At 65.4% G+C, this 57,671-nt stretch carries 40 protein-coding genes, 6 tRNA genes and 1 pseudogene (1 of these 47 running past the window's edge); 34 read left to right on the top strand and 13 right to left on the bottom strand.

The genetic code is table 11. The features are described from left to right. The 3 genes in view from FPH17_RS08720 to FPH17_RS08710 are tightly spaced (at most 25 nt apart) and all read left to right on the top strand, a layout consistent with a single transcriptional unit that may run on beyond the window. Window positions 1-791, top strand: partial view of a phosphoribosylaminoimidazolesuccinocarboxamide synthase gene (locus FPH17_RS08720; protein ID WP_154879891.1) — the 3' portion only. The gene continues 106 nt to the left of window position 1, outside the view; 791 of the gene's 897 nt are visible here — the last part of the coding sequence; its start codon lies off the left edge, out of view; the stop codon is at window positions 789-791. Between the two features lie 25 nt (window positions 792-816). Continuing rightward, window positions 817-2,922: a S9 family peptidase gene (locus FPH17_RS08715; RefSeq protein WP_154879889.1), complete on the top strand. Its 2,106-nt coding sequence runs from the start codon at window positions 817-819 to the stop codon at window positions 2,920-2,922. Window positions 2,923-2,927: 5 nt separating this feature from the next. After that, window positions 2,928-3,611 (top strand): DUF2334 domain-containing protein, encoded by a 684-nt coding sequence (locus FPH17_RS08710; protein ID WP_095278705.1) that lies wholly within the window; start codon window positions 2,928-2,930, stop codon window positions 3,609-3,611. 20 nt (window positions 3,612-3,631) lie between these two features. Here FPH17_RS08710 and FPH17_RS08705 read toward each other — a convergent pair whose 3' ends face one another. After that, window positions 3,632-7,291, bottom strand: coding sequence for an ExeM/NucH family extracellular endonuclease (locus tag FPH17_RS08705; protein WP_154879886.1), 3,660 nt, complete (start codon window positions 7,289-7,291; stop codon window positions 3,632-3,634). A gap of 192 nt (window positions 7,292-7,483) precedes the next feature. Between FPH17_RS08705 and purS the strand changes: the two genes are divergently transcribed. From purS to purL, 3 genes are read left to right on the top strand one after another with little or no spacing between them, the layout of a single operon-like run. Further along, a complete protein-coding gene (purS, locus tag FPH17_RS08700) occupies window positions 7,484-7,714 on the top strand; it encodes a phosphoribosylformylglycinamidine synthase subunit PurS (RefSeq protein ID WP_095278703.1) in 231 nt (76 codons plus the stop codon). After that, window positions 7,711-8,391: a phosphoribosylformylglycinamidine synthase subunit PurQ gene (gene purQ, locus FPH17_RS08695; RefSeq protein WP_154879884.1), complete on the top strand. Its 681-nt coding sequence runs from the start codon at window positions 7,711-7,713 to the stop codon at window positions 8,389-8,391. The genes purS and purQ overlap by 4 nt, the downstream gene beginning before the upstream one ends. A 3-nt stretch (window positions 8,392-8,394) precedes the next feature. Beyond that, entirely contained in the window at window positions 8,395-10,680 is a 2,286-nt protein-coding gene (purL, locus tag FPH17_RS08690) for a phosphoribosylformylglycinamidine synthase subunit PurL (protein ID WP_203085531.1), read from the top strand. Window positions 10,681-11,181: 501 nt separating this feature from the next. Here purL and FPH17_RS08685 read toward each other — a convergent pair. After that, the gene (locus FPH17_RS08685) at window positions 11,182-12,189 is read right to left on the bottom strand and encodes an acyl-CoA thioesterase (RefSeq protein ID WP_154879881.1); all 1,008 of its coding nucleotides are present in this window, start codon (window positions 12,187-12,189) and stop codon (window positions 11,182-11,184) included. Window positions 12,190-12,214: 25 nt separating this feature from the next. Between FPH17_RS08685 and FPH17_RS08680 the strand changes: the two genes are divergently transcribed. From FPH17_RS08680 to purM, 3 genes are read left to right on the top strand one after another with little or no spacing between them, the layout of a single operon-like run. Further along, window positions 12,215-12,607: a sterol carrier family protein gene (locus tag FPH17_RS08680; RefSeq protein WP_238397111.1), complete on the top strand. Its 393-nt coding sequence runs from the start codon at window positions 12,215-12,217 to the stop codon at window positions 12,605-12,607. A 39-nt stretch (window positions 12,608-12,646) separates the two neighbouring features. Then, the gene (purF, locus tag FPH17_RS08675) at window positions 12,647-14,152 is read left to right on the top strand and encodes an amidophosphoribosyltransferase (protein ID WP_154880020.1); all 1,506 of its coding nucleotides are present in this window, start codon (window positions 12,647-12,649) and stop codon (window positions 14,150-14,152) included. Then, entirely contained in the window at window positions 14,145-15,218 is a 1,074-nt protein-coding gene (gene purM, locus FPH17_RS08670) for a phosphoribosylformylglycinamidine cyclo-ligase (protein ID WP_154879877.1), read from the top strand. Before purF ends, purM begins: the two co-directional genes overlap by 8 nt. A gap of 94 nt (window positions 15,219-15,312) precedes the next feature. Here purM and FPH17_RS08665 read toward each other — a convergent pair whose 3' ends face one another. Next, on the bottom strand, window positions 15,313-15,516 hold the full coding sequence (locus FPH17_RS08665; protein WP_095546739.1) for a DUF3073 domain-containing protein: 204 nt from the start codon (window positions 15,514-15,516) through the stop codon (window positions 15,313-15,315). Between the two features lie 128 nt (window positions 15,517-15,644). Further along, the gene (gene ygfZ, locus FPH17_RS08660; protein ID WP_154879875.1) at window positions 15,645-16,691 is read right to left on the bottom strand and encodes a CAF17-like 4Fe-4S cluster assembly/insertion protein YgfZ; all 1,047 of its coding nucleotides are present in this window, start codon (window positions 16,689-16,691) and stop codon (window positions 15,645-15,647) included. Window positions 16,692-16,732: 41 nt separating this feature from the next. On the opposite strand from ygfZ, the gene FPH17_RS08655 reads away from it, so the two are divergent. Beyond that, entirely contained in the window at window positions 16,733-17,644 is a 912-nt protein-coding gene (locus FPH17_RS08655; protein ID WP_414437257.1) for an aminodeoxychorismate lyase, read from the top strand. On the opposite strand, the gene FPH17_RS08650 is transcribed toward FPH17_RS08655, so the two are convergent. Beyond that, complete coding sequence (locus FPH17_RS08650; protein ID WP_154879872.1) at window positions 17,641-18,294, bottom strand: heme-binding beta-barrel domain-containing protein; 654 nt, start codon at window positions 18,292-18,294, stop codon at window positions 17,641-17,643. The genes FPH17_RS08655 and FPH17_RS08650 overlap by 4 nt on opposite strands. 78 nt (window positions 18,295-18,372) lie before the next feature. Next, a complete protein-coding gene (locus FPH17_RS08645; RefSeq protein ID WP_167496801.1) occupies window positions 18,373-19,176 on the bottom strand; it encodes an LmeA family phospholipid-binding protein in 804 nt (267 codons plus the stop codon). 22 nt (window positions 19,177-19,198) lie between these two features. Between FPH17_RS08645 and mshD the strand changes: the two genes are divergently transcribed. The 5 genes from mshD to pstB all read left to right on the top strand — a co-directional run bounded on the left by mshD (window position 19,199) and on the right by pstB (window position 24,497). Then, complete coding sequence (gene mshD, locus FPH17_RS08640) at window positions 19,199-20,068, top strand: mycothiol synthase (RefSeq protein WP_154879868.1); 870 nt, start codon at window positions 19,199-19,201, stop codon at window positions 20,066-20,068. A gap of 272 nt (window positions 20,069-20,340) precedes the next feature. Next, complete coding sequence (gene pstS / locus FPH17_RS08635) at window positions 20,341-21,471, top strand: phosphate ABC transporter substrate-binding protein PstS (RefSeq protein ID WP_154879866.1); 1,131 nt, start codon at window positions 20,341-20,343, stop codon at window positions 21,469-21,471. Window positions 21,472-21,631: 160 nt separating this feature from the next. After that, window positions 21,632-22,705: a phosphate ABC transporter permease subunit PstC gene (pstC, locus tag FPH17_RS08630; protein ID WP_154879864.1), complete on the top strand. Its 1,074-nt coding sequence runs from the start codon at window positions 21,632-21,634 to the stop codon at window positions 22,703-22,705. A gap of 142 nt (window positions 22,706-22,847) precedes the next feature. Continuing rightward, on the top strand, window positions 22,848-23,687 hold the full coding sequence (pstA, locus tag FPH17_RS08625; protein WP_233127033.1) for a phosphate ABC transporter permease PstA: 840 nt from the start codon (window positions 22,848-22,850) through the stop codon (window positions 23,685-23,687). Window positions 23,688-23,723: 36 nt separating this feature from the next. Beyond that, window positions 23,724-24,497: a phosphate ABC transporter ATP-binding protein PstB gene (pstB, locus tag FPH17_RS08620; RefSeq protein WP_154879862.1), complete on the top strand. Its 774-nt coding sequence runs from the start codon at window positions 23,724-23,726 to the stop codon at window positions 24,495-24,497. 68 nt (window positions 24,498-24,565) lie between these two features. On the opposite strand, the gene FPH17_RS08615 is transcribed toward pstB, so the two are convergent. Further along, window positions 24,566-25,288 carry a phosphate signaling complex PhoU family protein gene (locus tag FPH17_RS08615; RefSeq protein WP_154880017.1) on the bottom strand — a complete coding sequence of 241 codons (723 nt, stop codon included), beginning with the start codon at window positions 25,286-25,288 and terminating at the stop codon, window positions 24,566-24,568. 121 nt (window positions 25,289-25,409) lie between these two features. Beyond that, window positions 25,410-26,582: a tRNA dihydrouridine synthase DusB gene (gene dusB / locus FPH17_RS08610; RefSeq protein WP_154879860.1), complete on the bottom strand. Its 1,173-nt coding sequence runs from the start codon at window positions 26,580-26,582 to the stop codon at window positions 25,410-25,412. A 320-nt stretch (window positions 26,583-26,902) separates the two neighbouring features. Here dusB and FPH17_RS08605 point away from each other — a divergent pair, with 320 nt between their 5' ends. From FPH17_RS08605 to FPH17_RS11930, 3 genes are all read left to right on the top strand, one after another. Then, window positions 26,903-28,405, top strand: a complete 1,503-nt coding sequence (locus tag FPH17_RS08605; RefSeq protein WP_095536340.1) for a succinyl-CoA:acetate CoA-transferase ScpC — start codon at window positions 26,903-26,905, stop codon at window positions 28,403-28,405. A 117-nt stretch (window positions 28,406-28,522) separates the two neighbouring features. Next, a tRNA-Lys gene (locus FPH17_RS08600) sits at window positions 28,523-28,595 on the top strand. A gap of 321 nt (window positions 28,596-28,916) precedes the next feature. Further along, window positions 28,917-36,374, top strand: a complete 7,458-nt coding sequence (locus FPH17_RS11930; protein WP_167496800.1) for a G5 domain-containing protein — start codon at window positions 28,917-28,919, stop codon at window positions 36,372-36,374. A gap of 293 nt (window positions 36,375-36,667) precedes the next feature. On the opposite strand, the gene FPH17_RS08550 is transcribed toward FPH17_RS11930, so the two are convergent. After that, on the bottom strand, window positions 36,668-36,967 hold the full coding sequence (locus FPH17_RS08550; RefSeq protein ID WP_095279017.1) for a metal-sensitive transcriptional regulator: 300 nt from the start codon (window positions 36,965-36,967) through the stop codon (window positions 36,668-36,670). A gap of 101 nt (window positions 36,968-37,068) precedes the next feature. Here FPH17_RS08550 and FPH17_RS08545 point away from each other — a divergent pair. The 5 genes from FPH17_RS08545 to FPH17_RS08525 all read left to right on the top strand — a co-directional run bounded on the left by FPH17_RS08545 (window position 37,069) and on the right by FPH17_RS08525 (window position 42,053). After that, window positions 37,069-37,144, top strand: a tRNA-Glu gene (locus FPH17_RS08545). Window positions 37,145-37,178: 34 nt separating this feature from the next. Then, a tRNA-Asp gene (locus tag FPH17_RS08540) sits at window positions 37,179-37,255 on the top strand. 159 nt (window positions 37,256-37,414) lie between these two features. Then, entirely contained in the window at window positions 37,415-39,433 is a 2,019-nt protein-coding gene (locus FPH17_RS08535) for a vWA domain-containing protein (protein ID WP_154879858.1), read from the top strand. 178 nt (window positions 39,434-39,611) lie between these two features. Then, window positions 39,612-41,516 (top strand): vWA domain-containing protein, encoded by a 1,905-nt coding sequence (locus FPH17_RS08530; RefSeq protein WP_167496799.1) that lies wholly within the window; start codon window positions 39,612-39,614, stop codon window positions 41,514-41,516. Between the two features lie 469 nt (window positions 41,517-41,985). Continuing rightward, window positions 41,986-42,053 (top strand) — tRNA-Asp (locus tag FPH17_RS08525). Window positions 42,054-42,697: 644 nt separating this feature from the next. Here the strand turns inward: FPH17_RS08525 and FPH17_RS08520 are convergent. Beyond that, window positions 42,698-44,206: pseudogene (locus tag FPH17_RS08520) on the bottom strand (alanine/glycine:cation symporter family protein); the annotation flags it as partial. Between the two features lie 187 nt (window positions 44,207-44,393). Between FPH17_RS08520 and FPH17_RS08515 the strand changes: the two are divergent. Then, entirely contained in the window at window positions 44,394-45,842 is a 1,449-nt protein-coding gene (locus FPH17_RS08515) for a YjiH family protein (RefSeq protein WP_154879852.1), read from the top strand. An 11-nt stretch (window positions 45,843-45,853) separates the two neighbouring features. Here FPH17_RS08515 and hutG read toward each other — a convergent pair whose 3' ends face one another. Then, the gene (hutG, locus tag FPH17_RS08510) at window positions 45,854-46,804 is read right to left on the bottom strand and encodes a formimidoylglutamase (protein ID WP_154879850.1); all 951 of its coding nucleotides are present in this window, start codon (window positions 46,802-46,804) and stop codon (window positions 45,854-45,856) included. A gap of 36 nt (window positions 46,805-46,840) precedes the next feature. Between hutG and FPH17_RS08505 the strand changes: the two genes are divergently transcribed. The 8 genes from FPH17_RS08505 (at window position 46,841) to FPH17_RS08470 (ending at window position 53,129) form a co-directional block, all read left to right on the top strand. Further along, window positions 46,841-47,575, top strand: a complete 735-nt coding sequence (locus FPH17_RS08505) for an IclR family transcriptional regulator (protein WP_154879848.1) — start codon at window positions 46,841-46,843, stop codon at window positions 47,573-47,575. 33 nt (window positions 47,576-47,608) lie between these two features. Next, window positions 47,609-49,156, top strand: coding sequence for a histidine ammonia-lyase (hutH, locus tag FPH17_RS08500; RefSeq protein ID WP_154879846.1), 1,548 nt, complete (start codon window positions 47,609-47,611; stop codon window positions 49,154-49,156). Between the two features lie 117 nt (window positions 49,157-49,273). Continuing rightward, window positions 49,274-50,968, top strand: a complete 1,695-nt coding sequence (gene hutU / locus FPH17_RS08495; RefSeq protein WP_154879844.1) for a urocanate hydratase — start codon at window positions 49,274-49,276, stop codon at window positions 50,966-50,968. Window positions 50,969-50,978: 10 nt separating this feature from the next. Beyond that, window positions 50,979-52,169, top strand: a complete 1,191-nt coding sequence (gene hutI, locus FPH17_RS08490) for an imidazolonepropionase (RefSeq protein ID WP_154879842.1) — start codon at window positions 50,979-50,981, stop codon at window positions 52,167-52,169. Window positions 52,170-52,220: 51 nt separating this feature from the next. Further along, window positions 52,221-52,562: a hypothetical protein gene (locus FPH17_RS08485; RefSeq protein WP_154879840.1), complete on the top strand. Its 342-nt coding sequence runs from the start codon at window positions 52,221-52,223 to the stop codon at window positions 52,560-52,562. A gap of 1 nt (window position 52,563) precedes the next feature. Continuing rightward, a tRNA-Asp gene (locus tag FPH17_RS08480) sits at window positions 52,564-52,637 on the top strand. 21 nt (window positions 52,638-52,658) lie between these two features. Then, window positions 52,659-52,731: transfer RNA gene (locus FPH17_RS08475), tRNA-Phe, on the top strand. A 101-nt stretch (window positions 52,732-52,832) separates the two neighbouring features. Next, window positions 52,833-53,129, top strand: a complete 297-nt coding sequence (locus FPH17_RS08470) for a GNAT family N-acetyltransferase (protein ID WP_154879838.1) — start codon at window positions 52,833-52,835, stop codon at window positions 53,127-53,129. A gap of 6 nt (window positions 53,130-53,135) precedes the next feature. Here the strand turns inward: FPH17_RS08470 and epsC are convergent, their stop codons facing one another. Together epsC and cysK are read right to left on the bottom strand one after the other, a co-directional pair. After that, on the bottom strand, window positions 53,136-53,723 hold the full coding sequence (epsC, locus tag FPH17_RS08465; RefSeq protein WP_154879836.1) for a serine O-acetyltransferase EpsC: 588 nt from the start codon (window positions 53,721-53,723) through the stop codon (window positions 53,136-53,138). A gap of 124 nt (window positions 53,724-53,847) precedes the next feature. Continuing rightward, complete coding sequence (gene cysK, locus FPH17_RS08460) at window positions 53,848-54,783, bottom strand: cysteine synthase A (protein WP_154880011.1); 936 nt, start codon at window positions 54,781-54,783, stop codon at window positions 53,848-53,850. Window positions 54,784-55,093: 310 nt separating this feature from the next. Between cysK and ramA the strand changes: the two genes are divergently transcribed. Both ramA and murA read left to right on the top strand, forming a co-directional pair. Beyond that, entirely contained in the window at window positions 55,094-55,933 is an 840-nt protein-coding gene (ramA, locus tag FPH17_RS08455) for an acetate metabolism transcriptional regulator RamA (protein WP_095536338.1), read from the top strand. Between the two features lie 54 nt (window positions 55,934-55,987). Continuing rightward, window positions 55,988-57,244, top strand: a complete 1,257-nt coding sequence (gene murA, locus FPH17_RS08450; RefSeq protein ID WP_154879834.1) for a UDP-N-acetylglucosamine 1-carboxyvinyltransferase — start codon at window positions 55,988-55,990, stop codon at window positions 57,242-57,244. Window positions 57,245-57,671: the final 427 nt, after the last annotated feature.

Raw genomic sequence — 57,671 nt, 5'->3', positions numbered from 1 at the left:
CCGCCTTCGACTTCTCGCTCGAGCCCGAGATCCCGGACAAGGGGCGGATTCTCACCGCAACGTCGATGTTCTTCTTCGACCTGCTGGACGGGATTCCGAACCACCTCGCGGGGCCGATCGATGATCCGCGGATCCCGGAGGAGGTGCTGGGCCGCGCGATGGTGGTGAAGAAGCTGGATATGGTCCAGTTCGAGTGCGTCGCCCGCGGCTACCTCACCGGTTCGGGCAAGAAGGAGTACGACGAGCGCGGCATGGTCTGCGGCGTGAAGCTGCCCGAGGGCCTCGTCGAGGCGTCGAAGCTGCCGGAGCCGATTTTCACCCCGGCGACGAAGGCCGCGCAGGGCGATCACGACGAGAACGTGACGTTCAAGTACATGGCGGGCAAGATCGGCACCGAGCTGGCGGAGCGCCTGCGTGATCGCACCCTCGAGGTCTACTCGCGCGCCGCGGAGTACGCGGAGACCAAGGGCATCATTTTGGCGGACACCAAGTTCGAGTTCGGCCTGGACAGCAGCGGGGAGATCGTGCTTGCCGACGAAGTCCTGACCCCGGATTCCTCCCGCTACTGGCCCGCCGATTCCTACAAGGAGGGACAGAAGCAGCCCAGCTTTGACAAGCAGTACGTGCGCAACTGGCTCACCGGCCCGAAGTCGGGCTGGCGCCCCTCGGAAGGTACGCAGCCGCCGGAGCTGCCGGGCTCCGTGGTGGAGGCCACGCGCGACCGCTACATCGAGGCGTACGAGCGCCTGAGCGGCGAGAAGTTCGGCGACTGGCCGGGCGCCAACGCGTAAGCGCGGTGCCCTAGGCTGGGTGCCTATGGATTTCCCCAAGGCACCGAAGCACCCGATCACCCGCTCGTTCCACGGCCGCGACTTCGTGGACAACTACGAGTGGCTGCGCGACAAAGACAGCCCGGAGACGACCGCGTACCTGGAGGCGGAAAACGCCGCCACTGAGCAGGCCACCGCGCACCTGAGCGAACTGACCGACGCGATCTACGGCGAGATCAAGTCGCGCGTGAAGGAAACGGATATGTCCGTGCCGCAGCGCGCGGGCGACTGGTGGTACTACGGCCGCACCATCGAGGGCAAGAATTACGCCCTCTCGTGCCGCGTCCCCGCCGCCGACGACCCCTGGACCCCACCCGAGGTCTCGGAGGAGATGCCCGGGGAGCAGGTGCTTATCGACGCCAACGAGCTCGCCGAAGGCCACGAATTCTTTTCCATCGGCGCCTCCTCGGTCACCACCTCTGGCCGCCTCCTGGCCTACTCGGTGGACACCACCGGCGACGAGCGCTTCGACCTGCGCATCAAGGACCTGGAGACCGGCGAGCTGCTCCCGGATGTCATCGAGGGCGTCTTCTACGGCGCGACCTGGGCCGGCGATGACTACCTGTTCTACGTCCGGTGCGACGACGCCTGGCGGCCCCACCAGATCTGGCGCCACAAGGTGGGCACGGACGCGGCCGAGGACGTCCTGGTCTTCGAAGAGAAGGACGAGAAGTTCGGCGTCGGCGTCGGCGCGGACCGCGCGGAGCGCTTCCTCTACATCCTGTCCTCGTCGTCCCTGACTACCGAGTACCGCGTCGCGCCGCTTGAGCACCCCACCGCCGAGTTTCAGGTGATGCGCCCTCGCGAGGAGGGCGTGGAGTACCACCCGGACTACGCCGCGCTGGGCGACCGCGAGTACTGGCTGGTCACGCACAACGCCGCGGGGCCGAACTTCGCGGTGAGCGCGGTCGCACTCGCCGCCGAGCTGCCGGACCTGCGCGACCTGCCCGTCATCGTCCCGCACTCGGACACCACCCGCATCGAGGGGCTGGACGTCTACCGCGACTTCGTGTTCATGTCGTACCGCCGCGGCGGGATCCCGCGCCTGGCCGTTGCACCGCTCACGGGCGAGGACTTCGCCCCCTTCGCGGAGCTGGAGTTCTCCGAGGAGCTCTACACCGCGAGCCTGGCAGGCAACCCGGAGTGGGACGCACCCGTGGTCCGGGTGGGCTACACCTCGTACACACAGCCGTCGCAGCTGTTGGATTACCGGGTCGAGGACGGCTCGTTCACCCTGCTCAAGGAGCAGGAGGTTGAGGGCGGTTACAACCCGGACGAGTACGTCGCCGAGCGGATCTGGGCGAAGGCTGAGGACGGGGTGGAGATTCCGGTGTCGGTGGTGCGTCGAAAAGCGACTGCCCCGAACGCTTCGCCCACCTTGCTGTACGGCTACGGCTCGTACGAGGCGTCGATGGACCCGGGGTTCTCCATCGCGCGACTCTCGCTGCTGGACCGCGGGATGGTGTGGGCGTGCGCGCACGTGCGCGGCGGTGGCGAGATGGGCCGCAGCTGGTACGACCAGGGCAAGATGCTGCACAAGAAGAACACGTTCACGGACTTCATCGCGTGCGCTGACACGCTCATCCAACTGGGCATTACCGATCCGGAGCACCTCGTCGCCGAGGGCGGCTCTGCGGGCGGGCTGCTCATGGGCGCGGTGGCGAACATGGCGCCGGAGAAGTTCGCGGGCATCCAGGCGATCGTGCCGTTTGTCGACCCGCTGACCTCCATCCTCAAGCCCGAGCTGCCGCTCACCGTCGGCGAGTGGGAGGAGTGGGGCGACCCGTACCACGACCCCGAGGTGTACGACTACATGGCCGGTTACGCGCCGTACGAGAACATCATCGCGCAGGACTTCCCCGACATCCTGGCCGTGACCAGTCTCAACGACACCCGCGTGCTCTACGTTGAGCCCGCGAAGTGGGTGGCCAAGCTACGCGAGTACGCCACCGGCGGAGAGATTTTGCTCAAGACCGAAATGTCCGCGGGCCACGGCGGGGTGTCGGGCCGCTACGCCAAGTGGAAGCAGACGGCGTTCGAGTACGCGTGGACGTTGGTGAAGAGCAAAGCCGTGGCCGCTGTGGGAGAATAGCGGGTATGTCTGGTCGCGTTCTCGTCTCAATTTCGTCCATTTTTGATGACACGCTCGATGACGTAGTCCGGCTCGTCGAGGGCCTGGACCGCAAGCGCGTGCCGGTGTCGTTGCTGGTCGCGCCGCACATCGACAAGAAGTGGCACCTGGCCAAGGACTCGCGCACGCGCGGCTGGCTCCTCGAGCAGGCCGAGCACCGCGCCCTGCTCCTCAACGGTTTCGACCAGGCGGTGCAGGGCCGCCGCTCCGAGTTCGCGTCGCTCGGCGAGCACGAAGCGCGCCTGCGCCTCACCGGCGCGACCCGCCAGATGGAGGCGCTCGGTTTCCACCTCGACATGTTCGCCCCGCCGCGCTGGCGCATGTCCCCAGGCACACTCGGCGTGCTCCCGGACTTCGGGTTCCGCCTCGCCGTGTCAACGAAGGGCATCTATTCGCTTACCGACGCCACCGCCACCCCCTTCACCCGCTGCCGCAACCTCTCCGTCGGCGAGGGCTATGGCACGGCCAAGTGGTGGCGGCGCAACATCATCGCTGCCGCCGTCCGCGGCGCGGAGAAGGGCAACACCCTTCGCTTATCTATCTCCGCCCGTGAGCTGCACAAAAAGAAGGTCCGCCGCGACTTCACCGCGGCGGTCCTGTGCGCCCAGGCCAACGGCGCCGAGCCCGCAGACTACAGGGCGTTCCTGTAGCTGCGCGCTCAGCGCGCCGCTTAGCGCAGCCCCAGCTGGTTGAGCAGATCGTTCACCTGCTGCGGCATGAACTGGTACGCAGCCGCGCCCGCGAGGCCGAGCCCCGCGATAAGCGCAGCGATGATGCCGAGGATCGTGCCGAAGGTGGAGCTGCCGTCCGCGGACGTGCCCTGGTCGCCGCCGTCCTGGACCGGCTTGCTCGGCTGCTTCGGTGCGTCCGGCTGCACCTTGCCGGCCTTCTGGGGGGTGCCGTCGGTGAAAGTGATGACGAGGTTGCCCTCGTCGTCGACCTCGACCTTCTCAACGCCGCGGCCGGCAGCGCCGTCCTTACCGTCCTTACCGTCGGTGCCGTCTTTGCCATTGTCACCAGTAGCGCCATCCTGACCAGCGATCGGGCCGACCTTCTGGGTGGTGCCGTCGGTGTAGGTCACCTCGAGCTCGCCGTCGACAATCTGGAAGCTCTCAACACCGCGGCCGTCTACGCCATCCTTGCCGTCGGCACCGTCTACGCCGTCGGCACCGTTTTGGCCTGTGGCGCCGGTCTCGCCCTTGTCGCCCTTGGGGCCCTGCTCGCCGTCAGCTCCGTCTACGCCGTCTACTCCGTCCTTGCCGTCCGCACCGTCCTGGCCTGCGGCGCCGGTGTCGCCCTTGTCGCCCTTATCGCCGGGAGCGCCGTCCTTGCCGCCGGTGACCTTTCCAACATTCTGGATCGTGCCATCGGTGTAGGTCACCTCGAGCTCGCCAGCCTTATTGAAAGACACCGAATCGATGCCACGGCCGTCGGCACCGTTCTTACCATCGACGCCGTCTTGGCCTGCGGCGCCGGTGTCGCCCTTGTCGCCCTTGGGGCCTTGTTTGCCGGGCTCGCCTTGAGCACCGTCTTGGCCGTCAGCGCCGTCCTTGCCGTCTGCGCCGTTCTTGCCTGCGGCGCCGGTGTCGCCCTTGTCGCCCTTGGGGCCTTGTTTGCCGGGTTCGCCTTGAGCGCCGTCTTGGCCGTCAGCGCCATCCTTGCCCGCAGCACCGTCTGCACCATCAGCGCCGTCTGCCCCGGTGACGTTGCCCAGGTCGACCGGGTTGTCCTTGTCATCGGAGTAGGTCACCCACAGGTGGCCGTCTTCGCGCACCTCGGCCTTGATGATGGAGCGGCTGGTGGTTGGTTCGTTGACGGCGATGTTGAAGCCGACCTTGACCGGGTCGTGATCGGAGGAGCGGAACGGGTTGCCGTAGCCGTAGAGCTTATCGTCGCCGCTGCCGAAGAAGTCCTGCGCGTTGTAGTTGCGGCGGGAGTACTCGAACGCGACCGATTCGTCGCCGTTGATGTTCCACACTGCGGAGTCCTGGACCAGGTCTCTTGCGGACGCGTTGGCCAGCACGTGGTCGAGGGTGCCGAGGCGGCCGCCGAACTGGTAGGAGGCCTGGTTGAAGTCCTTTTCGTGGTGGACCAGGGAGAAGCCACCGCCCTCGATGGTGGTGATGGCGTCTTCCTTGGTGTAGGAGTTCAGGTCGCCGAGGATGAAGGTCGGCAGGTCGGTCCATTTGTCTTCCTTGTTCAGGTGATCAATGAGCGCCTGTGCCTGGGCTTCACGAACGGCCGGGTTGTTGCCCTGGCCGTCGCCGGAATCCTTGTCGCCGTGAGCAACGGAGCCCTTGGACTTGAAATGGTTGACCACGGCAACGAAGTTGTCGCCGCCCTCGGCCGGCTCAAACTCCTGGGCCAGCGGCTGGCGGGCGGTGCCGGTGAATGCCCCGTCGTCGAAGATCTTGGACTCACCGACGGGGCGAATCTTGTCCTTCTGGTAGATGAAGGCGACGCGAATGTAGTCCTCGTCGGTGCCCAGCTGGGTCGGGGACTTCACCAGGTCCCACTTTTCCTTGCCCGCGGCGTCGTTGAGCGCGTCGACCAGGTTCTGTAGGGTCTCGTCGCGCTTGGCCACGTCACCGGTGACGGTCGCAGTGTTCTCAATCTCGGAGAGGCCGAGCACGTCGACGTCCAGCGTGTTAATTGCGGTGACGATCTTGGCCTGCTGGTCCTTGAACGCATCCTCGGTGTACGCGCCGCGGACCTTGCAGCGGTTGGACCCGACAGGGGTGCCGTTCATGTCCTTGTATGCCTTGCAGTTGGCCTCATCCTCGCCCAGGGAGTTGAAGTAGTTCAGGACGTTGAAGAAGCCGAGGGAGAAGTCGCCCTTCACGGTGCCCGGCACGTCGATGGACTTCTCGCGGGAGTCCTCCCACGTGATCGGCAGCTCGTCGGCGGCGTTCTTGCCGGTGATCGGCTGCAGCGGCTGGAAGCGCCACCGGTCGAAGGAGTAGTCCACAACCACGTCGGTCTGGAACTCCACCTGGTCGGTGGTGCGGATGGACTTCACGCCCTTATCCGAGGTCACCAGGTAAGGCAGCGGTGTTTCTTTGTCGGAGCGGAAGTAGTTTTTGGTGCGGCCGTCGTCCAGGTACACCTCGCGTGCGGACTGCTCGGCCTCGTACTTGCGGTAGCCGTCGACGCTCGGTGCGTTCTTGTCGGTGAAGTTGTAGATCGGCTCGGTGCCCGCCACCAGGCCGAGGTCACCGGTGTTGTTCAGGTTGTAGTTGTCGGTCACGGTGTAGGCGCCCGGGCGGACCAGCATGCCCTCGTAGGGCTCGCGGGCGTCGTCGCCAGCCGGGAGCTCGGTGAGCTCCACTGCCTTCGGTGCCTCGAGCGCCTCGTCGAGCGTGGTCTTGGACGAGGCAGTGATCTGCGTTTGGTTGTAGTACTCGGAGACCTTGCCGGTGACCTGCAGGGAGTCGCCGCGCTGCGGGAACTCGCTCGGTGCAGGGTCTTTGCCCAGGTAGACGAAGATGCCGTCGGATGCGTCGCCCGGCTGCTTCTCGGCACCGGAACCGGCGGTCTGCAGGAAGAAGCCGTTCTTGCCGCCCTCGTCGTATACGGCAGTGACCACGCCCTCGGTGGTCACGGTCTTGCCCTCAAGCGGGGAGGCGGCGCCGGTGCCCTGGACCTCGGCGATCGGGGTGATCGCGCCGGGCTCCGGGGCAGGCTGCGCGGGATCAGACGGGGCAGCGGGGTCGGTCGGCTCGGCGGGGTCGGTTGGCTCAGCGGGCGCATTGCCCGAGCCCTGCGGGGTCGGGGTTGCTGCGTGGAAGTCGGCGGCGTTGTCGTCGGTGTCTAAGCCTGCTTCTTTGCGCTGGATGGAGGTGGAGTTCGACGTGCCTTTCGCGACATTGCCCTCGAAGTTCTTCGCCCCGCCCCAGCCGACGAGGTCGACTTGGTTGCCGGAGGCGTCGGTAAGCACTGCGCTGGCGCTTTCGCCGCCGAAGTTGAATTTGCTCTCGTAGTCGGCATTTTCGAGCGGGTTGTCCTTGTTATTGCCCGCGGCGCCCTTGATCAGGAAATACCCGCCGGCCGGGATCGTGCCCTGCAGCGAGGTGGTGTTGCCCGTGTTGCCCTTGGCGGACTGCTGCGCCAGGCTCCACCCGGCAAGGTCGATGTCCTTGTCGGTGGGGTTGTACAGCTCGACAAAGTCGTTGGAGATGGTGGAGCCGGAGTTGCCGCCGCCTCCGTAGACCTCGTTGATGACTACGTTGGAGCCGTCGGTCGCCGCGTGTGCGGTGGGGACGGTGATGGTGCCGGCGGCGAGCGCGACGATGAAGGCTGTGGAGAGCCCGTGACGGTGGGAGAAACGCATGTGGAACCCTTTGCTGAGAGGATGGAGTAATTTCCCAGTTAAAATAACGCCGGTCGCTAGGCTGCGCTGGGTATAAACTCAGTAAAAACTTAAAGTTCAGGCATTGTTCATCTGTTGGACCGCTATTGGTTCCCCGGTGGCGTCGGATATACTTGCCCACGTCTGCTGACCTCTGACTAATGAAGGAATCTCATGGCACGTGTCGTGGTAAATGTCATGCCGAAGGCTGAAATCCTGGATCCGCAGGGCCAGGCTGTCCAGCGCGCACTTGGGCGAATCGGGGTGAACGGGGTCCAGGATGTCCGCCAGGGCAAGCGCTTCGAGATCGAGGTGGACGACTCCGTCACGGATGAGGAGCTCGCTCGCGTCGCGGAGACCCTCCTGTCCAACACCGTGATCGAGGATTTCGAGGTTGTTCGATGACAGCAGCCATCGGGGTTATCACGTTCCCAGGCACGCTTGACGACGTCGACGCCCTCCGTGCCGTCCGCCTCGCAGGAGCCGAGCCGAAGCAGCTGTGGCACGCCGACGACGACCTGACCGGCGTGGACGCCGTCGTCGTCCCGGGCGGGTTCTCCTACGGCGACTACCTGCGCTCCGGCGCGATCGCCGCGCAGGCACCGATGATGGCTGCCGTGGTGGAGGCCGCGAAGAAGGGCATGCCGGTGCTGGGTATCTGCAACGGCTTCCAGATCCTCACCGAGGCCGGCCTGCTGCCGGGCGCGCTCACCCGCAACCAGCACCTGGACTTCCACTGCGTGGACACCTACCTGGAGATCGCCAACGCGGACACCGCGTGGACCTCCCGCTTCGAGTCGGGCAGCAAGATCCTGGTGCCGGCCAAGCACGGCGAGGGCCGCTTCCAGGCCTCGCAGGAGACGGTGCACCAGCTTGAGCAGGAGGGTCGCGTGGTCTTCCGCTACACCGACAACTTCAACGGCTCCGCCAACTCGATCGCGGGCGTGACCAATGAGTCGGGCCGCGTCGTCGGCCTCATGCCGCACCCGGAACACGCGATTGAGCTGCTCACCGGCCCGTCCACCGACGGTCTGGGCCTGTTCGAATCCGCCATCGATGCTATCTCGAAGATCGGAGCGTAAACGATTATGACCGTGCACGACGACACCGTCGAGAACGCGCAAGCAACCCCGGACCTTCAGCAGCCGTACGCGGAGCTGGGCCTGCGCGACGAGGAATACGACAAGATCAAGTCCATCCTTGGCCGCCGCCCCACGGACGCGGAGCTGACCGTGTACTCCGTGATGTGGTCCGAGCACTGCTCGTATAAGTCCTCCAAGGTGCACCTGCGCTACTTTGGCGAGACGATGACCGAGGAGATGGCCTCCAAGATCCTCGCTGGTATTGGTGAGAACGCCGGTGTGGTGGACATCGGCGACGGCGACGCGGTGACCTTCCGCGTGGAGAGCCACAACCACCCGTCGTTCGTGGAGCCCTACCAGGGCGCCGCAACCGGCGTGGGCGGCATCGTACGCGACATCATGGCCATGGGTGCGCGCCCGATCGCCGTGATGGACCAGCTGCGTTTCGGCCCGGCGGATGCCGAGGACACCAAGCGCGTCCTCCCCGGCGTGGTCCACGGCATCGGTGGCTACGGCAACTCGCTCGGCCTGCCCAACATCGGCGGCGAGACCGTCTTCGACGCCGCGTATGCGGGTAACCCGCTGGTCAACGCCCTGTGTGTGGGCACGCTCAAGGTGGAGGATCTCAAGCTCGCCTTCGCGTCCGGCACCGGCAACAAGGTGGTGCTCTTCGGCTCGCGCACCGGCCTCGATGGCATCGGAGGCGTGTCCGTGCTGGGCTCGGCCACCTTCGAGGAGGGCGAAGAGCGCAAGCTCCCGGCCGTCCAGGTCGGCGACCCGTTCGCGGAGAAAGTGCTGATCGAGTGCTGCCTGGAGCTGTACCGCGCCGGCGTGGTCGTGGGCATTCAGGACCTCGGTGGCGGCGGCCTGGCCTGTGCCACCTCCGAGCTGGCGGCGGCCGGCGACGGTGGCATGCGCGTCAACCTGGACAACGTCCCGCTGCGTGCCGAGAACATGTCGGCCGCCGAGATCCTCGCCTCCGAGTCCCAGGAGCGCATGTGCGCCGTGGTCACCCCGGACAACGTGGATCGCTTCATGGAAATCTGCGCGAAGTGGGAGGTGGGCGCCGCCGTCATCGGCGAGGTTACCGATGAGAAGGACCGCTACGTGGTCACCCACGGCGGCGAGGTCGTGCTGGACGCGCCGCCGTCGTCGATCGACGAGGGCCCGGTCTACGAGCGGCCCTACGCCCGCCCTGACTGGATTGACGAGGTTGGGGAGCGAGGGGGCGTCGATAAGCAAGAGGCCCTCTCGGCCGCATGGCTGAAGATGGTGGCCTCCCCCGCGCTGTGCTCGCGCGACTACATCGTGCAGCAGTACGACCGATACGTGCGCGGCAACACGGTGCAGGCCCACGGCGCGGACTCCGGCGTGCTGCGCATCAACGAGGAGACGAACCGCGGCGTCGCCATCGCTACCGACGCCTCCGGTCGCTACACCTACCTCGACCCGAGCGCGGGCGCGCGCCTGGCGCTCGCCGAGGCCTACCGCAACGTTGCCGTCACCGGCGCGACCCCGGTCGCCGTGACCAACTGCCTCAACTTCGGCTCGCCCGAGAACCCGGACGTGATGTGGCAGTTCCGCGAAGCTGTGCACGGGCTTGCCGACGGCGCCGCCGAGCTGAACATTCCGGTCTCCGGCGGCAACGTGTCCTTCTACAACCAGACCGGCGAGACCCCGATCCTGCCCACCCCGGTGGTGGGCGTGCTCGGCGTCATCGACGACGTAGCCAAGGCGAACCCGCACGCCGTGCCTTCGACGGAGGAGGAGTTCTCCCTGGTCTTGCTCGGTGAGACCGCCGACGAGTTCGGCGGCTCCGTATGGCAGGACATCTCCGGTTCCGGCCTGGGCGGCGTGCCGCCGAAGGTGGACCTGGCCAACGAGGAGCGCCTGGCGAAGTTCTTCGCCGATGCCGCAGACAACGGTGGCGTGACCGCCGCGCACGACCTGTCCGAGGGTGGCCTGTCTCAGGCTGTCTTCGAGATGCTGCAGGCCTCCGGCAAGGGTGCTGACCTGGACCTCGCGGCTGTGCACGAGGACGCGTTCACCGCGCTGTTCTCGGAGTCTGCATCCCGCGTCCTGGTCGCCGTAACCACGGATCGTGCCGACGCGCTGGTAGAGCGCGCGGGTGCCGCAGGCGTGCCGGCCGCGCTGATCGGGCGTACGAATGCGGAGGGTGTCCTGCGCTTTGGCTCCGAGCAGCTGGAGATCGCCCAGCTTCGCGACGCCTGGGCCGACACCCTTCCGTCGCACTTCGCCGCAGCGCACGCTCCCAACGCTGCGGTGTAGCGTCCAGGCGGGCGTCACGTGGCTGCGCTATTGCTGACGCTCGCCGCTGTCTTCGGCCTGTCCGTCGTCGCCGGTGCCACAGGTGCCGGCGCGGCGGGCTTTGTCGTTTCTGCGACGTTGCTGGGGTTCGTTACGGCTTCGGGAGCGCGGCGTAAACGGAGCTAGCTCCATTTGGACCTGCGCCGACGGTGAAACGCCAGGTCGCGCAGAATCGTGAACCCTAAACGGAGCTAGCTCCATTTGGACCTGCGCCGACGGTGAAACGCCAGGTCGCGCAGAACCGTGAACCCTAAACGGAGCTAGCTCCATTTGGACCTGCGCCGACGGTGAAACGCCAGGTCGCGCAGAACCGTGAACCCTAAACGGAGCTAGCTCCATTTGGACCTGACCCTCCGGTAAAACGCCAGGTCGCGCGGAACCGTGAACCCCAAAAGGAGCTAGCTCCATTTAGACGACGGGGTTACGCAGCGAAAAACCCAGCGGCGCACCCCCCCAACAGCCCTAGTCCACCCGCTGCGTCGCCTCCGGCCGCTCGACCAGCGGCTCCGGCTCGTACTGGCCGCGCAGGTCCTTGAGCGTCTGGGTGTGCTCCCAGAGGCGCTTGTCCTCGTCGGTGGACGGGACGAATTGGCGCGCGGGGAGGGGATTGCCGTCAACGTCGATGCCGATGTAGGTGGTGGTGGCGTGGATGGCGTTGCTGAGCTGGTCGCGCCCGCCGCGTGGGTCGCCGGAGCGGACGAAGGTGGAGACGTGGATGGAGCGGGAGTCGGTGCGCGTGATGCGGGTTTCCACCTCGATGAGGTCGCCGATGTGGATGGGCTTGTAAAACCGGATACCGCCGGCGTAGACGGCGACGGTGCGCTCCCCGGACCACTCCATGGTGCAGGCGAGGCCGGCCTCGTCGATCCATTCCATCGCGGTGCCGCCGTGGACGTTGCCGCCCCAGTTCACGTCGGTCGGCTTGGCCATGAACCGGTGCGTCAGACGCGGCGCGGTGCAATCGTCGGTGTAGGTCTGCTCTTCCATGGACGCCTCGATGGCCTTGCGCAGTTCCACGCGCGACTTCGCGGCTTTTTCGACGCGGCGCTGCTCGTCGGTAATCGGCACGAACGTCGGCACGGGCATGGACTTGCCGGTCTCCGGGTCCTTGGCCACAAAGATGACGAGGCAGTCGCAGGCGCGGGTGAACTTGCCTTCGCGGGGGTCGGCAGAGAGCACCTCGTTGACAATGTGCATGGAGCTGCGCCCGGTCATGGCGATCGTGGAGCGCACCTCCACGATGTGGCCGGACGGGATTGGCCGGGTGAAGTGGATGTGCCCCACGTAGGCGGTCACGCAGTAGGTGGCGGACCATTGTGCGGCGCAGGCGTAGGCGGCCTTATCAATCCATTCGAGGACGCGGCCGCCCGAGACGCCTTGGGCGCCGGCGATGAGGACGTCGGTAGGCGATGCCATGAACCGCAGCGTGATGGACGCCGACCTGTTCATGGGGACTGCTGTGTTCGTCATGACTCGACATCTTAGTATGGAGCGCATGGCATCCAGCAGAAGCTCGAAGCAGGACCCGGCGGCAACGCGCGAGGTGGTGGCGGCGGTTGCCGCGTGGCTCGATGGTGAAGGGGAGAAGCCCTCCCGCGCCCTGCTTGCCGACGCCACCCGCCGCACCGCCCGCACCCTCGCCGAAGAACTCCCGGGCAAGTCGGTGGAGCTGCGCGTGCCCCCGTTCGTGGCGGTGCAGTGCGTGGAGGGCCCGCGGCACACCCGCGGCACCCCGCCGAACGTGGTGGAGATGGCTCCGGAGACGTGGCTTCGCATCGCCACCGGGCGCAGCACGTTTAAGGACGAGGTGGCCGCGGGCAGGATCGACGCCTCCGGCTCTCGGGCTGGCGAGATCGCGCGGGGGTTGCCCGTAATTGCCCTTTCGTAGGCGCGGTCCGTTAAAGTAAGGGCCGTGCATACCGTGAGCATGGAAAACTTCGGGGACTCCCGGGCGCAGCTCGACGACGCACCGCGCGATGAGTGCGGCGTGTTCGGCGTGTGGGCGCCTGGTGAAGACGTCTCCAAACTGTCCTATTTCGGCTTGTTCGCCCTCCAGCACCGCGGCCAGGAGGGCGCGGGCATTGCGGTGGGCGATCACTCCAACATCGTCGTCTTTAAGGACACGGGCCTGGTCAGCCAGGTCTTCGACGAGTCCGTCCTCGATGCCCTCCAGGGCGATGTGGCCATCGGGCACACGCGCTACTCCACCGCGGGCGGCAATTCCTGGGATAACGTGCAGCCGATGTTCCGTACCTCGCCAAACGGCACGGACGTCGCGCTCGCGCACAACGGCAACCTGACCAATTACCAGGAGTTGCAGGCCGAGGCGATCGAGCGCAAGCTCATCCCGGCCGATGGCGTGCAGGGCCAGGGCTCATCCTCCGATACCGCGGTCGTTTCCGCGCTGCTCGCCGACCGGATCCGCGGGGAGCACACGCTTATCGACGCCGCCCTCGACCTCCTCCCTCGCCTCCAAGGCGCGTTCTGCTTCATGGTCACCGACGGCGACACCCTCTACGCCGCCCGCGACCCGCACGGCGTGCGCCCGCTCTCCCTGGGCCGGTTGGAGCGCGGCTGGGTCGTCGCCTCCGAGACGTGCGCCCTGGACATCGTCGGCGCCTCCTTCGTGCGCGACATCGAGCCGGGGGAGCTCGTGGCCATCGACGCCACCGGTATCCGCTCCGAGCGCTTCGCCGAGGCGCCGCGCCAGGCCCGCTGCGTGTTCGAGTACGTCTACGTGGCGCGCCCCGATTCGGTGCTGGACGGCCAGACGGTGAATGCCAGCCGCGTTGAGATTGGGCGTCGATTAGCGCGAGTCGCTCCGGTGGAGGCCGACCTGGTCATGCCGGTGCCTGAGTCGGGCACCCCCGCGGCGATCGGCTACGCCGAGGAGTCCGGGATCCCCTTCAAGCAGGGGTTGATGAAGAACGCGTACGTGGGTCGTACGTTTATCCAGCCGTCCGATACGCTGCGGCAGCTCGGGCTGCGGCTGAAGCTGAACCCGGTGCGCGCCGTCATCGAAGGCAAGCGGCTCGTGGTGGTGGACGACTCGATCGTGCGCGGCAACACCCAGCGCAAGCTGATTCGCATGCTGCACGAGGCAGGCGCCGCCGAGGTACACGTGCGCATCGCGTCGCCGCCGGTGAAGTGGCCGTGCTTCTACGGCATCGACTTCGCCAGCCCCGGCGAGCTCATTGCCAACCACGGCCGCGGCGGCACCGATGCGGAGGTCGCCGAGTCCATCCGCACCATGATCGGCGCTGACTCTTTGGCCTTCGTGCCTATCGACGACATGATCGCCGCCACCAACCACCCCGCAGAAAACCTCTGCGCCGCCTGCTTCGACGGCAACTACCCGCTCGGGCTTCCCGACGGCAACCCGAACGCCGACCTTGTCCGGCGCATCCAGAAAGGTGACACCCGACATGACTAACCAGAACTCCGACCCTTCCGTCTCCTACGCCGCCGCGGGCGTTGACATCGAGGCCGGCGACCGCGCCGTCGAGCTGCTGAAGGGCCACGCGAAGCGCGCGTCCCGCCCGGAGGTCAAGGGCGGCATCGGCGGGTTCGCCGGTCTGTTCGCCCTGGGCAAGTACCGCGAGCCGTTGCTCGCGGCCGGCTCCGACGGTGTGGGCACTAAGCTGGCTGTCGCCCAGGCGATGGACAAACACGACACCATCGGCATCGACCTGGTCGCCATGTGCGTCGACGACCTGGTCGTCTGCGGCGCCGAGCCGCTGTTCCTGCAGGACTACATCGCTACCGGCAAGGTCGTGCCGGAGAAGATCGCGGACATCGTCGGCGGCATCGCCGAAGGCTGCGTCCAGGCCGGCTGCGCGCTCCTCGGCGGCGAGACCGCGGAGCACCCCGGGGTGATGGAGGCCGACGACTACGACGTCTCCGCCACCGCAGTCGGCGTCGTGGAGGCGGATGAGCTGCTCGGCCCGGACCGCGTGCGCGAGGGCGACACGATTATCGCCATGGCCTCGTCCGGCCTGCACTCCAACGGCTACTCGCTGGCGCGCCACGTCCTGCTGGAGAAGGCCGGTCTGCCGCTTGACGGCCACATTGAGGAGTTCGACCGCACCCTCGGCGAGGAGCTCCTGGAGCCGACCCGCATCTACGCCCGCGACTGCCTCGAGCTGGCCTCCGAGTGTGAGGTCCGCACCTTCTGCCACGTCACCGGTGGTGGCCTGGCGGGCAACATGGTCCGCATCATCCCGGAGGGGCTGGTTGCGGAGATGCGCCGCGCCACCTGGACGCCGGGGCAAATCTTCCGCACCATCAAGGCGGTCGGCCAGGTGCCGGACGAGGAGATGGAGAAGACCTTCAACATGGGTGTCGGCATGGTCGCCGTCGTCGCGCCGGAGGACCGGGACCGCGCGCTGGCGATCCTGGCCGCCCGCCACGTGGACTCCTGGGTCCTCGGCGAGGTCCGCGCTGCGGAGGACGGCGAGACCCAGCGTGCAGTGCTGGTGGGCGAGCACCCGCAGTACTAGGCGCGGCGCACCCCGCGCATAAACAAAGCACCCGGGGTTACCGGGTGCTTGTGCTCAAACGGTGTGAATGGTGGCGTTGTGGGGCCGGGCGGACTTACTTCCGGTCCTCGTCATCATCGTCCCAGTCCGCGTACTCGGCGTACTGTTCATCCACCTCGTCGTCGTCCTCGTCCCAACGCCGCTGCGGTGCCTTGCCTGCAAGCTCACGCTGCAGAGAATCGAGGTCCATTTCAGGCGTGTTGTACTTAAGTTGGCGAGCAACCTTGGTCTGCTTTGCTTTGGCGCGTCCGCGGCCCATGGCGTGACCCCCTTGAGGTGGTTCTAGGGCGGCCTAAGAAGGCGGCCTCATACTTTCGATAGTTATTGTCCTGGGGGACATAATAGCCTGTACGCCACGAAAATGCTCACCCGGCCCCTGAGCTGGGATTAACGCCCGCGGCGCAGTTTGTCCACCGCGAGACGGCCAAGCTTCTCGCCTTCGTCGGTAGGGAGCGAGTCTGGATCCACGCTCGCAGCGACCCCCTCGATGTCCAGCGGGGCGGTGAGGGCGGAGCGCTTGACCAATCCGAGCGCGACCGGGCCGTAATCGGCGTCCTGGACGACGGTGCCCAGCCGGCCTACCTTGCGCCCGTTGGAGGTGATAGTCTCGCCCGGCTGCGGGTCGTGCGGGGCTGAGCCGTCGAGCTGCAGCATGACCAGCAGGCGAGGGGATCGGCCGAGGTTTTCCACGCGCGCGACGGTCTCCTGCCCGCGGTAGCAGCCCTTGTTCAGGTGGACGGCCCCGATGTGCTCGCCGCGGTTGATCAGGCGCGGCGCCTCGTGCGGGATGGATTTTTCGTCCAGGTCCACGCCCAGCTCGGGCTCGACGTTGCGCACCCGCGCGGCCGTAAACGCCATCATGCCGGCGTACGCCACCCCGTGCTCGTGGAGTCGCTTGGCCACGCCAAGCGCTTCCCCACGCGGTACCGCCACGTCCAGACGGGCGGGGGCAAAGTCGCTGACGCGGCGGGTGAAGACGGCCTCGTCGATGGCGGGGAACTCGGCGTCGTCTGCAAGCAGGGTGAGGATGGCCAAGTCGGCCTCCTCAACGGACACGTCGGACCAGAACACCATCTTGCGCAGGTAGTCCACGAAGGAGTCGAACTGCGCGGGCGGGACGTCGAGGTAGAACGTGCCGTCCACCAGCGCGAGGTCGGCGTGGTGCAGGATGTGGCCCTGGATGTCCAGGTCGAGAGCGGCGGCGGTGAGGGACGGCGTGGCGTCGATAAGCTTCTGCGAAAGCAGGTTGTTCAGGAACTCGGCGGCGTCGGGACCGGAGACGGCGATGACGCGGCGGTGCGAGCGGTCGATGATGCGTAAGCCCTGCTGTTCCGCGAGCGGATTGCCGTAGTGCCAGGCCACTCCCTCGGCGAGCAGGTTGGACTCGATGGGGGTGGCGCCGGGCAGTTGTAAAAGATCGGACGAATACGACATAGACCCCGATCATACGGGCATAATGGGACATTATGGCATCGATGCTCCCACCCGCTCCGGTCATTTACCTCGTCGAGCCCTTCGGCGGCTCCGTGCGCAGACAAAACGCGAACACTCCCCACATCTTCTGGGACGACGCGGCTGTGACGCGCGGCGACGGCATCTTTGAAACGATCCTCATCCGCAAGGGCGAGCCCGCGAACCTGGAGCAGCACGTGGAGCGGTTCCGGCGCTCCGCCGCCACCCTCGACCTGCCCGACCCCGGCAGGGAGCACTGGATCAAGGCGACCCGGGAGGCGGTGGCCGACTACGTGCGTGAGCGTGGGCTCGCTGCGGAGGACGTGGACGCGAAGTGCGTCTGGACCATGTCGCGCGGGCGCGAGACTACCGGCGTGCCCACTGCGTGGCTGACCATCCGGCCAATCCCGGACTCGGTGCTGGAACAGCGCAAAAACGGGGTGAGCGTGGTGACCACCCCGCGCGGGTACACCATCAACCGCGGCGAAGGCGGGGAGGCGGAGGTCCCCTGGATGCGGGTGGGCGCGAAGACGCTGAACTACGCGGCGTCCATGGCGGCGCTGCGGTGGGCCCGCGGAGAGGGGTACGACGACGTCATCTACATCGACCCGGAGACGGACCGTGTCCTGGAGGGCGCGACCTCGACGGTGGTGATTGTGAAGAAGGGCGGGCGGTTGCGCACCCCGAAGCCGGGGCCGGGGATCCTGCCCGGCACCACCCAGGCGGCGCTGTTCGCGCACGCGGAGAAGAAGGGGTGGAAGTGTAAGCAGAAGGACATGTACCTCAGCGAGCTGCTGAAGGCGGAATCCGTCTGGCTGGTCAGCTCCACGCGCATGTACGCGCGGGTGCGCAAGCTGAACGGGAAGAAGCTCCCGGCGCCGGACAATGCGGCGGAGGTGCAAAAGCTGATCGTCGCCGCGCTGGATAGGGCTTAGCCGGCGATGCGCTTGAGCTCGGCGGACATGTAGGGAACCATCTCGCCGCCGACGGCGCGCTCGTCGACCCAGCCCAGGTTGTTGTTGGGCATGAGCCCGTAGAGGCGCTTGCCCGCGCCGTGCTGCTTCGGGCCGGACTCGGTGGCCAGTGTGGTGGCGCTCTGCAGCTGCCAGGCGCGCTCGTTGACCGGCTCGCCGTACATGACCTCGACGAGGCCGCGGGAGTTGGTGAGGGTCACCTCGATCTCGTCCTTCAGGGAAATGCGCCAGAAGCCCACCTCGCGCTGGTCGGCACCGGTGGCGTTGCCGTCCTCGTCGATGCGCCAGATGCGCGATTCGAAGCGCAGGTAGTTCTCGCCGTCGTGGGAGATCACCAGGCGCTGGCCAAAGGCGTACTCTTCGCCGTTGTCGTTGGCCTGACCGGTGCCGGTCCACACGCCGACCAGCGGTAACAGTGCCAGCAGCCCGTCGTGCAGGCTCGGCCCCTGACGCAGGTTCGCCGTGTCCTCCTCCAGCGGGAAGTCCTCAAAACCCAGTGCGGGGATATTGCGGTGCGCCGTGTTCTTTGACTGCTCCGCGGCCAGGTTGACGGCCTCATTGCCGTTGAGCGAGCCGGTGTTCTCGGGGGTGGTGTTCTCTGTATCAGCCATGCCAGCCAGGGTAGTCGTTGGCGTGCCGCGACCGCACTCTGCCTCGCCTGCCTCGCTTGCATCGCTTGCCGAGCTTGCCTAGCTTGCCGAGGCATCCTCCGCGTCTGACGCCAGCGGCGAATCCTCCGCTTGCCGGGTGCCCTCGTCCGTCGACGGGTCTCGCAGGAGCGGGGTGAGGTCTGTCTCCTCCACGACGGTATTAATACGGTCCCGCGAAAACTCGATCGATCCGCCGGTGAGCTGCACGCAGTCGGCAGGGCCACCGAGCGGCAGGTCCCGGGTATCGCGCTCCAGGCTGAACGTGTCAACGGCGCGGTCGGTGAGCTCCAGTGGGACGTCCACGAGCTCGCTCGGGCGCATGACAAACTTCGTGCCGTCGATTCGCAGCGTCACCACCACCGTCACGGGGTCCTCCGTGCCCGGAATGGTGCCGGTCAGCCGCGCCTCGCTCGCGCCGCCGCCGGACGGGGAGATGTCGTAGGGGCTCGCGATGTCCAGATTCGTCATGCCCAGCAGCTGCCCGAAGGCCACGCCGTCGAGCCGGACGATGCGGCGCACGAGGCTCGCCTTCGCGCCGGGCAGGTCGTTCACGAGGTGCGCGGTGCGGGGGTGGGGCAGGGTGACGTCGACAAGCTTGATGCCCACGTTGCCCACGCCGACGCCGGCAACGGGCACATCCAGGGCGTCGACGGTAATGCGGGGTACAGTCCGGCCGAAGGGCAGGCCGCCGACGTACGCTGCGGGGGCGGTGGACAGCTCGCCCAGCTCAGCGGCGCGCGCGGAGAGCGCGTGCTCGGCGCGCATCCCCGCCGCCGTGTCCGCGAGGTAGCCCAGCAGCGCGATCGCCGCGACCCCGACAGCCGCACTTCGCTTCAATTGCATACTTGTACCGTAGCCTGGGTCCATGCACGATAACAGCACCATCCTCCACGCAGCCACCGACGCCGACGGGGTCGCCCCATTCTCCGAGGCGTTCGAGCAGGCGCTTAGCGACGCCACCCTGAACCACTCCCTCCTCACCACCCCTTCCACCGACGTCCCCGGTGGGCTCGCGGGCCTGGCCTCCATCGCCCCGGACGGCTCCGCGGAGCTGGTGGTGCACCCGGAGGTCCGCCGCCGCGGAATCGGTGCCGAGTTGGCGCGCCGGGTGCTCGAGCAGCGTCCCGACGCTGGCTTGTGGGCGCACGGCAATCTGCCGGGCGCGCGCGCCCTGGCGGAGTCGCTGGGGCTAGAGTCCACGCGCGAGCTCCTGGTCATGGCGTGCGAGGGGGACGATCTACGGGACGCAGCGCAGCTCACGCTCCCGAACGGCTACCAAGCGCGCACCCTTGCCAGCGCGAAAGCGGCGGGCGAGCAGGACGCGCTCGAGCGCGAGTGGCTGCGCGTCAACAACGAGGCGTTTTCCTGGCACCCCGAGCAGGGCGGGTGGGACCTGGAGCGTCTCCACCGCGCGATGCGGGTGGAGTGGTTTGACCCGGAGGGGGTCTGGTTCCTCTCCTGCGGGGACGAGCTCGCTGGCTTCAGCTGGACCAAGGTGCACCCGGACGGTACGGGCGAGGTGTACGTCGTCGGCCTGGCCAATGATTACCGCGGCCGCGGGCTCGGCGCACCGCTGATGCAGCTCGCGCTCTCCCACTTGGTGGGGGAGGGGAGGGAGCGCGTCATCCTGTACGTGGAGGCGGATAACGCGCCGGCTGTGGCGCGGTACGAGGGCCTCGGTTTTGCTGTGGCGGAGCGGCACGTGGTGTACGGCGCGGCGCCGGAAAGCGCGTAACCGCTGTTGTTGGTGGGACTGCGGTGACGCGAGTCAACCGCTGATTGTGTGACATTCATCGCATCCGCAGCGTTTTATCAGGCTTTTTCTGGCGTGTTGGCGAAGTTCACCGATTGTTCACCAAACCAGACACTTGGGGTTAACCGCTGACTTCTAGGTTGAGTAACCGTGAGTAATCGGAAATGGTTTCGTCCACTTCGCTGTGGACAAAACCGGCCGAGAGTGGCACCGATGCTCGAGTGGTAACTGACTAAGCACCGGAAAGGTATCCCGTGAACCGCAACTTTAAGCGCACCGCCGCCATCATCGGCGCCGTCGCAGTCTCCTCCGCAGCCCTCGTCGCTTGTGGCGATTCCTCTGACTCTGACTCCACCGACACCTCCTCCGAGGCTTCCTCCGCCGCTGAGGGCTCCGAATCTGAGGGTGCCGGCGCAGAGCTCTCCGGCCAGACGGGCCAGCTGGTCGGCGAGGGTGCTACCTCTCAGCAGAACGCAATGGACTACTTCGCAGCTCGCTACGCCGAGGAAGTTCCGGGCGCGACCCTGGCATACAACGCCACCGGTTCCGGCTCCGGCCAGAAGAACTTCATCGCTAACCAGGCTGCGTTCGCTGGCTCCGACTCCCCGTTGAAGGACGACCAGGTTGAGGCTGCCGCTGAGCGTTGCGGTGGTAACGAGGCATGGCACCTGCCGTTCGTCATCGGCCCGGTTGCCATCGCGTACAACCTGGACGGCGTTGACGAGCTGAACCTCACCGTCGACAACGTTGTTGACATTTTCCAGGGCAACATCACCAACTGGAACGACCCGAAGATCAAGGAGTCCAACCCGGACGCCGAGCTTCCGGACCAGGAGATCAAGCCGTTCTACCGCTCTGACGAGTCCGGCACCTCCGACAACTTCCAGAAGTTCCTGGCTGCTGCTTCGGACGGCAAGTGGACCGGCTCCGGCAAGTCCTTCCCGGGCGAGGTCGGTACCGGTGCGAACGGCTCCTCCGGCGTTGCTACCGAGGTCAACAACACCCCGGGCGCAATCACCTACGTCGAGGCTGGCTTCGCTGACAAAAAGGCCAACATCGACTTCGGCTCCGGCCCGGTCGAGCTGACCGACGAGTCCGTTGAGAAGACCCTGGACACCCTGGAGTTCAAGACCGAGGGTCACAACATGGTCGTCGACGCTGACAAGCTGTTCAAGACCGACGCAGAGGGCGCATACCCGCTGGTGCTGACCACTTACGAGATCGTCTGCTCCGCTGGTTACGACGAGTCCACCTCCAAGATGGTGAAGGACTTCCTGAACGTTGCTCTGGACTCCCAGGATGACGAGCTCGCAGCTGAGGGCTTCATCCCGGTCGCCGGCGCACACGCTGAGCGCCTGCGCGAGGCAGTCAACGCCATCCAGTAAGCCACTTGGCGGTGTGGTGCCCCCCAACGCGGCGAGTGCCGTTGCGGGGGGCACGCCCATGTGAGGGCACGGTTAACACCAAGTGTGCAAACCGTTACCAAAAAATTGAACATTCGGAGTTTGGCTCCCCCTCTTTTCAACCGTATAAGGACCAGTAACCATGGCTGACAACGAAATGACTCCGGCGGACGACCGCCGAGCGGGGTCGACGGCTGCGCCTGCGCAGCCCGAGGTCCAGTCCGCTACCGGTACGCCGGTGCAAACCACCCAGGCGGCCCCGGTGGAAACGACCTCCGGCGCGGGCGTGAAGCGCCCGGGCGACCGCGTATTTGAATTCCTCTCGACCGCCTCGGCAACGCTGATCACCGTGATCATTATCGCGATCGGCCTGTTCCTGGTGCTCCAGGCGATCCCGCCGCTGAGCCGAAACGAAGGCGGCGTCGGTGGCTTCTTCACCTACGGCGGCAACTGGCAGACTGCCAACCTGGACGCAATGCAGTTCGGTATCCCGAACCTGTTCTTCTCCACCGTGATGATCTCCCTCATCGCGCTGATCCTCGCCATGCCGGTCGCACTCGGCATCGCGCTCTTCCTCTCCAACTACGCGCCGAAGAACCTGGTGCGCCCACTGGGCACCCTCGTGGACATGCTCGCCGCGGTCCCCTCCATCGTGTACGGCCTCTGGGGCGCGCAGGTGCTCGGCCCGGCCCTGGGCAAGTTCTACGAGTGGATCAACTCGTGGGGCGGTGGCTTCTTCCTGTTCGCCACCTACCAGAATTCCCCGCCGTTCTCCACGGCCCGCAACATGCTCACCGGTGGCATCGTCCTGGCCATCATGATCCTGCCGATCATCGCGGCCACCGCCCGCGAGATCTTCGTCCAGACCCCTCCGGGGCAGATCGAGTCCGCACTGGCGCTCGGCGCAACGCGCTGGGAAGTCATCCGCATGACCGTCATCCCGTTCGGCCTCTCCGGCTTCATCGCCGGCTCCATGCTCGGCCTCGGCCGCGCGCTTGGTGAGACGATGGCGCTCTACATGGTGGTCGCGCCGGCCAATGACTTCCGTGGTTCGCTCTTTGACGGTGGCACCACCTTCGCTACCGCCATCGCGAACGCATCCGCAGAGTTCAACAACCCGGTCTCTGCCGGTGCCTACATCGCGGCAGGCCTTGTCCTGTTCGTGCTGACCTTTGTTGTCAACTCGATCGCTCGCGCGATCGTCAACAAGAAGTAAGGCAGGCAAGCGAATGTCTACAGCAGTTCCCAACAACGCCGGTGCTCAGGGCGCGGGCAACGCGACGGCCAACGTGGCGTCGGAAAGCACTCGCTCCGCGAAAGACAACCCCTTCACCGACATCTCCTCGGGCCGTAAGACCATGAATTCCGTCATGGGCGGCCTGATGTGGCTGTGCATGATCATCGCGCTCGTGCCGCTGCTCTGGCTCCTGATCACCGTGATCCTCCGCGGTGCCCCCGCGGTGCTCGACCTTGGCTGGTGGACCGACGATATGGTCGGCGTCCGCATGTCCAAGGAAGGCGGCGGCGCCCTCCACGCAATCGCCGGTACCCTGATGCAGACGCTCATCGCGTCGCTGATCTCCATCCCGATCGGCGTGTTCACCGCCGTCTACCTGGTCGAATACTCCAACGGCAACAAACTGGGCAAGCTCACCACTTTCATGGTGGACATCCTCTCCGGTGTGCCGTCCATCGTCGCCGCGCTGTTCATCTACGCACTTTGGATCACCATCCTGGGCATGGAGCGCTCCGGCTTCGCCGTGTCGCTCTCCCTGATCCTGCTGATGGTCCCGCTGGTGGTGCGTAACACCGAGGAGATGCTCCGCGTCGTCCCGATGGACCTGCGCGAGGCGTCGTACGCGCTCGGCGTGCCGAAGTGGAAGACCATCCTGCGCATCGTGCTGCCGACCGCCCTGTCCGGCATCGTCACCGGCATCATGCTCGCAGTGGCCCGCGTCATGGGCGAGTCCGCTCCGGTGCTGATCCTCGTCGGCTCCACCCCGGCACTGAACTGGTTCGGCCTGTTCGGCGAGCCGCAGTCCTCGCTTCCGCTGTTCATGCTCGAAATGTGGAAGTCCGGTGCAACCGGCTTTGCCGCAGAACGCCTGTGGGGCGCAGCCCTCACCCTGGTAGTCATCGTCGTCGTGCTCAACCTGCTCGCACGCGCGATTGCCAAGAAGTACTCCGTGAAGAAGTAACCGCCCCACACAACCATCATCTGAGGAGAATCCCCGATGTCTAAGCTCGAACTCAACGACGTCAACATCTACTATGACGACTTCCACGCCGTCCGCGACGTCAACATGAAGATCCCCGCACAGGCCGTCACCGCCTTCATCGGCCCGTCCGGCTGCGGCAAGTCCACCGTGCTGCGCACTCTGAACCGCATGCACGAGGTCATCCCCAAGGCCAGCGTCAAGGGCGAGATCCTGCTCGACGGCCACAACATTTACGGCAAGAACGTGGACCCGGTGTCCGTCCGCAACACCATCGGCATGGTGTTCCAGAAGGCGAACCCGTTCCCGACCATGTCCATCGAGGACAACGTCGTCGCCGGCCTGAAGCTCTCCGGCGAGAAGAACAAGAAGAAGCTCAAGGAGGTCGCCGAGGAGTCCCTCCGCGGCGCGAACCTGTGGGACGAGGTTAAGGACCGCCTGGACAAGCCGGGCGGCGGTCTCTCCGGCGGCCAGCAGCAGCGTCTCTGCATCGCCCGCGCCATCGCCGTGCGCCCCGAGGTGCTGCTCATGGACGAACCCTGCTCCGCGCTCGACCCGATCTCCACCCTCGCCGTCGAGGACCTGATCCACGAGCTGAAGACCGACTACACCATCGTGATCGTGACCCACAACATGCAGCAGGCAGCCCGTGTGTCCGACAAGACCGCGTTCTTCTCCCTCGAGGCAACCGGCAAGCCGGGTAACCTGGTCGAGTTCAACGACACCACCACCATCTTCGAGAACCCGGAGAAAAAGGAAACCGAGGACTACATCGCCGGCCGCTTCGGCTAAGGGCCGACAGTCCCCTCACAAGGGACGGCGCCCCGGAGCAATCCGGGGCGCCGTCGCATTTCTCGGTACTACTTGCGGGTAAAGCGCCGCTCGATCGTGGCGAACTTTTCCTTCAGGTCGTAGTCGCCGTCGCGCTGTTCCCGGTACTGTTCCGGCTGCAGCCCGGTGACCAGGAAGACGATGCGGTTGCCCACGTTGACGCAGCGGTCGGCGAAGCGCTCGTAGTACCGCACCAGCATGGCCACATCCACGGCCTCCCGGGTGCTGTACTCCCACTCCGGGGCGGTGACCAGGTTGAGTAGATACGCCTTCATGTCGTCCATGTCCTCGTCGATCGTGTGCAGCTGCGCCGCGCATTCCGCGTCGGGGTGGAGGAGGAGCTCGCGGGTTTGGGCCACCATGGCGTCGGAGAGCCGCGCCATCTCTTCCATGAAGCCGGCGAGCGGGCCAGGCACTACGGCATCCGGGTGGCGGGTGCGTGTGAGCGTGGCCACGTGCATGGCGAGAGAGCTCATGCGCGACAGGTTTTCCACAATGTAGATCGACGACAGCACCTGCCGCAGGTCAGAAGCCACGGGGCTCTCGAGTGCAAGCAGGCTCATTCCGCGCTCCTCGCACCGGGTCTTGAGCTCGCGCAGTGCGTCGACCTGCGACAGCGTGTCTTCCGCGCCCTCGAGCGACTGGCGCAGCAAGGCCTCGGAGGCCTGCGCCATCGCCGCCCGCACCCGGTCACACATTTCGAGCAGGTCCGCGTTGAACGCCTCGAGGTGCTCGCGGTACGCGGTCCGCAGTTGCGGCGGGCCGTCTTGCCTATTCGTGCGCCCGTCACCACCGTCACCCGCCTCGCCTGCGTGGGCAGGCGCGGCGCGCTCCGAGGGATCCTCGGGCTCGCGTGCGTTCGGTGCCTCCGGGCTACCCGCCGTTGTTTTCAATTTCCGCGCCCTGTGGGACAGCGTCATCTTCGGGATCATCCAACCATCCTTCTGGCAGCGCGACTTTGGAGGACCCGCCCTGGCGGCCGCGCGCGCTGTCAGCTTGCTCCGCCTTCGCATCAGAATCTGCAATCGGTGCCAGCCGGTCCCACAACTGGCCGAGTGACGTCACCTGCGCGAGCTCCTTGCGGAACTCACCGCCTACGGGGAATCCGCGCAGGTACCAGCCGGTGTGCTTGCGGATGTCGCGGCAGGCGTGCTCCTCGCCGTCGTGGTCCGCCAGCAGTTCCGCGTGACGGTAGAGGATCCTGGCAACCTTGCCCAGCGTCGGTTCCGCGGGGACTTCTTCGCCGCGTAGCTGCGCGCCGAGTTGGGCGAACAGCCACGGTCTTCCGAGGCACCCGCGGCCGACCTCGACGCCGTGGCAGCCGGTCTCCTGCATCATCCGCTGCGCGTCGTCGGCAGCAAAGATGTCGCCGTTACCAATGACGGGCACCCCGGTGCCGTCCATGTGCTCGACCAGCCGGGCGATCTCGTCCCAGTGCGCGGTGCCGGAGTAGCGCTCCGCCGCGGTGCGGGCGTGCAGGGCGACAGCGGCCGCGCCCTCCTCGGCGGCAATGCGGCCAGAATCGAGGTGGGTGTGGTGCTCAGCATCAATGCCTACGCGGAACTTCACGGTGACGGGGATGTCGGTCCCCTCGGTGGCGCGCACGGCGGCGGCGACGATGTTGCCAAACAGGCGGCGCTTGTAGGGGATAGCGGAGCCGCCGCCCTTGCGGGTGACCTTGGGGACGGGGCAGCCGAAGTTCATGTCGACGTGGTCGGCGATGTTTTCTTCCACGATCATGCGTACCGCGTCATACGTGAACTTGGGGTCCACGGTGTAGAGCTGCATCGAGCGCGGCGTCTCCACGTCCGCGAAGGTGGTCATGTGCAGTGTCTTCGGGTTGCGGGCCACCATGGCGCGCGCGGTGATCATTTCGCAGACGTAGAGCCCGGAGCTGGTTCCGGTGAGCTCCTGCTCGATCTCGCGGCACAGGACGCGAAATGGCATGTTGGTCACCCCGGCCATGGGGGCCAGGATGACGGGGGAGTCCAGGTCCATCCCGCCGATGCGTAGCGCGGGGCCTGCGCTGGTCGTCGGTGCTGTCATGGTTCTCTATTGTTCCTGTTGGGAGGGGATAAGCGCAATTCGTTGGTGGCCCTGTGGCGTGGAGGCGAGAGGGGTCGCAGTGCGTACTGTTCCACCCCCTTTGGGGGTGACGTCGGGGGATGAGGGGTCTGGTTTGTGGGGGTGGTGTGGCGTCGATAAGCGTCCTGAAGCCCCCGCGACCTGCGAAGCTGCTGGTAATACCAATTTTCGGGGTGTTGTGAAGTGGAGAGGTGTGCGCGCTCACGTGCTGGCAATGCGGGCTAGGTCACAATACAGTGGAGTTGTTATTCCGTACCGACGAACACAAGTGAGGGATGAACATGGGCGACCGTATCGCCAACGCAAAGCTTCGTGACAAGGTCATGACCGCCGAGGAGGCGGGCCAGTTTGTCAACCACGGCGACAAGGTCGGCATGTCCGGCTTCACCGGCGCCGGCTACCCCAAGGCCATGCCGGGTGTCATCGCAGAGAAGGCGAAGGCCGCGCACGACAAGGGGCAGGACTTCAGTATTGACGTCTACACGGGCGCGTCCACGGCACCGGAGTGTGATGGCGTGATGGCGGAAGCGGGCGCGCTGCGCTACCGCATGCCGTACCAGTCGGACCCGACCATGCGCGGCAAGATCAACGCCGGCGAGATGAAGTTCCAGGACATCCACCTCTCGCACTCCGGCATGATGGTGGAGCAGGGCTTCTTCGGCGAGGTCGACCTGGCCATCGTCGAGGCAGTCCGTATTACGGAGGAGGGCAACATCGTCCCGTCGTCCTCCGTCGGTAACTCCGTGGAGTTCCTCAACGCCGCGAAGAAGATCATCATTGAGGTCAACGAGTGGCAGTCTGAGGACCTCGAGGGCATGCACGACATTTGGACCGTGCCGGCGCTGCCGAACCGCATCCCGATTCCGATTACCAAGTGTGGCGACCGCATCGGCACCTCCTTCATCGAGATCGACCCGGAGAAGGTCGTCGCGGTCATCAAGACCAACGACCCGGACCGCAACGCCCCGTTCAAGGCCCCGGACGAGACCTCTGAGCAGATCGCCGGCAACTTCCTGGACTTCCTGGAGAACGAGGTCAAGGCCGGCCGCCTGGCGTACGACGGCTACGTCATGCAGTCCGGCGTGGGCAACGTGCCGAATGCTGTGATGGCAGGCCTAATGGACTCCAAGTTTGAAAACATCCAGGCCTACACCGAGGTGATCCAGGACGGCATGGTCGACCTGATCGACGCGGGCAAGATGACCGTCGCCTCCGCCACCTCGTTCTCCCTCTCTCCGGAGTACGCGGACAAGATGAACGAGGAGGCCGCGCGGTACCGTGAGTCCATCATTCTGCGTCCGCAGTCCATCTCCAACCACCCGGAGGTGATTCGCCGCACGGGCCTGATTGCCTCCAACGGCATGATCGAGGCTGACATCTACGGCAACGCGAATTCCACGCACATCAACGGCTCGCGCCTGATGAATGCGCTGGGCGGTTCCGGCGACTTCACCCGCAACGCCTACATCTCCTCCTTCATCTCCCCGTCGGTGGCGAAGGACGGCGCGATCTCCGCGATCGTGCCGATGGTCTCGCACGTGGACCACACGGAGCACGACGCCATGGTTTTCATCACCGAGTACGGCGTGGCCGACCTGCGCGGCCTGGCCCCGCGCGACCGCGTTGCCAAGATGATTTCCATCGCCCACCCGTCGTACCGTCCGCTGCTTGAGGAGTACGTGGAGCTGGCCGCCAAGTGCAAGTACCAGGCAACCCCGCACGACCTGCGCCACGCCTTCGATTTCCACAACCGCATCATGGAGACGGGCACGATGCAGAAGTAAGGTGAACCCTTTTGCCCGCGCTACCCCCGTTTGATTCATGCTGGTAGCGCGGGCGTTTGGTTGCGTGCGTCGGTCAATTTTCGCCCCGCGTATGTGGCCCGCTACTATATTGCGCATGGGCCTTTAGCTCAGCTGGTAGAGCTACGGACTTTTAATCCGCAGGTCGCGGGTTCGATCCCCGCAGGGCCCACCGTGAATACCCTCGGTCTTTCCTGGACCGGGGGTTTGCGCGTATGCAGGGGGCAAGGTGCTTATCGACGCCCCCGTAAACCCATCCCGCCATCATCCATACACGCCAAACATATTAGGTGTGACTAATTGTGTGTGAACTTTTGCACAAGCCGAGTACACTTGTTGGCCAGTTGATTTGCAGAAACATTGCACCTCACCCGGGCCGACGGGCGGTGTGCACTGCATGGCATCGAAGTGGTTTTTAAGGAGAATCCACGTGGTAAAGAATGTTTTTCAAATCCGCAAGCCGGGAAAGCGCGGCGCCCGCACAAGGGTTGCGATGCTCTCTGTCATCTCGCTGGCCCTCGGGTCGGCGGCGCACCTCCCGGGTCCGGCCCGCGCAGCCGAGGCAGCGGCTGCGGAAGGCTCCGGCTCGTCCGCCAGGTTTAAGGGGGGACTTTTTGGCGACGATGGTGCGGGCGTGCTGCAGGGGTCGGACCTCATCGCTTCAGACATTGGTGCCGGAAACTGCACGGTGACTGGCGGAGGGGATTCGCTGGAGCGGGCGGGTTTCAAGGCGCAGGTGTTTGAACCCTCCAAGTCCAATAACGTCGATAAGAAGACCTTCGGTGCGGTAGTTGAATTCACGGGGGACAAGCAGCGCACCTTCAACGATTGGCTGATCACCGGGTCGAATAACAGCGCTCTGGTTAAGCAGCCCAGCGAGGTGGAGGCCGCTGCGCCGTCAGCACCGTTCCCCTGGGGCGCGGAGTTGGCGCCCACTGAGCAGGCCAACGAGGTGATGTCGATCAGCAAGTCTGGGCGCTCCCCAATCACCGCCACGATCGCAGCGGACCTGACCGGTGAGAAGATCGCGCAGTACACCGCCGCGACGGCCGACTCTCCGGTGCGGTACGCCTGGGTGGGCCGGTATAAGGAGGACAACGTTGACCGCGCTACACAAATGTTTAGGCAAACGTCTATTGAGGCGACGGTGAACCCTTGGCCGAGCGAGAACGACGATTGTTCGCCGGTCACGGTGGACTGGAAGTCCATCAAACAGATGGTGATCGAGCCCGGCGAGTCGGTCGAGGTGGGCAAAATTAATGCGGACGCAAAGTCGCTGTCCCGCATGATCGTGGAGGCCCACGACCAGCAGGGCAACCTGCTCGGTTCGACCGCGACCGGCGAACTCGCCATTGCGGAAGACGGCACTGTGACATATACGTCCCCGAAGTACGTGGGCAACAAAGCGATCAGCGGGGACCAAAACGTCACCTTCACTGTTGTTGCCAATCCCCGTACCGTGGAGGAACTTGAAGCGGCAGCCGGCGAACTCGCGAAGGTCAGCGAGGAATCCAACAGCCTGCCGCGCTACAGCACGCCGAACCTGGTGAGCACCTCGACGATCACGCTGGACGACACCAAGTTCCACGATCCCGAGTACGATGCCGCCGACAAGGCGATTATCTCCGGCACCGAATCCGAGAACGGTCCTGTCACCAATGAGCAGCAGCAAGTGACGTTCGAGCAGACCGGTGCGCGGATCGCGGAACTCATGAAGAAGAAGGCAGATGGCGGCAATAACGCCACGGTCAAGCTGGACACCCGCTACGTCTACGCGGGCTGGAAGGCCGAGCTGGACCCGGAGACGAACAACGTCACGGTGACTGCACCGGCGAACCCGAAGCCGGGCACATTCGCGCAGCCCCGCGTGGTTGTCACCTACTCCAACGGCTCGCAGGACATGATCCCACTCCTGGTGCTGGTGGACCCCAACAACACCCAGGTCACGGAGCTGGCCCCCGACCCGGAGACCGTCAGCGGCGTGCAGGGTAAACCGCTGACGTCAAAGGTGGGCTACCGGCCAACGATGAGCGGATACGACGCCGTGAAGCCGGCGAAATTCGAAATCGACCCTGCCTCCGTTCCGGAGGGCTGGGACGTGAAGATCGACGAGGACGGAACCGTCACGGCGACGTCGCCAAGCGATGCCCCGAACAACTCGCACGCAAACGTCAAGGTGCTCGCGACCTACCCGGACGGGACCACGGACGAGACGAACGTCGACTTTAAGGTCGCCGCGAGCGTGAAGGTTCCGGACTACCAGGCCGTGACCGGCAAGGCAAAGGATAAGGTTTCGCTGACCCCGACCATTCCCAACATTGGCATCGGTGGCGAGGAGGATGATGAGGCCCCGTCGAGTTACTCCTTCCCGGACGGCGGGACGACCCTGCAGCAGGGCGATTGGTTCCTGACCATTGACCCGGAGACGGGTGAGGTCACCTCGGAGATCCCGGCCGACGCGCTTCCGGGGGCAAGCCTGACGTTCCCTGTCCAGGCGCACTACGCCAGTGGCGCGACTCCGCAGGTCACCACCGGCACCATCAGCGTTGTTGGTGACAAGCAGGGAGCAGACGCGGCCAGCTACCCACCGCGCCAGACTAAGCCGGGCGTTGCCGTTACCTCGGACATCTCCACGCAGCTCCGGGATCCCAGCAAGGCTGAGTACAAGCTTCCGGCCCCGAAGTACCGGCCGAAGGGCTGGACCTTCGACATTGATGAAAACGGCACGGTTACTGCAACACCGGACGCGTCCCTGCCGGATGGCGCAACCGCAGACCTCCCGGTGACCGTGACCTACCCGGACGGCTCGAGCGCCACGGTTCCGGCCGAGTTCAGCGTGGTGTCCACCGCATCTGCTGCGAACAACCCGAACTACAAGACGGTGCACGGCCAGCCGGGCGACGAGGTGAAGAGCCCAGTCGACACCACCTACGTGAACCCGGCGTACGAGCCGAAGTACGAGTTCATCACGGATCCCAACGATCCTTCCTACATTCCGCTGCCGCGGAACCTGTCTTGGGACGACCTGACGATTAATCCCGATACGGGCGAGATCACGATGAAGATCAGCCCGAACGCAAAGCCGGGTACCTCCGCACAGGTGCCTGTGCGGGTGAACTACAACGACGGCAGCTCCGACGTGACCAGCGGTACGTTTATCGTTGACGCCGAGGCTCGCCAGATCTACAACCCGGACTACCTGCAGGCGTGGACGTCTCCGGGTGGCACGCAGACGTCGAAGCCGACGGAGGCCTCGGACGTCCCGTGGCGCGACCTCGCCGATAATGTGGACGACCGCTACTCGGTCCCCGCGGAAATCGACGGGTGGACGTTTACGGTCGACTATGACGGCACCGTCCACGCGACGGCCCCGAAGGGGGCACGCGCCGGCGACCACGTCGACGTGCCGGTGACGGTGACGTACTATGACGGGAGCAAAGACGTCGTCTACGCCCCGTTCGTCGTGCGCGATAAGCAGGCGGAACTGTACGCCCCGGGCTACCCCGCGGAGTCGACCACGCCGGGCAAGGAAGTCACCCGCAGCATCACGCCGAAGGACCTGCCTGAAGGCAGCACCTTCTCCTTCGGCATGGACGGCGACACGCCGATCACTCAGACTGAGGAGAACGGCTGGAAGTACTCCGTCGACCCGAAGACCGGTGACATCACCGTCACCCCGCCGACCGATGCGAAGCCGGGCGACAAGCAGACGAAGAACGCGACGGTGACCTACCCGGACGGCTCGACCGATGAGGCGCCGGTGACCACCATTGTCAGCCTGACCCAAAACTTCGAGGTCGAGCCGACCTACCCGGCCGAGAGCGTGTACCCGGGCACGAAGACCTCGCTGCCGCTTACGCTGGACAACCCGAACGGCGTTAAGGTCGCGGCGCAGGATCCATACAAGATCCGCCCCGCGAAGAACTACACCGACACCGGCGACGTCAACGAGTTTGGTAACCCGGTGTACAAAGTCAAGACCGCCAACGGCGACTGGCTTGTCAGCCTGGACAAGGACGGCAACGTCCTCGCAGAGTCCCCTGCAACCGCGAAGCCGGGCGATGCGGTTAACGTCCCGGTCTCCGTGAAGTACGCCGACGGCTCCGTGGACAGGGTCTCCGCACCGGTCACCGTGGTGGACCGGCCGACCCGCGAGGTGCCATTCAAGGTCGAGTACAAGTACGACAACACGCTCCCCGCGGGCCAGTACAAGGTGGAGAAGGAAGGTACCGCTGGCGCCGAGAAGCAGAACGAGGACGGAACCTGGACGCGGACTCAGGAGCCGACGAACGAGGTCGTGCTTGTTGGCACCCTGCAGTCGAAGGCCACCGACGAGGTGACCTGGACCGTTCCGCTGCCGTTCCCGACAACGATGCGCCCGAACCCCGACCTGCAGCCTGGCGAGACCAAGGTCGTTCAGGAAGGCGCAACCGGCGAGGAAACCTACACCGCCACGTTTGACGCTGAGGGCGACCATGCCAGCCACGTGGAGTCGACGAAGCGGACGGACCCAGTGGAGCGGATCGTGGAGTACGGCCCCCAGCTTGGCGAGACCGAGCTGGTGACCAAGACCACCAAGCAGTTGCCGTTCGACACCGAGGTCAAGGCCGACCCGAACCTCGACGCCGGCAAGACCGAGGTTGAAAAGGCCGGCGTGCTCGGCGAGGAGACCGAGACGTCGACGCAGAAGCTTGTCGACGGCAAGCCCTCCGGCGACCCAGTCGTCAGCACCGAGCGCACGAAGGAGCCGGAGACGCAGATCATCCGCGTCGGCACGAAGCAGTCGGCCCCGTTGGCGTCGGTAAGCGTGCCCTTCACCACGCAGGTCGAGTTCGATGACACCCTCCCGGCCGGCGAGCAAAAGGAGAAGCAGGCCGGCAAGGACGGCAAGGGCGTCGTGGAAAACGGCGAGCTGAAGATCACCGAGGAGCCGACGCCGCGCATCATCGTCGTGGGTACGAAGCAAGACACGGACCCGGCAACTGACCCGGGAACCGACCCGGAGACTCAGGCGCCGAAGGACTACTCCTGGACTGAGTCCACCGCCTTTGACGTGGAGATTCGCGAGAACCCCGATCTGCCGAAGGGTGAAAAGCGAGTTGTCCGCGACGGCGAACGCGGTGAGGAGACCCACACCGTCCACTTCGAGCTCAAGGACGGCGTGTACGCACCGCAGGAAACGACCGAGGTGACCAAGGAGCCGGTCAACAAGATCGTGGAGATCGGCACTAAGGGTGACACCTCGACTGAGCCAACGCAGCCGGGCGAGCCGCAGGAGACCGAGCAGTCGGTCGTGACCGTCGAGCGCCTGCCGTTTGACACGGAGGTCATTGAGGACCCGGCGCTGGAGGCCGGGCAGGTGATCGTCGAAAAGCCTGGTGCTCCCGGCAAGCAGCAGACCGTGACCACCCAGAAGTACAAGGACGGTAAGCCCGTTGGCGAGCCGACCACCACCTCGACCGTGCTGGTGGAGCCGGAAAACCGCGTCATGCGCGTCGGCACGAAGCAGCCCGAGCAGCCGAAGCAGCCCGAGCAGCCGCAAACGTCGGCGTCGGTAAGCGTGCCCTTCACCACGCAGGTCGAGTTCGACGACACCCTCCCGGCCGGCGAGCAAAAGGAGAAGCAGGCCGGCAAGGACGGCAAGGGCGTCGTGGAAAACGGCGAGCTGAAGATCACCGAGGAGCCGACGCCGCGCATCATCGTCGTCGGCACGAAGAAGGTGACGGACCCGGAGACTCAGGCGCCGAAGGACTACTCCTGGACTGAGTCCACCGCCTTCGACGTGGAAATCCGTGAGAACCCCGATCTGCCGAAGGGTGAAAAGCGCGTTGTCCAAGACGGGGAGCGCGGCGAAGAGACGCACACTGTCCACTTCGTGCTCAAGGACGGCGTGCTCACCCCGGAGGAATCCACTGAGGTGACCAAGGAGCCGGTGAACAAGATCGTTGAGATCGGCACCAAGAAGGACACGCCGACCGAACCGACGGAGCCGACGGAAACCTCCAAGCCGACGGAGCCGCAGGAAACCGAGCAGTCGGTCGTGACCATCGAGCGCCTGCCGTTCGACACGGAGGTCATTGAGGACCCGACGCTGGAGGCCGGGCAGGTGATCGTCGAAAAGCCTGGTGCTCCCGGCAAGCAGCAGACCGTGACCACCCAGAAGTACAAGGACGGTAAGCCCGTTGGCGAGCCGACCACCACCTCGACCGTGCTGGTGGAGCCGGAAAACCGCGTCATGCGCGTGGGTACCAAGCCGGCCGAGACACCCGAGGTCAAGTCGGTGACGACTGACCTGCCGTTTGGTACCAAGGTCATCTTCGACCCGACGCTCGAAGCGGGCGAGAAGGAGACCGTGACCGAGGGCGTGCCGGGCCGCGTGACTGTCACCGGCACCGACGTCGAGCGCGTCGAGCCGAAGGACGAGGTCGTGCGCATCGGCACCAAGCCGTCCGACAGCACCTCCGAGATCCCGGAGGAGGTGTCCTGGGAGGAGCCGCTGCCGTTCAAGGTGATTGTGAAGCAAAACCCGGACAAGCCGCGCGGATCCGTCGAGGAAATCACGCAGGGCAAGAACGGCACGCAGAAGCGTGGCGTGCGCTACGAGATCGTCGACGGCAAGCTCGTGCCGAAGGAGTTCACCGAGGTCATTACCCCGGCCACCGACCACGTCATCGAGGTCGGCACCGGCGGCGAAGCATCCGAGATCACCGAGGTCAACGAGTCGGCGCTGCCGTTTGAGACCGAGATCATCGAGGATCCGACCCTGCCGGCAGGCGCCGTCTTCACCGAGCAGAACGGCCAGCAAGGCTCGCAGCGCACCACGCGCACTTGGAAGCTTGTCGACGGCCACGTCACCGGCGATCCGACCGTCTCCACCGAGACCATCACGGAGCCGACCAACCGCATCCTGCGCGTCGGCACCGGTACACCCCACACGGGCGAGCAGGCGAAGCCGGAGGAGCGTCCGTACTACCCGCCGGTAGTCCTGGGCAAGGGCGCAACCGGCCGCGCCGAGCTGGAGCACGGCCACGTCGACGGCGACTCCTACGAGATCGGCGACGTCCCCGAAGGCTGGGACGTGACGATCGACGAAACGACCGGCGAGGTCTCCGTGACCACGCCGGACGACGTCGAGCCGGGCACCATCGCAACCATCCCGGTGAAGGTGACCCGTGCGGACGGCAGCGTCCTCGAAACCTTTGTCAAGGTTGGCGTCTCCGGGAAGCAGGCCGAGCCGGCGGAGCCGACGACGAAGCCTTCGGAACCGACGACTAAGCCGACGACGAAGCCTTCGGAACCGACGACTAAGCCGACGACGGAGCCTTCGGAACCGACGACTAAGCCGACGACGGAGCCTTCGGAACCGAGCTCCGAGCCGACGACGAAGCCTTCGGAACCGACGACGAAGCCGACCCCGGTACCGGGGACGACCGGCTCGTCTGAGGATTTCCAGCGCTGCGTGGCAAACGCGTTCGCCGCGAACAGCCCGCTGCTGTGGCTGGTACCGATTGGCCTCCTGGCTGCCGTTGGAGGCCCGCTGTCACAGCAGTTCGGCCCGCAGATCAACCAGGCATTTGGCCAGATCAACCAGAAGATCCGCGAGAACGCGCCGGACCTGCCGGACGTGGGCATGGGTGGCAACAATAAGCCTGAGTGGTACCGTCAGCTGGAGTCCCAGGCAGACGCCGTGAACCAGCAGTTTGCTGGCCTCCAACAGCAGTACGCCGGTGTGGGCGAGCAGCTGCGACCGCTGGGCATCGGCCTGGCCGTCATCGGTGCCGCAGCCGTCGGCATCGCGCTGATCAACCAGGCATGTAAGCCGGAAGGCTTCGACGGCTGGACCAGCTCGTCCGAGGGCGATAACGGGATGACCACCGTGCGCCCGGAGGGCGCGGATGAGGCGTCGTCCCTCGGCGGTTCGTCCTCGAGGGACGGCAAGACCGAGAAGTAAGTCGTGCGGCAAGACCCGGGCACTCGCCCGGGAATGAACTGCTCCCCACCGGTTGGACTGACAAATCAGTCCCAGGCTGGTGGGGAGCTTTGTGCTGGGCGTTGCAGCGCTTTAGGCGCAGATACCGATAGTAAGACCCCGACAACACGCTCCTGGGGGGCGAAAACGGGGTCTTAGTATCGGTATCTAGCGTTTGGGAGGGCTCGGGCCCGCACAGTTGTCGCCCGGCCCCGCGCAGGCGTGGCTCGGACCGGCACGGAAGGGCAGCGTGGGCGTCGAAAAGCGACTGCCTCTTAGGACTTCACCATCCGCTTGATGGCCAGCATGGCTTCGGCGACCTTCTCGTCGGCCTGGTCGTCGCCCGCGGCGAGCGCGCCCTTCACACAGTGGTTGAGGTGGTCCTCCAGCAGGGCGAGGCCGAGGTTTTCCAGGGCGGAGTCGATCGCCGCGATTTGGGTGAGGATGTCAATGCAGTACTGGTCCTCATCCACCATCCGGTGAATGCCGCGAACCTGTCCCTCGATGCGCTTGAGGCGGGCGAGGTAGCGGGACTTCTCATCAAAGTAGCCGTGCTGGCACGAGTCTTCTTGCATGCGGTCATCTTAACCGACCTCTACCAGGGGGTAAGAAACGCGGTGTGCGCAGCCGTTTTGCTATTTTCACAGGCGATGAACTAGATTGGGTCAAGTCGCTAGCCCCCATCGTCTAGAGGCCTAGGACTCCGCCCTTTCACGGCGGCAACACGGGTTCGAATCCCGTTGGGGGTACCAGTGATCCCCGTTACGGTGGGGGTTGCAGTGCGATGGCCCTGTGGCGCAGTTGGTTAGCGCGCCGCCCTGTCACGGCGGAGGTCGCGGGTTCAAGTCCCGTCAGGGTCGCCAAATATCAAGCCAGTTCCCAAGCACGGGAGCTGGCTTTTTTGCGTTTCAGAGGGTCCTGGTTTAGTCACCCAAAGAAGTCCCTGACACCTGTTGCACCACTACGACTAGTCCTTTACTGTTGTCTGTGATACTTGTCATAACCTGGATGGGAGTTTGGGAATGTCTCACACAATACGGTTTGGGCGCACGCAGGCAGTGGTGGCATTGCTACTGACCATCGCGTGCGCCGCAATGTGGATGGCGCCAGCGTTCGCCACCGAATCGAGCACGGCGGTCAGCACCGAAACGAAAACGCTGTCGAGCTCGACGACGCGGGTGAAAGAGGGCAAGGGGGCGTCGGCAAGCACTGGCTCCGCCGACGCGAAAGCGGCGCTCATCCTCGACGCGTCCTTCTCCATGCTCGAGGAGGACGCGGATGGGCCGCGTATCGACGCCGCGAAGAAGGCCACGAACGAGCTGGTTGATTCCCTGCCGGACACGGCGAAAATGGGCCTACTCACGTACGGCGCGCAGGAATCGAATGCGCCCGACAACAGGGAGCGGGGCTGCAAAGACATCCAGCGTCTCGTACCCGTGGACACGATAGACAAGGCGGAATTTAAGTCCGCTATCGACAGGCTGACGCCGAAGGGCTACACCCCGATGGGCAATGCGTTGCGCAAGGCCGCGGACGAACTGGGCAACGATGGTGAGCGCTCGATCATCCTGGTCTCCGACGGCATTGATACATGCGCGCCGCCTGAGGTGTGCGATGTGGCCAAGGAGCTCGCGGGGCAGGGCGTGGACTTGACCATTCACACCGTTGGATTCAAGGCCGATGAGGATGCCCGCGCGGAACTCGAGTGCATCGCCGAGGCCGGCGGCGGGCAGTTCCTCGAGGCGGCGGACTCGACGAGTCTGGCGGAGTCGTTGAAGTTCCTCTCCCAGCGCTCGGTGACCAAGTACCAGACGGCGGGCACGCACTTCGAATTCTCGGACACGCCTGAAGACGCGAAATGGCTGGGGGAGGGGCAGTACCAGACCACGGTGACGCCGGACCGCGTCTCCCTGACCGACCGCTACTTCCGCATCTCTGTGCCGCCGCGCCATCACGCGCGCATGGTGTTCACGCCGATGAGGCAGACTGAAGGAACCTATGAGGACTCCCACCTGAAGATCGACCCTGCTGAGGTGACCAACCAGGGCGACCCGGAGTGTGGCTGGATCCCCACCGCGAACACCGAGTTCGACTCCGGTGGGCCGGGCTTTGGCATCGACGCCGCGAACGCATCTGTTGAACGCAACGACGAGGACGACATGGAATGCGACATGAGCGACATTCTGGTGAAGATGCAGATTTCCAACGACGGCGACGAGGTGAGCGACGACATCGCGCTCGAGGTCAACGTGTTCTACGAGCCGATCCCCTCGGACGAGCAAGCGACTGAGTGGAAGGATCGCCGCATCACCAGCGCCGGCGACTACTTGGGGGAGATGCCGATTGACAACCCGCAGCCGATTTCCGGCGGCACCGGGTTCAACGATGCGGTGGAGATCTCCGAGGGTTCGTACTCCGACACAATCATCCCGGGCGAGTTCAAGTTCTTCAAGATCCCGGTGACCTACGGACAGCGGCCCGTCCTTAGGGCGAAAACGCCGCCGTCTGTGGCGCGCAATGCGGATGACATTGGCTTTGGAATTTTCGACCCGTTGCGCAACGAGGTTGCGAGCGGCAAGCTCATCTTCTTCGATGACGCGGAAGAATCCGATCCGGAAACCTTGAACCAATACGTGTGGTACGACAGCAACACTCCGTATCAAGGCGACTACTACGTCTGGTTCGGTATGGGCTGGGTGAGCGATGGCTACGGCATTGCGGGTGTGGATCAGCCGTACGAGTTCGAGGTTGTCATGGACGGCGAGCCCGCCAACGGCGGCCCGGATTGGACGCCGACGCATGAGGACGGGCCGGAGCCCTCGGACGAGCCGATCAAGTTTGATGCGGCGGACGGCGCTGCGACGACGTCGGCCTCGCAGGAGGAGAGCGACGATGACCAGGAAGTCAACGCTACGAGCGACGAGCAGGACGGCGGCTTTGGGCTGGTGCCGACGCTGCTGGGTGGCCTGCTGGTGCTTCTGCTGATCGCTGCGGCCGTGGTGTTTGTCATCGTGCGCAAGCAGCGCGGTAACTGGCAATAGGTTGCCGGTGGTCAAACCCGGACACCTAACGGACGTATACCAGAAAGGGAAATGAGCAATGTCGCATGTAAGAGAGAAAAGCAGTGCCGTGGCTGTGCTGATACTTGCCGCCGCGTGCGTGCTGATATGGGTCGCACCGGCTTTTGCGACTGAGACGGCAACGTCAACGAATCGGCCCGTGGAATCGAGCACCGCGGTGAGCACGGAGACGAGAACGCTGTCGAGTTCGACTGTGCGGGCGTCGGCAAGCGAAGGCTCGGCGGACGCGAAAGCCGCGCTGATTTTGGATTCTTCGTTTTCGATGCTTGAGGAGGATGCCGATGGGCCGCGTATCGACGCGGCGAAGAAGGCGACCCATGAGCTGATTGATTCGCTGCCGGATACTGCGCAGATGGGCTTTTTTGCCTATGGTGCGCAGGAGTCCAACGCACCTGACAATAGGGAAAAGGGCTGCAGAGACATTCAGCGCCTTGTTCCAATCGGCGAGGTGGATAAGCAGGAGTTCAGCTCGGCTATCGACGGGCTCACGCCGAAGGGGTACACACCGATGGGCAATGCACTGCGTAAGGCCGCGGAGGAACTCGGGAATGAGGGCGAGCGCTCCATCATCCTGGTCTCCGACGGCATTGATACGTGTGCGCCGCCGGAAGTCTGTGACGTGGCCAAGGAGCTTGCGGGCCAGGGCGTGGATCTGACGATCCATACGGTCGGCTTCAAGGCGGACGAGGAGGCTCGTGCGGAGCTAGAGTGTATCGCGGAAGCTGGCGGCGGGCAGTTCCTAGAGGCGGCCGATGCGAGCAGCCTGGCGCAGTCGCTGAAGTTTCTGGCCCAGCGCGGGGTGGAGAAGTACGAAACCGGCGGCACAGAGTTTGAGTTCTCGGACACCCCAGAGGGCGCGAAGTGGCTGGGCGAAGGCCAGTACCAGACCACGGTGACCCCGGACCGGGGTACTCCGAAGGACCGGTACTTCCGCATTTCCGTGCCCCCGCGCCACCACGCGCGCGTGGTCTTCACACCGGTGTGGCAGACCGACGGTATGTCGGAAAAGGGCCACTTAAAGATTGAGCCGGTGGAGGTGACTAACGAGGGCGACGAAGAATGCGGCTGGTTCCCGACGACGCACACCGCGTTCGTTTCTTCTGGGCCGGACTACGGGATCGACTCTGCGAATGCCTCGGCAGAGCGCAATGATGAGGATGACATGGAGTGCGATATGAGCGACATCCTGGTCAAGACGCAGATCTCCGACGTCACGGGCGTTGACACCGGGGACATCGGGCTCGAGGTCAGTGTGTTCTATGAGCCTATTCCCAGCGATGAGGAGAAAACTGAGTGGTCAGACGGCAAAATTATTAAAGCTGGCGACTACCTTGGTGAGATGCCGATGAAGAACCCCGAGCCAATTTCCGGCGGCACGGGTTTCAACAATGCGGTTGAGATCACCGAGGGCACGTACTCCGACAACATCGTTCCCGGCGAGTTCAGGTTCTTCAAGATTCCGGTGGCCTACGGGCAGCGGCCGGTGGTGAAGATGAAAACGCCGGAGTCGGTCGCGCACAACGCCGATAGCCTCGGCTTCGGCATCTACGATCCGATGCGCAACGAGCTCGTGCGCACCCCGTTGAACTTCTTCATGGATGCAGCCGAATCTGACGCGGAAACGCTGAGCCAGTACGTGTGGCACGGCACCCATACCCCTTACCAGGGCGAGTACTACATCTGGGTCGGCATGGGGTGGGTGCATGAAGGCTACGACGTCGCTGGCGTAGAGCAGCCTTTCGAGTTTGAGGTGGTCATGGACGGCGAGCCCGCCAACGGCGGCCCGGATTGGACGCCGACGCATGAGGACGGGCCGGAGCCCTCGGACGAGCCGATCAAGTTTGATGCGGCGGATAGCACAGCCGAGACGTCCGCTTCGCAGGAGGAGAGCGACGATGACCAGGAGGTCAACGCTGCGAGCGACGAGCAGGATGGCGGCTTCGGGCTGGTGCCGACGCTGCTCGGCGGCCTGCTGGTGCTGCTGCTGATCGTCGCAGCTGTGGTGTTTGTCATCGTGCGGAGGCAGCGCGGCAACTGGCAGTAGATTTGCACGCAAGATGACAGGACATCGGTTGCGAAGATGCCCCTTCGCCTTGAGAGCGTTTTGTAACGCCAGTGGCAATGTGTGCAGGAATTGAACGATGTCGCACAGGCGAAGAGAGGTCACGCTGGGGCGGTAATCGTGCTTGCTGTTCTGTGCCATGCTGATGTGGGCGGAGCCCGTGATCGCAACGGAAACGGCGACGGTTTCAGGGACGGCGACGCGGGCGTCGGCAAGCGAAGGCTCCGTCGACGCGGAGAACGCAATCAACCTTGCTTACCGGCCCGGCATGCCGATACCGTGGCAGATCAGGGTGGCGGGGAAAGGGATACGGATAACGCCAGTGTGCAACATTCGGCGCTGAGAAAAACCTCTTGAAGTGCAGGTATGTTGCTTTTGCCGGTGCCATGAAAGTAGTAATCCGTGCCCAAGAGAGCACGAAGCCCGAGAGAGCACAACAAAAGAATAAGGCCCTGTGGCGCAGTTGGTTAGCGCGCTGCCCTGTCACGGCGGAGGTCACGGGTTCAAGTCCCGTCAGGAGCGCGTCCGTCAGGGGCGCGTCACGGGCGCCAAACGTACTGCCAGATCCCAGCCGCGGGAATTGGCTTTTCGCTATTCGGACCTGTGTCGCTGCATTTCTGAGGTTAAGGCCTAGAGGCCACGGGCGTAGGCGGGTGCGGTCGAGGCTCTGCAGGTCATTTCTAAACCGCATTTGTCGGACTGCACATTCGGCTGTTTTTGCGGGGAATGTGTCGTGTGACTAACGCAGTTTAGAAGGGGAGCTGCTGTGCGAGCAGGGGCTGCAGTGGAGCTGCGGGCGGGCAGCGGCAGTGGGCTAAATGCAGTGGTACGGCGAGCGCCACGGTGAGCGGGACCGGTATCAGGCACCGGCAACAGGCAACGACAGCAGACAGTGGCACCGACAGCGTGCGCCGAGTAGGACGTTCGCGCACGCAAAAGCCCCGCACCGTTCCCTGAACGAGTTCGGGAGCAGTGCGGGACTCGCTGTCGCCTAAGCGGGCGCGCGGAACGGGTCCTGCAGACCGGCGCTAGCGAACGATCGTAGAGCCAGAGCCAGAGCCAGTGCCAGTGCCAGAGCCAGTGCCGTTCGCGGTGCCGTCCGTCGAACCGTCGGTAGTCGCCGAGGACGCGGCGGTGGTGACCACCTTGCCCTCGACACCCGGCCAGGTGCCGGCTTCGATCATGCGCTGCTTGCGCTCCACCCAGAAGTCGGCGTTCTGGATGCCCAGTGCCTCGGGGTCGAACTGCGGGTCCAGCCCGGCCTTCTTCTGGCGGCGGTAGTCCCACAGGCACTTCATGGCCGGGACCTGGAGGAAGATAATGGCGACGATGTTCAGCCACGCGGTGGCGCCCACGCCGATGTCGCCAAGCGCCCAGGCGGTACCCGGGGTGGTGGTGGCCCCGACGAAGACGGCGATGATGATGAGGGCGCGCAGCAACCAGATGATGGCCTTGCGGGCAGCCTCGTTCTTTACCCAGCGGTTCAGGTACGTGAAGTTTGTCTCCGCCATGTAGTAGTAGGCCAGCACCGTGGTGAAGGCGAAGAACATGATGGCAAGGGCGATGAACGCTGGCCCCAGCCCGGACGCGATGGAGTTCAGGCCTTCCTGAACGAAGCCGGGGCCGACGGCAACGCCGTCGGGCAGGGAGCCGTCGTAAAGCACTGCTCCATCCTCGGACTGTCCCTCGAAGACCTTGTACATGTCGGTGGAAATGATGATGAATGCGGTGGCCGAGCAGACGAACAGCGTGTCCACGTAGACGGCGAAGGCCTGGACGAAGCCCTGCTTCGCCGGGTGGGAGACCTCCGCGGCCGCTGCGGACTGCGGGCCGGTGCCCTGGCCGGCCTCGTTGGAGTAGATGCCGCGCTTCACACCCCACATAATGGCCGCGCCCAGCATGCCGGAGAACGCCGCTTCCTTGTCAAAGGCCGCACGGACGATGGTGCCGAAGACCTCGGGGATCTGCGAAGCGTTGGCGAACAGCACCACGATCGCAATGATGATGTAAATGCCGGCCATGAACGGCACGACCATGGACGCGAAGTTGGCGATGCGCTTCACGCCACCGATGATGATGAACGCGAGGAGCACGGCCATGATGGTCGCGGAGATCCACACGTTGACGCCCCAGGCGTTGTCCACGGCGGCCGCGACACCGTTGGCCTGGATGCCGGGCAGGAAGTAGGACGTTGCGAGCAGCATGCAGACGGCGAAGATGATGGCGTAGACCAGCATGAACGGCTTCGCAGCGGTGTGCTTGTACGCCTTCTCGATGTAGTACGCCGGGCCGCCCCGGTACTCGCCGGTGTCTCGGTCGGTCTCCTTGTAAATCTGCGCCAGACAGCACTCGATGAACGACGTCGCCGAGCCCAAAAGCGCCACCAGCCACATCCAGAAGACAGCGCCCGGGCCGCCGAACGCGATGGCGGTGGCGACGCCGGCGATGTTGCCCACGCCGACGCGGCCGGCCAGGGAGATCATGAGTGACTGGAACGACGAAATGCCCTGGTCCGAGCTCTCGCCGGACTTGAGCTGCCGGATCATGTCGGGGAAGCAGCGGATCTGCAAAAACAGTGTCGCGAGCGTGAAATAGGCACCCGCGCCGAGGCAGAGATAGACGAGCCAGTTGGACCATATGACGCTATTGACGGTGTCAATAAAGCCTTCCATGGAGCCCTCCTTACAGGGTTGACCTGGGGTAAATGTGCGGTACCCATGAATCTAAACCATCGAGTTGTGCCGTGGGTCACTTTCGTGAAAAAATTATTGCCAATCACTCCGGGGCGTCATCTGTGGTGTAGAAAACCACGCGGAGGTGGGCCCGCCGTGCGATCTCGAAGAACGTGAAAGGACTTCTATGGAGACAACCCCACCGCAGCCGCACTCGCGGCGCCGGTTTAGCCCCGCCTGGCCGGTCAAGGACTTGCCCGCCGGCTCGAGCGTGCTCATCCAGGGGCTGAGCGATGACGGACCAAGCGAGCAAGGCGCAACCGGCACCCCAGACGCGGATCCGAAGCCCAAGGCGGTCTGGCGCTTCTTTGTCTACAGCGCGATCGGCCTGTTCGCGTTCTTCATCCCGTTTTCCGTGGGTGGCTCGAAGTCGACGATTCTGCTGGACCACATCGTCACCTGGATCACGAGCACCCTCGGCGAGGGCACCCACTACCTGGCGCTGCTGGCCATCATCGTGGGCACCGTCTACCAGTTCGTGTCCGGGAGGTGGAAGGAGGACTTCGCCCGCACGACCTTCGCCCTCCTGTCCGTGCTGGCGATCGTCTTGTGCGCGATGCTTACCTTCGGGTTCGGCCCCTCCTGGCTGTTCAACCCGGACATCGGCCCGTTCATCCTGGATAAGCTGGTCGTCGCGGTGGGCTTGCTCATCCCGGTCGGCGCGATCTTCCTCGGCCTGCTCGTCGGGTTCGGCCTGATGGAATTTATCGGCGTGCTCGTTCAGCCGATCATGCGCCCGGTCTTCCACACACCGGGCAAGTCCGCGGTGGACGCCGTGGCGTCGTTCCTCGGTTCCTACTCGCTGGGCCTGCTCATCACGGACCGCATGTACAAAAACGGCAGCTACAACGGCCGCGAAGCCGCGATCGTCGCGTCTGGCTTCTCCACTGTGTCCGCGACCTTCATGGTCATCGTGGCCAAGACGCTGGACATGATGGAGCACTGGAACGCGTACTTCTTCATCACCTTCATCATCACGTTCATCGTCACCGCGATCGTGGTGCGCATCCCGCCGATTACCCGCATTCCCGAGGAATACGCGCCGGGCGCCACCCCGCACCCGGAGAAGCCCATTACCGGCAACCGGTTCAAGGCCGCGTGGCGCGAGGCGAAGAAGGAGCTCAACTGCGCCGAGCCGCTGCACAAGGTCTTGTGGGTCAACTTCCGTGACGGCCTCATCATGGCCGTGCAGGTCACCCCGGGCATCATGTCCGTGGGCGTGATCGGCCTGGTCCTGGCCACCTACACGCCGGTGTTCAAGGCGCTGGGCGTCGTGTTCTTCCCCATCGTGTGGCTACTGCGCTTGCCGGACCCGTGGGCCACCTCGGGCGCGCTCGCCACGGGCCTTGCGGAGATGTTCCTGCCGGCCACGCTCACTGCGGGCACGGACGACATGGTGCTCAAGTTCACCATCGCCGTGGTGTGCGTGAGCCAGATCTTCTTCTTCTCCGCAATGGTGCCCGCAGTGCTGGCCACGGACATCCCGCTCAACATCGGGAAGATGATCGCCATCTGGTTCATCCGCGTCGTGCTCACCGTGCTGATCACGGTGCCGGTGGCCCACCTGCTGTTCTAGGGGCCTTTTGCTTATCGACGCCCCGTGGCCCCCACCACCGCGTCATCTATCAACCGCGCCGCAGCCTTTGCGGTGCGGTTATCCACGTCGAACTCCGGGTTGAGCTCCACGACGTCCAGGAGCGCAATCCGGCCGGTGGAGGCCACCGCGGCGACCATCGCGCGCAACGCGGCGTAGTCCACCCCGAACCCGGCGGGCGCGGACACCCCGGGCGCCACGGCGGCCGGCAACACGTCCAGGTCAATAGACAGGTGGATCGGCAGGTCCCCCTCCACTGCGGCGAGGGCGCGCTGGGCGGCCTCGCGCACTGTCATTGCCGCCAGCTCCGTGTCCAGCACCGTGGTCACGCCGAGCTGCTCGGCGGTATCGAAGAGCACCTTGGTGTTGTTGGGTCGCGAGATGCCGAAGACGGAGTAGTCGAAGCCGTCCCCCACCAGCTCCGCGATCTGTCTGAATGGCGTGCCGGAGGTCGGCCGGTCGGCGGTGCGCAGGTCGAAGTGCGCGTCAAAATTGATCACCTGCATCGGCCCGAGCGCCTCGTACGCCCCGCGGTGGGTGGCAAAGGACGTCTCGTGTCCGCCGCCGAGCACGACCGTCATGCCGGCGGGGCCCTGCGCGGCGACCAGGTCGCGGACGCGGTCGGACACCTCGCGCTGTGCGGTCTCGAGGTCGTCGTCTTGGGTGGTGACGGTGCCGGCGTCGATAAGCTTTCGCTGCTCGTGCACGGCGAGCGAGCCGAGCGCGGCGCGCAACGCGGCGGGACCTTGCGCGGCGCCCTGCCGGCCACCGTTGCGCTCAACGCCTTCGTCGGACGCGAAGCCGATGAGGTGCACGGCGCCTGCAGTAGGGCCGGCCGCAGTGTCGATCGTGCTGTGCCAGCGCGCGTGCTCGGGGCCCGGGCCGTCGTTGCGGCCAGACCATTCGGATGCGGGGGAGAACAAAGGGGCGGTAACGGTATTCATGCCACCCGAGCCTAGCGCCGTTGCATACTAGGCGGGATGAATTCACCTCAAGTCCCGGCCGCGCACAATGTTCTGCGCATCCTCGCCCTGCTGTCCGCCTCGGACGTGCCGCTTTCCGCCACCCGTATCCAGCGCGAGCTAGGCCTCCCGCGCTCGAGTACGTACCACCTGCTCCGCGAGCTGGAGGATTCCGGCTTTGTCGTCCATTTGAGCCAGGCGGGCACCTACGGGCTGGGGCTGGCCTCGTACCGCATGGCGCAGGCGTACACCACGCAGCAGCCGCTGGTGCGCCTGGCCACCGCGCCGCTCGCCCGGATTGCGGAGCTGGCCGGCGGGTCAGCGCACCTCACCAGGCTCGCCGGCGCCGAGACCGTCTACCTCCACGAGGTGCGCGCGCCGGGCGCCGCTTCGCTGGTCACGGAGGTCGGCGTGCGCCTGCCCTCGCTCTCCACCGCCTCGGGGCGCATCATGCTTGCGCATCTGCCGGAGCCGGAGCTGCGCGCGGTGTTCAATGCTTCCGGGTCGCGCCGCAGCTTCCGCGAGTGCAAGGAGGAGCTGCACGCTTATCGACGCCAAGGGTGGGCCACAGAATCCCAAGATGTCTCCCGCGGGCAGGAGTCGGTCGCCGTGGCGGTGCTCGACCACCTCTCGCGCCCGGCGGCCGCGCTGGCGGTGACGTATCCGGTGGGCAGCGCCGACGAGCGGAAGCTGACGTCCGCGCTTGCCGACGCCGCCGCGCACCTGCGCGCACATTTCTTCGGCCAGTTATGAGATTGAACACATTCATGGTCTATTATCGCGCCCATGACAAACAAGCAGACAGTTTCAGTAGGAATCGGCGCACTGACCATCGAGGACGTCGTCGCCGTCGCCCGCCACGGCGCTGAGGTGGCCATCGACCCGGCCGCGCTCGAAGAAATCGCCACCACCCGCACACGCATCGAGGAACTCGCCGCAGACCCCACTCCCGTCTACGGCGTCTCCACCGGCTTCGGCGCGCTTGCCACCCGCCACATCCCCGAGGAGCTGCGCGCCCAGCTGCAGGTCTCGCTCGTGCGCTCCCACGCAGCCGGCTCTGGCCCCGAGGTCGAGGAAGAGGTCATCCGCGCGCTCATGCTGCTGCGCCTGTCCACCCTGTGCACGGGCCGCACCGGCGTTCGCCCCGTCGTTGCAGAGACGTACGCGGCGGCGCTGAACGCGGGCATCACCCCGGTCGTGCGCGAGTACGGCTCGCTCGGCTGCTCCGGCGACCTCGCGCCGCTGGCCCACTGCGCGCTCGCCCTGCTGGGGGAGGGCGAGGTCCGCGTGCGAGGCGGCGAGGTCGTGCCAGCGGCCGACGCGCTGTCGCAGGCGGGGATTGAGCCGCTCGTCCTGCGCGAGAAGGAGGGCCTGGCACTCATCAACGGCACCGACGGCATGCTCGGCATGCTGTGCCTGGCCATCGCGGACCTGCGCGAAGCTGCCAAGGTGTCCGACATCGCGACCGCCATGACCGTGGAGGGGCTCACCGGCACGCTCACCGTGTTCGACGACGACCTCCAGCAGCTGCGCCCGCACCCGGGGCAGGCCGACGCCGCCTACAACATCCGCACCGTGGCTGCTGGCTCGCCGATTTTGGCGGCCGCGCGCGAGGAGTTCAAGGCCACCCGCGTGCAGGACGCGTACTCCGTGCGCTGCACGCCGCAGGTTGCCGGCGGCTTGCGCGACACGCTCGCGCACGTCACCGCCGTGGCGAACCGGGAGCTCGCCTCCGCCATCGACAACCCGGTGGTGACCAAGGACGGCCGAGTGTCCTCCAACGGCAACTTCCACGGCGCGCCGGTGGCCTACGCGTTGGACTTCTTGGCCATTGTGGTCGCCGACTTGGCGTCGATAAGCGAGCGCCGCTCCGATCGCTTCCTTGACCCGGCCCGCAACCGCGGGCTCAACGCCTTCCTCGCCGACGACCCCGGCGTGGACTCCGGTCACATGATCGCGCAGTACACGCAGGCCGGAATTGTCAGCGAGCTCAAGCGAAACGCCACGCCCGCTTCCGCCGACTCGATCCCATCGTCCGCGATGCAGGAGGACCACGTGTCCATGGGTTGGGCCGCGGGGCGCAAGCTGCGCCGCAGCGTTGACGGGCTGCAGCGTGTGCTCGCCGTGGAGATCCTCACCGCCGCGCGCGCCCTGGACATGCGCGAGGGCGAACCGGCAGCCGGTACCGCGGCAGCAATTGGGGCGCTTCGTGCGCTTGTCGACGCCCCCGCGACGGACCGTGTCCTGGCTCCGGAGATGGAGCATTCCGTGCAGCTGGTGAAGGGCGGTGACTACGTGGCGGCCGTGGAAGCCGTGGTCGGCGAGCTGCGGTAGGGGCTCGCGGGTGTCTCGCATACGAGACACCCCACCGTATATCACCCTTTTGTCCTCTTGTGATGACCGTTACTCTCATTACCGTAAGTCGGTTGGACAACACGAAAGGACATTTCCATGGCGAAGAACTGGTCTGAAGGCGCGCGCGAGGTCCGTGCACCGCGAGGCACTGACATCACCGCGAAGTCTTGGCAGACTGAAGCCCCGCTGCGCATGCTGCAGAACAACCTCGACCCGGAGGTTGCGGAGCGCCCGGATGACCTCGTCGTCTACGGCGGCACCGGCCGCGCCGCGCGCAGCTGGAAGGCGTTCGACGCGATTGTGGAAACTCTGAAGGACCTCGAGTCCGACGAGACGCTGCTGGTGCAGTCCGGCAAGCCGGTTGGCGTGTGGAAGACCAACGAGTGGGCCCCGCGCGTGCTCATTGCCAATTCCAACCTGGTCGGAGACTGGGCGAACTGGGAGCACTTCCGCAAGCTCGAGGACGAGGGCCTGATGATGTACGGCCAGATGACGGCCGGTTCCTGGATCTACATTGCCACCCAGGGCATCCTGCAGGGCACCTACGAGACGTTCGCGGCGGTGGCGAAGAAGCGTTTCGACGGCACCCTCGCCGGCACCCTCACGTTGACCGGCGGCTGCGGTGGCATGGGCGGCGCGCAGCCGCTGTCCGTCACCCTTAACGGCGGCGCCTGCCTCATCGTGGACGTCGACGAGGCCCGCCTGAAGCGTCGCCAGGGCAAGCGCTACCTCGACGAGGTCACGACTGACCTCGAGGAGGCCATCAAGCTGGTCACCGAGGCGAAGGAGGAGAAGCGCGCCCTGTCCGTCGGCCTGGTGGGCAACGCTGCAGAGGTCTTCCCGGAGATGCTGCGCCGCCACCGCGCGGGCGAGTTGACCGTGGACATCGTCACGGACCAGACCTCCGCGCACGACCCGTTGTCCTACCTGCCCACTGAGATCCCGTTTGAGAGCTGGAACGCCGAGGCGGACGAGGACCCGACCACCTTTACCAAGAAGGCTCGCGAGGCCATGGCCACGCAGGTCCAGGCGATGGTGGAGTTCCAGGACGAGGGTGCCGAGGTGTTCGACTACGGCAACTCCATCCGCGACGAGGCGCGCAAGGCCGGCTACACCCGCGCCTTCGAGTTCCCGGGCTTCGTCCCGGCGTACATCCGCCCGCTGTTCTGTGAGGGCCTCGGCCCGTTCCGCTGGGTCGCGCTGTCCGGCGACCCGGAGGACATCAAGGTCACCGACCAGGCCATCAAGGAGGCATTCCCGGACAACGAGCACCTGCACCGCTGGCTCGACGCGGCCGAGGAATACGTCGAGTTCGAGGGCCTGCCGGCGCGCATCTGCTGGCTGGGCTACGGCGAGCGCGCCAAAGCCGGCGTGATCTTTAACAACCTGGTCAAGGAAGGCAAGGTCAAGGCGCCGATTGTTATCGGCCGCGACCACCTGGACTCCGGCTCTGTGGCCTCCCCGTACCGCGAGACCGAGTCCATGCTCGACGGCACCGACGCCGTTGCTGACTGGCCGCTGCTCAACGCCATGACCGCGGTCTCCGGCGGCGCGACCTGGGTGTCCATTCACCACGGCGGCGGCGTGGGCATGGGCCGCTCGATCCACACCGGCCAGGTCACCGTCGCCGACGGCACCGAGCTCGCCGAGGCGAAGCTCAAGGCCGTGCTGACCAACGACCCGGGCATGGGCGTGATCCGCCACGTGGACGCCGGCTACTCCCGTGCCAACGAGGTGGCCAAAGAGCGCGGCGTGCGCATCCCCATGGAGTTCCACGCGCGCGACAAGTAGAAAGGAACCCATGAGCACCCTTATCACCGGAATTTCAGAGCTCCGCACCGTCTCAGAGCTCGGGACCATCAAAGACGCCGCATTGCTTATCGACGATGGCGTGGTCGCCTGGGCCGGCCCCGCCGACGAAGCCCCGGCGGAGGCAAGCAACGCCGAAACCGTGGACGTGGGCAACCGCGCCGTCCTGCCCGGCTGGGTGGACTCGCACACGCACATGGTCTTCGACGGCAACCGCGCCGAGGAGTTCGAGGCCCGCATGGCCGGCGAGTCCTACGCCGCCGGCGGCATCGCCGTGACCATGGAGGCCACCCGATCCGCTGGCGAGGAGCGCCTGGACCAGCTGGTGGCCGAGCGCGTCGCAGCCGCCCACGCGCTGGGCACCACCACCTTCGAGACTAAGACCGGCTACGGCCTCAACGTCGAGTCCGAGGCGGAGGCCGCGCGCGTGGCCTCGCGCCACGTCGACGAGGTCACCTTCCTCGGCGCCCACCTCGTGCCGCCGGGGGAGGAGGCCGACGAGTACCTCGAGCAGGTCGTCGGCCCGATGCTGGAGGCGGTGAAGGACCACGTGCAGTGGATCGACGTCTTCTGCGAGCGCGGCGCGTTCGACGAGGCGCAGTCCCGCCGCGTCCTTGAGGCCGGCAAGGCCGCGGGTCTGGGCGTGCGCGTCCACGGCAACCAGCTCGGCGAGGGCCCCGGCGTGAAGCTCGCCGTGGAGCAGGGCGCCGCCAGCGTCGACCACGTCAACTACCTTTCCGACGAGGACATTCAGCTCCTCGCCGGTTCCGACACCGTCGCCACGCTGCTGCCCGCTTGCGACCTGTCCACGCGCGAGGAGCTCGCGCCGGGCCGAGCGCTTCTCGACGCCGGCGCCACCGTCGCCATCGCCTCCAACCTCAACCCGGGCACGTCCTTCACCTCCTCGATGAACTTCTGCGTGACCACCGCGGTCCTGCAGCAGCGCCTCACCCTCGACGAGGCCATCGAGGCAGCCACCACCGGCGGCGCGAAGGCGCTGCGGCGCCACGACGTCGGTGGCGGCAAGGACCCGCAGGGCCGCCCCGCGAAGGGCACGCTCGCGCCGGGCGCGGCGGCGGATCTGCACATCCTGGACGCCGACAACGCCATCAACCTGGCGTACCGGCCCGGTATGCCGATCACCTGGCAGACCTGGGTCGCCGGGAAGAAGGTGTACGGGTAGGGGCGGCTGCGTGGGCGTCGATAAGCATCTGCGAGGGCTACACTCCACGGTGTGAACCACCAGGTAGCCGCAGCAGATGCCCACGACGTCATCGTCGTCGAGCACAACCTGGCGCTGGTCTCGCGCGTGGACTACGTCATCGACCTCGGCCCGGGTGCCGGCTCTGCTGGTGACAAGGTGGTGGCTGCGGGAACGGCGCGAGAGCTCGCGGACAAGCATGCGCACACCGGGTCCGAGACCGGGCGGTACCTCGCAATGCAGGAGTCCAAGCGCGCCGCCCAGAAATGGGGTCTGCGCAGGCGATTTGCTTGCCCGCACGGGGTCTGTGTAATGTATCAACTCGTGCGAGCGACAGTGCGACACACTGAAGGAATCGCACAGACAACACAATAATGGCCCTGTGGCGCAGTTGGTTAGCGCGCCGCCCTGTCACGGCGGAGGTCGCGGGTTCAAGTCCCGTCAGGGTCGCTGAACTGCCTGAGCAGTTCTGGCTAGATAGCTCAGTCGGTAGAGCACACGCCTGAAAAGTGTGGGGTCGCCAGTTCGATCCTGGCTCTAGCCACACCCCAGCCCCTCCACAATGTGGAGGGGCTTCGTGCTTTCGGTAGGCTGGGCCACCGATTGAGCGAACACTCTCTGACGGACTTCTCAGAAGGAGCGATCATGCCCGAGACTTCACAAGCAAACGTGGAACTGTCCAAGAATGAGGACAAGAGTCAGTACGAGATCCATGTGGACGGCGAGCTCGCCGGTTTTGCCACCTACAAGGACAGCGGCTCCGCGCGCGAGCTGCCGCACACCGTCGTGGACCCGAAGTTTCGCGGCGAGGGCCTGTCCAAGCCGCTGATCAAGTTCGCGCTTGACGACGTCCGCGGGGACAACCTCAGCGTTGTCCCCTCCTGCCCGGCGGTCGCCCGCTACATCGTGCAGAATCCGGAGTACAAGGACCTGGTGGAGTAAGCGCTCCTAGATGACGTACTGCCCGTTGTCGAAGTAGCTGTCCGGGTCCACCAGGCGCCGCAGCTCCGTATCCTTGCGCTCGCGCGCCTTCGCCGGGATGCCCACGGCAATGGAGTTCTCGGGGATGTCCTTGGTCACCACGGCGTTTGCGCCGACGGCCGAGTTCGCCCCGATCGTGACGGGCCCGAGCACCTTCGCGCCCGCGCCAATGGTGACGTTGTCTCCAATCGTCGGGTGCCGCTTCGTCTGCGTCAGCACCTGCCCGCCGAGGGTGACGCCGTGGTAAAGCATGACGCCGTCGCCGATCTCGGCGGTCTCGCCGATGACAATGCCCATCCCGTGGTCGATGAAGAATCGGCGGCCAATGATCGCGCCCGGGTGGATCTCAATTCCGGTAAAAAAGCGGTTGGCCTGCGCGAGGATGCGCGCCGCGCCCTTCCATTCCCGCTCCCACATCCAGTGGCAGACGCGGTGGACCCAGATCGCGTGCAGCCCTGAATACACCACCGCGTTTTCCAGATCGCCGCGCGCTGCGGGGTCGTGCTCCCTGGCGTTGGCCAGGTCTTCTCTCATGCGGGAAATTACGCTCAGCATGACGGGTAGTCTACCGACTCTTCTCGGACAAGCGCGCAAATAAAAAAGCACCACGGGGCCAGTTCAGTTCAGTTCAGGCTCGTGGTGCTTTTCGACGCCGCGCAGTCCGCGGCCAACGCTTCCGCTAGTCGCGGATGTCCTCGTAGAGGATGGTGGAGACGTAGCGCTCACCGAAGTCCGGGATGATGACCACGATGGTCTTGCCCTCGTTCTCCGGGCGCTCGGCCAGCTCGAGTGCGGCTTTCACGTTCGCGCCGGCGGAGATGCCGGCGAGGACGGCGTCCTCGCGAGCCAGCTCGCGGGAGGTGGACACGGCGTCCTCGTTGGAGACGGTGATGATCTCGTCGATCTGGTTGCGGTCAAAGGTGCCCGGGATGAAGTTGGCGCCCAGGCCCTGGATCTTGTGCGGGCCGGCCTCGCCGGTGGACAGCAGCGGGGACGCAGCGGGCTCGACGGCCACGTTCTTCACGTCCGGCTTCTGCTCCTTGAGGTACTTGCCGGCACCGGAGATGGTGCCGCCGGTGCCCACACCCGCGACGAGGATGTCGACCTCGCCGTCGGTGTCGTTCCAAATCTCCGGGCCGGTGGTGGCGTAGTGGATGGCCGGGTTGGCCTCGTTCTCAAACTGGCGAGCCAGGATCGCGCCTTCATCATTAGCCACGATCTCGTCGGCCTTCTCCACGGCGCCCTTCATGCCGGCTGCGCCCGGGGTGAGGACGATCTCTGCGCCGAACGCGCGCAGGACCACGCGACGCTCAATGGACATGGTCTCCGGCATGGTCAGGATGACCTTGTAGCCCTTGGCCGCGCCAGCCAGTGCGAGGGCGATGCCGGTGTTGCCGGAGGTTGCCTCGACGATGGTGCCGCCCGGCTTCAGGTCGCCGGACTTCTCAGCGGCCTCAATGATGGCCTTACCAATGCGGTCCTTCACCGAGTTTGCCGGGTTGTAGAACTCCAGCTTGGCCAGCACGCGGGCCTTGGAATCCTTGGACACACCGTGCAGTTCAACGAGCGGGGTGTTGCCGATGAGCTCGAGGACGTTGTTGGCGATCTTTGCCATGGTGATCAGCTCCTTGCTGTTCATATCCAAATCCGTTGTGCGGCCAACTATACACGGATAAAACAGACAATGTAGTCTCACGGCGATAGACTGAATGGTCTAGCTAGTGTGAGGGAGGGGCGCGGGGGCGTCGATAAGCGAAGGCCCGCCGCCCCCAAAAACCACACCCGCGCGTGTGAATACAGCGGGAGGGGTGAACTTTGGCTACCCCCAAAGTCGCGTTATGATGGTTGGGATTCAACGTCAAGTTCAACTCGCGGGTGACCCCGTGGGGACACTCAGATGGGTGGAAGGCTCAACAGCAATGACCATGGACGCACAGCGGATCAAGGACGATGACGATGCGATTCGGGCAGCCCTGACGGCGCTGAAGACGGCGACCGGCATCCCCGTTGCCATGTACGGCACGCTGCTACCGGACAGCAGGCTGCAGATCACCCAGTGGATCGGGCTGCGCACTCCCGCGCTGCAGGACCTCGTGCTGGACAGCGGCTCCGGCGTTGGCGGTCGCGTGGTGAGTACGCGCCGCGCCGTTGGCGTCTCGGACTACACGCGTGCGGCGGTCATTTCACACGAGTACGACAAGCAGATCCAGGACGAGGGGCTGCACTCCGTTGTCGCTGTCCCGGTCATCGTGCTGCGCGATATTCGCGGTGTCCTCTACGTTGGCGTCCACTCGCCGGTGCGGCTGGGGGAGAAGGTGATCGAGGAGGTTGCGATGACGGCGCGCACCCTCGAGCAGGAGCTGGCCGTGAACGCCGCGCTTCGCAACGCCGACGGGGGCAAGGGGACGGCCAAGGTGGGGCGCGTGATGAACGGCGCGGAGTGGGAGCAGATCCGCTCCACGCACTCCAAGTTGCGCATGCTGGCCAACCGGGTCGACGACGACGCACTCCGCAAGGAGCTCGAGCAGCTTTGTGACCAAATGGTCTCACCCGTCCGCGTCAAGCAGTCGACCAAGCTTTCGGCCCGCGAGCTGGACGTGCTGTCCTGCGTCGCGCTCGGCCACACCAACGTTGAGGCGGCCGAAGAAATGGGCATCGGCGCCGAGACCGTCAAGTCCTACCTGCGCAGCGTGATGCGCAAACTCGGCGCGCACACCCGCTACGAGGCGGTCAACGCCGCGCGCCGCATCGGTGCCTTGCCGTAAAGCTTTTTGCTTATCGACGCCACGCTGCACCCCGAGTTGAGTACAGTAGGCCCCGTGAAAGAGCGATTTCTTGTAACTGGCGGTAACCGACTCGAAGGCGTGGTCAAGGTCGACGGCGCGAAAAACAGTGTGCTGAAGCTGATGGCCGCGGCACTCCTGGCGGAGGGTACGACGACGCTGCACAACTGCCCCGAAATCCTCGACGTTCCGCTCATGCGCGACGTGCTCATCGGGCTCGGCTGTGACGTCGACATCGACGGCTCGACCGTCCGCATTACCACCCCGGCCACCGTCTCTCCCCGCGCCGACTTCGACGCAGTACGCCAGTTCCGCGCCTCCGTCGCCGTGCTCGGGCCGTTGGTGGCGCGCTGCCATGAGGCATATGTGGCGCTGCCGGGCGGCGACGCGATCGGGTCGCGACCGCTGGATATGCACCAATCCGGCCTGGAAAAGCTGGGTGCTACGACGCACATCGAGCACGGCGCCGTCGTCGCGCGCGCCGAGACGCTCACGGGCGCGAAGATCAGTCTGGACTTTCCGTCTGTCGGCGCGACCGAGAACATCCTCACCGCGTCCGTCCTTGCGGAGGGGCAAACGGTGCTGGACAACGCCGCGCGCGAGCCCGAGGTTGTCGACCTCTGCAACATGCTTAACTCCATGGGCGCGAAGATCAGCGGCGCTGGCACCTCCACCATCACCATCGACGGTGTGGACAAGCTGCGTCCCACCGAGCACTCCGTGGTGGGCGACCGTATCGTGGCAGGTACCTGGGCATACGCGGCCGCGATCACCCGCGGCGACATCACCGTGACCGGTATCGCCCCGCGCCACCTGCACCTTGCGCTGTCCAAGCTCAAGCTCGCGGGCGCGAACGTGGAAACCTACGACAACGGGTTCCGCGTCCGCATGGACCAGCGCCCCAAGGCGGTGGACTACCAGACGTTGCCGTTCCCCGGGTTCCCGACGGATCTGCAACCCATGGCCATCGCAATCAGCGCGGTCGCCGAGGGCGTCACCGTGATCACGGAGAATGTGTTCGAGGCCCGCTTCCGCTTTGTCGACGAGATGCTTCGCCTGGGTGCCGACGCCAATGTCGACGGCCACCACGTGGTCATCAGGGGAGTGGAACACCTCTCATCCACTGACGTGTGGTCCAGCGATATTCGCGCCGGCGCCGGACTCGTGCTCGCTGGCCTGGTCGCCGATGGGCAGACGACCGTGCACGATGTCCACCACATTGACCGCGGATACCCCAAGTTTGTCGAGCAGATCAACGAGCTCGGCGGCAAGATCGAGCGTTCGCTTGCGTAAGCGTGTTTAAGTGACATCTTTAACGCGCGATTTATGCCCCGTACGCTGGGGATTTGTGTTGGTGTTTGGGTGTGTGTAACTTTATGTGAGTCAGCGAGACCGACAACGCCCCGCCAGACAGACTCCGCAAGGGAGTGGGACTGGTGAGACGGCGGTCAGGAAAACGATCGCTGGCCGACATAAGAAAATATGGACTTCGGTCCGGTTGGGTCAAGGATTTGACTTTCGGATTGTGGTTTGTGTAGTGTCGATAAAGTCGCTTTTTACAGCTGCCGGGTGATTCGCCCGGTGGTGGGTAAATGTGCGTGTGTTGTTTGAGAACTCGATAGTGTGCCAATGTACTTTTGTTTGTGGATTGGTTGCGTGCCTGTGTTGTGCTGGCTGCACTTTTGGTGTGGTTGGTGTGTGCCGGTGGCGCTGCTTGTGA

The organism is Corynebacterium gottingense, assembly GCF_007559235.1.
In the GTDB taxonomy this organism is placed as follows: domain Bacteria; phylum Actinomycetota; class Actinomycetes; order Mycobacteriales; family Mycobacteriaceae; genus Corynebacterium; species Corynebacterium gottingense.
The sequence above is the reverse complement of the archived record's forward strand: the minus strand, read 5'-3'. Positions and strand labels throughout refer to the sequence as shown.

Coding starts and splice junctions, on each gene's coding strand:
- FPH17_RS08605 (WP_095536340.1), top strand. CDS start 26,903: ATGGGCGACCGTATCGCCAACGCAAAGCTTCGTGACAAGGTCATGACC.
- pstB (WP_154879862.1), top strand. CDS start 23,724: ATGTCTAAGCTCGAACTCAACGACGTCAACATCTACTATGACGACTTC.
- FPH17_RS08680 (WP_238397111.1), top strand. CDS start 12,215: ATGGCATCCAGCAGAAGCTCGAAGCAGGACCCGGCGGCAACGCGCGAG.
- FPH17_RS08710 (WP_095278705.1), top strand. CDS start 2,928: ATGTCTGGTCGCGTTCTCGTCTCAATTTCGTCCATTTTTGATGACACG.
- dusB (WP_154879860.1), bottom strand. CDS start 26,582: ATGACAGCACCGACGACCAGCGCAGGCCCCGCGCTACGCATCGGCGGG.
- purQ (WP_154879884.1), top strand. CDS start 7,711: ATGACAGCAGCCATCGGGGTTATCACGTTCCCAGGCACGCTTGACGAC.
- FPH17_RS08685 (WP_154879881.1), bottom strand. CDS start 12,189: ATGACGAACACAGCAGTCCCCATGAACAGGTCGGCGTCCATCACGCTG.
- pstA (WP_233127033.1), top strand. CDS start 22,848: ATGAATTCCGTCATGGGCGGCCTGATGTGGCTGTGCATGATCATCGCG.
- epsC (WP_154879836.1), bottom strand. CDS start 53,723: ATGCTGAGCGTAATTTCCCGCATGAGAGAAGACCTGGCCAACGCCAGG.
- FPH17_RS08515 (WP_154879852.1), top strand. CDS start 44,394: ATGGAGACAACCCCACCGCAGCCGCACTCGCGGCGCCGGTTTAGCCCC.
- purF (WP_154880020.1), top strand. CDS start 12,647: ATGGAAAACTTCGGGGACTCCCGGGCGCAGCTCGACGACGCACCGCGC.
- FPH17_RS08550 (WP_095279017.1), bottom strand. CDS start 36,967: ATGCAAGAAGACTCGTGCCAGCACGGCTACTTTGATGAGAAGTCCCGC.
- FPH17_RS08705 (WP_154879886.1), bottom strand. CDS start 7,291: ATGCGTTTCTCCCACCGTCACGGGCTCTCCACAGCCTTCATCGTCGCG.
- FPH17_RS11930 (WP_167496800.1), top strand. CDS start 28,917: ATGCTCTCTGTCATCTCGCTGGCCCTCGGGTCGGCGGCGCACCTCCCG.
- mshD (WP_154879868.1), top strand. CDS start 19,199: ATGCACGATAACAGCACCATCCTCCACGCAGCCACCGACGCCGACGGG.
- purS (WP_095278703.1), top strand. CDS start 7,484: ATGGCACGTGTCGTGGTAAATGTCATGCCGAAGGCTGAAATCCTGGAT.
- hutU (WP_154879844.1), top strand. CDS start 49,274: ATGGCGAAGAACTGGTCTGAAGGCGCGCGCGAGGTCCGTGCACCGCGA.
- FPH17_RS08505 (WP_154879848.1), top strand. CDS start 46,841: ATGAATTCACCTCAAGTCCCGGCCGCGCACAATGTTCTGCGCATCCTC.
- FPH17_RS08535 (WP_154879858.1), top strand. CDS start 37,415: ATGTCTCACACAATACGGTTTGGGCGCACGCAGGCAGTGGTGGCATTG.
- ygfZ (WP_154879875.1), bottom strand. CDS start 16,691: ATGTCGTATTCGTCCGATCTTTTACAACTGCCCGGCGCCACCCCCATC.
- FPH17_RS08715 (WP_154879889.1), top strand. CDS start 817: ATGGATTTCCCCAAGGCACCGAAGCACCCGATCACCCGCTCGTTCCAC.
- hutG (WP_154879850.1), bottom strand. CDS start 46,804: ATGAATACCGTTACCGCCCCTTTGTTCTCCCCCGCATCCGAATGGTCT.
- FPH17_RS08650 (WP_154879872.1), bottom strand. CDS start 18,294: ATGGCTGATACAGAGAACACCACCCCCGAGAACACCGGCTCGCTCAAC.
- pstC (WP_154879864.1), top strand. CDS start 21,632: ATGGCTGACAACGAAATGACTCCGGCGGACGACCGCCGAGCGGGGTCG.
- ramA (WP_095536338.1), top strand. CDS start 55,094: ATGGACGCACAGCGGATCAAGGACGATGACGATGCGATTCGGGCAGCC.
- FPH17_RS08645 (WP_167496801.1), bottom strand. CDS start 19,176: ATGCAATTGAAGCGAAGTGCGGCTGTCGGGGTCGCGGCGATCGCGCTG.
- FPH17_RS08665 (WP_095546739.1), bottom strand. CDS start 15,516: ATGGGCCGCGGACGCGCCAAAGCAAAGCAGACCAAGGTTGCTCGCCAA.
- hutI (WP_154879842.1), top strand. CDS start 50,979: ATGAGCACCCTTATCACCGGAATTTCAGAGCTCCGCACCGTCTCAGAG.
- hutH (WP_154879846.1), top strand. CDS start 47,609: ATGACAAACAAGCAGACAGTTTCAGTAGGAATCGGCGCACTGACCATC.
- cysK (WP_154880011.1), bottom strand. CDS start 54,783: ATGGCAAAGATCGCCAACAACGTCCTCGAGCTCATCGGCAACACCCCG.
- FPH17_RS08470 (WP_154879838.1), top strand. CDS start 52,833: ATGCCCGAGACTTCACAAGCAAACGTGGAACTGTCCAAGAATGAGGAC.
- FPH17_RS08655 (WP_414437257.1), top strand. CDS start 16,733: ATGCTCCCACCCGCTCCGGTCATTTACCTCGTCGAGCCCTTCGGCGGC.
- purM (WP_154879877.1), top strand. CDS start 14,145: ATGACTAACCAGAACTCCGACCCTTCCGTCTCCTACGCCGCCGCGGGC.